General features: G+C 63.1%; 68 protein-coding genes and 1 tRNA gene (2 of these 69 cut by a window edge). 36 read left to right on the forward strand and 33 right to left on the reverse strand.

Annotated features, from left to right (window positions below; translation table 11 throughout):
* The 4 genes from GRI48_RS12055 to GRI48_RS12070 all read left to right on the forward strand — a co-directional run.
* On the forward strand, positions 1 to 141 hold the end of the coding sequence (locus GRI48_RS12055; protein WP_160676579.1) for a hypothetical protein. Its footprint begins 726 nt before the window's first position; only the last 141 of its 867 coding nucleotides appear in the window; the start codon falls outside the window, past its left edge; the stop codon is at positions 139 to 141.
* 206 nt (positions 142 to 347) lie between these two features.
* Positions 348 to 1,025: a hypothetical protein gene (locus GRI48_RS12060; RefSeq protein WP_160676582.1), complete on the forward strand. Its 678-nt coding sequence runs from the start codon at positions 348 to 350 to the stop codon at positions 1,023 to 1,025.
* 2 nt (positions 1,026 to 1,027) lie between these two features.
* Positions 1,028 to 1,825, forward strand: coding sequence for a hypothetical protein (locus GRI48_RS12065; RefSeq protein WP_160676585.1), 798 nt, complete (start codon positions 1,028 to 1,030; stop codon positions 1,823 to 1,825).
* 121 nt (positions 1,826 to 1,946) lie between these two features.
* Positions 1,947 to 2,492, forward strand: a complete 546-nt coding sequence (locus GRI48_RS12070) for a hypothetical protein (protein WP_160676588.1) — start codon at positions 1,947 to 1,949, stop codon at positions 2,490 to 2,492.
* A 1,327-nt stretch (positions 2,493 to 3,819) separates the two neighbouring features.
* On the opposite strand, the gene GRI48_RS12075 is transcribed toward GRI48_RS12070, so the two are convergent.
* The gene (locus tag GRI48_RS12075) at positions 3,820 to 4,590 is read right to left on the reverse strand and encodes a hypothetical protein (RefSeq protein WP_160676591.1); all 771 of its coding nucleotides are present in this window, start codon (positions 4,588 to 4,590) and stop codon (positions 3,820 to 3,822) included.
* A 68-nt stretch (positions 4,591 to 4,658) separates the two neighbouring features.
* Here GRI48_RS12075 and GRI48_RS12080 point away from each other — a divergent pair, with 68 nt between their 5' ends.
* The 3 genes from GRI48_RS12080 to GRI48_RS12090 are packed head-to-tail and all read left to right on the forward strand — an operon-like array spanning position 4,659 to position 6,756.
* Positions 4,659 to 4,880: a hypothetical protein gene (locus GRI48_RS12080; RefSeq protein WP_237451941.1), complete on the forward strand. Its 222-nt coding sequence runs from the start codon at positions 4,659 to 4,661 to the stop codon at positions 4,878 to 4,880.
* A complete protein-coding gene (locus tag GRI48_RS12085; protein WP_160676594.1) occupies positions 4,880 to 6,058 on the forward strand; it encodes a nucleoside triphosphate pyrophosphohydrolase family protein in 1,179 nt (392 codons plus the stop codon). Before GRI48_RS12080 ends, GRI48_RS12085 begins: the two co-directional genes overlap by 1 nt.
* Entirely contained in the window at positions 6,055 to 6,756 is a 702-nt protein-coding gene (locus GRI48_RS12090; RefSeq protein ID WP_160676597.1) for a uracil-DNA glycosylase, read from the forward strand. The genes GRI48_RS12085 and GRI48_RS12090 overlap by 4 nt, the downstream gene beginning before the upstream one ends.
* Here the strand turns inward: GRI48_RS12090 and GRI48_RS12095 are convergent.
* The 5 genes from GRI48_RS12095 to GRI48_RS12115 all read right to left on the reverse strand — a co-directional run bounded on the left by GRI48_RS12095 (position 6,726) and on the right by GRI48_RS12115 (position 9,899).
* On the reverse strand, positions 6,726 to 7,514 hold the full coding sequence (locus GRI48_RS12095; RefSeq protein ID WP_160676600.1) for a thymidylate synthase family protein: 789 nt from the start codon (positions 7,512 to 7,514) through the stop codon (positions 6,726 to 6,728). The genes GRI48_RS12090 and GRI48_RS12095 overlap by 31 nt on opposite strands.
* Complete coding sequence (locus tag GRI48_RS12100) at positions 7,486 to 7,962, reverse strand: C1 family peptidase (protein WP_237451942.1); 477 nt, start codon at positions 7,960 to 7,962, stop codon at positions 7,486 to 7,488. Before GRI48_RS12100 ends, GRI48_RS12095 begins: the two co-directional genes overlap by 29 nt.
* A 210-nt stretch (positions 7,963 to 8,172) precedes the next feature.
* Positions 8,173 to 9,183, reverse strand: coding sequence for an ImmA/IrrE family metallo-endopeptidase (locus tag GRI48_RS12105; RefSeq protein ID WP_160676606.1), 1,011 nt, complete (start codon positions 9,181 to 9,183; stop codon positions 8,173 to 8,175).
* A gap of 3 nt (positions 9,184 to 9,186) precedes the next feature.
* A complete protein-coding gene (locus GRI48_RS12110) occupies positions 9,187 to 9,564 on the reverse strand; it encodes a helix-turn-helix domain-containing protein (protein WP_160676609.1) in 378 nt (125 codons plus the stop codon).
* Complete coding sequence (locus GRI48_RS12115) at positions 9,561 to 9,899, reverse strand: hypothetical protein (RefSeq protein WP_202389344.1); 339 nt, start codon at positions 9,897 to 9,899, stop codon at positions 9,561 to 9,563. The genes GRI48_RS12110 and GRI48_RS12115 overlap by 4 nt, the downstream gene beginning before the upstream one ends.
* Before the next feature lie 286 nt (positions 9,900 to 10,185).
* Between GRI48_RS12115 and GRI48_RS12120 the strand changes: the two genes are divergently transcribed.
* Positions 10,186 to 10,974, forward strand: a complete 789-nt coding sequence (locus GRI48_RS12120) for a helix-turn-helix transcriptional regulator (RefSeq protein WP_160676612.1) — start codon at positions 10,186 to 10,188, stop codon at positions 10,972 to 10,974.
* On the opposite strand, the gene GRI48_RS12125 is transcribed toward GRI48_RS12120, so the two are convergent.
* Together GRI48_RS12125 and GRI48_RS12130 are read right to left on the reverse strand one after the other, a co-directional pair.
* Complete coding sequence (locus GRI48_RS12125; RefSeq protein WP_160676615.1) at positions 10,971 to 12,284, reverse strand: tyrosine-type recombinase/integrase; 1,314 nt, start codon at positions 12,282 to 12,284, stop codon at positions 10,971 to 10,973. The genes GRI48_RS12120 and GRI48_RS12125 overlap by 4 nt on opposite strands.
* Before the next feature lie 159 nt (positions 12,285 to 12,443).
* Positions 12,444 to 12,533: transfer RNA gene (locus GRI48_RS12130), tRNA-Ser, on the reverse strand.
* A gap of 271 nt (positions 12,534 to 12,804) precedes the next feature.
* On the opposite strand from GRI48_RS12130, the gene GRI48_RS12135 reads away from it, so the two are divergent.
* The 3 genes from GRI48_RS12135 to thiC all read left to right on the forward strand — a co-directional run bounded on the left by GRI48_RS12135 (position 12,805) and on the right by thiC (position 16,981).
* Entirely contained in the window at positions 12,805 to 13,599 is a 795-nt protein-coding gene (locus GRI48_RS12135) for a DUF1134 domain-containing protein (protein ID WP_160676618.1), read from the forward strand.
* 89 nt (positions 13,600 to 13,688) lie between these two features.
* Positions 13,689 to 14,864: an amino acid aminotransferase gene (locus GRI48_RS12140; RefSeq protein ID WP_160676621.1), complete on the forward strand. Its 1,176-nt coding sequence runs from the start codon at positions 13,689 to 13,691 to the stop codon at positions 14,862 to 14,864.
* A gap of 245 nt (positions 14,865 to 15,109) precedes the next feature.
* A complete protein-coding gene (thiC, locus tag GRI48_RS12145; protein ID WP_160676624.1) occupies positions 15,110 to 16,981 on the forward strand; it encodes a phosphomethylpyrimidine synthase ThiC in 1,872 nt (623 codons plus the stop codon).
* Between the two features lie 226 nt (positions 16,982 to 17,207).
* Here thiC and GRI48_RS12150 read toward each other — a convergent pair whose 3' ends face one another.
* Entirely contained in the window at positions 17,208 to 17,780 is a 573-nt protein-coding gene (locus tag GRI48_RS12150) for a lipocalin family protein (RefSeq protein WP_160676625.1), read from the reverse strand.
* 80 nt (positions 17,781 to 17,860) lie between these two features.
* On the opposite strand from GRI48_RS12150, the gene GRI48_RS12155 reads away from it, so the two are divergent.
* From GRI48_RS12155 to GRI48_RS12190, 9 genes are all read left to right on the forward strand, one after another.
* Positions 17,861 to 18,421, forward strand: coding sequence for a hypothetical protein (locus GRI48_RS12155; protein WP_160676628.1), 561 nt, complete (start codon positions 17,861 to 17,863; stop codon positions 18,419 to 18,421).
* Positions 18,418 to 18,582, forward strand: a complete 165-nt coding sequence (locus GRI48_RS12160; protein ID WP_160676631.1) for a hypothetical protein — start codon at positions 18,418 to 18,420, stop codon at positions 18,580 to 18,582. Before GRI48_RS12155 ends, GRI48_RS12160 begins: the two co-directional genes overlap by 4 nt.
* Positions 18,583 to 18,636: 54 nt before the next feature.
* On the forward strand, positions 18,637 to 19,008 hold the full coding sequence (locus GRI48_RS12165; protein ID WP_160676634.1) for a TIR domain-containing protein: 372 nt from the start codon (positions 18,637 to 18,639) through the stop codon (positions 19,006 to 19,008).
* A gap of 7 nt (positions 19,009 to 19,015) precedes the next feature.
* Positions 19,016 to 20,002, forward strand: a complete 987-nt coding sequence (locus GRI48_RS12170) for a caspase family protein (RefSeq protein WP_160676637.1) — start codon at positions 19,016 to 19,018, stop codon at positions 20,000 to 20,002.
* Between the two features lie 610 nt (positions 20,003 to 20,612).
* Entirely contained in the window at positions 20,613 to 20,918 is a 306-nt protein-coding gene (locus tag GRI48_RS12175) for a RidA family protein (protein WP_160676640.1), read from the forward strand.
* Between the two features lie 19 nt (positions 20,919 to 20,937).
* Positions 20,938 to 21,105: a RidA family protein gene (locus GRI48_RS12180; RefSeq protein ID WP_160676642.1), complete on the forward strand. Its 168-nt coding sequence runs from the start codon at positions 20,938 to 20,940 to the stop codon at positions 21,103 to 21,105.
* Between the two features lie 200 nt (positions 21,106 to 21,305).
* On the forward strand, positions 21,306 to 21,887 hold the full coding sequence (locus GRI48_RS12185) for a fasciclin domain-containing protein (protein ID WP_160676644.1): 582 nt from the start codon (positions 21,306 to 21,308) through the stop codon (positions 21,885 to 21,887).
* Positions 21,888 to 22,033: 146 nt separating this feature from the next.
* On the forward strand, positions 22,034 to 22,207 hold the full coding sequence (locus GRI48_RS14200; protein WP_202389345.1) for a hypothetical protein: 174 nt from the start codon (positions 22,034 to 22,036) through the stop codon (positions 22,205 to 22,207).
* 94 nt (positions 22,208 to 22,301) lie between these two features.
* Complete coding sequence (locus GRI48_RS12190) at positions 22,302 to 22,691, forward strand: DUF6632 domain-containing protein (protein WP_160676646.1); 390 nt, start codon at positions 22,302 to 22,304, stop codon at positions 22,689 to 22,691.
* Between the two features lie 67 nt (positions 22,692 to 22,758).
* On the opposite strand, the gene GRI48_RS14450 is transcribed toward GRI48_RS12190, so the two are convergent.
* The gene (locus GRI48_RS14450) at positions 22,759 to 22,890 is read right to left on the reverse strand and encodes a hypothetical protein (protein WP_272916759.1); all 132 of its coding nucleotides are present in this window, start codon (positions 22,888 to 22,890) and stop codon (positions 22,759 to 22,761) included.
* Positions 22,891 to 22,977: 87 nt separating this feature from the next.
* A complete protein-coding gene (locus GRI48_RS12195) occupies positions 22,978 to 23,433 on the reverse strand; it encodes a YaiI/YqxD family protein (protein ID WP_160676648.1) in 456 nt (151 codons plus the stop codon).
* Positions 23,434 to 23,557: 124 nt separating this feature from the next.
* Between GRI48_RS12195 and GRI48_RS12200 the strand changes: the two genes are divergently transcribed.
* The 4 genes from GRI48_RS12200 to GRI48_RS12215 all read left to right on the forward strand — a co-directional run bounded on the left by GRI48_RS12200 (position 23,558) and on the right by GRI48_RS12215 (position 25,027).
* Entirely contained in the window at positions 23,558 to 23,878 is a 321-nt protein-coding gene (locus GRI48_RS12200) for a hypothetical protein (RefSeq protein ID WP_160676650.1), read from the forward strand.
* A gap of 61 nt (positions 23,879 to 23,939) precedes the next feature.
* Positions 23,940 to 24,143 (forward strand): hypothetical protein, encoded by a 204-nt coding sequence (locus GRI48_RS12205; protein WP_160676652.1) that lies wholly within the window; start codon positions 23,940 to 23,942, stop codon positions 24,141 to 24,143.
* Positions 24,144 to 24,283: 140 nt separating this feature from the next.
* Positions 24,284 to 24,628 carry an HPF/RaiA family ribosome-associated protein gene (locus GRI48_RS12210; RefSeq protein ID WP_160676654.1) on the forward strand — a complete coding sequence of 115 codons (345 nt, stop codon included), beginning with the start codon at positions 24,284 to 24,286 and terminating at the stop codon, positions 24,626 to 24,628.
* An 18-nt stretch (positions 24,629 to 24,646) separates the two neighbouring features.
* Entirely contained in the window at positions 24,647 to 25,027 is a 381-nt protein-coding gene (locus GRI48_RS12215) for an EthD domain-containing protein (RefSeq protein WP_160676656.1), read from the forward strand.
* Positions 25,028 to 25,050: 23 nt separating this feature from the next.
* On the opposite strand, the gene GRI48_RS12220 is transcribed toward GRI48_RS12215, so the two are convergent.
* Entirely contained in the window at positions 25,051 to 25,470 is a 420-nt protein-coding gene (locus GRI48_RS12220; protein ID WP_160676658.1) for a pyridoxamine 5'-phosphate oxidase family protein, read from the reverse strand.
* A 126-nt stretch (positions 25,471 to 25,596) separates the two neighbouring features.
* Between GRI48_RS12220 and GRI48_RS12225 the strand changes: the two genes are divergently transcribed.
* Genes GRI48_RS12225 through GRI48_RS12240 form a run of 4 tightly spaced genes read left to right on the forward strand, consistent with a single transcriptional unit; the run spans position 25,597 to position 27,823 of the window.
* Positions 25,597 to 26,052: a PaaI family thioesterase gene (locus GRI48_RS12225; protein WP_160676660.1), complete on the forward strand. Its 456-nt coding sequence runs from the start codon at positions 25,597 to 25,599 to the stop codon at positions 26,050 to 26,052.
* Positions 26,053 to 26,958, forward strand: coding sequence for an alpha/beta hydrolase (locus GRI48_RS12230; RefSeq protein WP_160676661.1), 906 nt, complete (start codon positions 26,053 to 26,055; stop codon positions 26,956 to 26,958).
* 18 nt (positions 26,959 to 26,976) lie between these two features.
* Positions 26,977 to 27,381, forward strand: a complete 405-nt coding sequence (locus GRI48_RS12235; RefSeq protein ID WP_160676663.1) for a GFA family protein — start codon at positions 26,977 to 26,979, stop codon at positions 27,379 to 27,381.
* Positions 27,382 to 27,421: 40 nt separating this feature from the next.
* Positions 27,422 to 27,823: a COG3650 family protein gene (locus GRI48_RS12240; RefSeq protein ID WP_160676665.1), complete on the forward strand. Its 402-nt coding sequence runs from the start codon at positions 27,422 to 27,424 to the stop codon at positions 27,821 to 27,823.
* Positions 27,824 to 27,825: 2 nt separating this feature from the next.
* Here GRI48_RS12240 and GRI48_RS12245 read toward each other — a convergent pair whose 3' ends face one another.
* From GRI48_RS12245 to GRI48_RS12255, 3 genes are read right to left on the reverse strand one after another with little or no spacing between them, the layout of a single operon-like run.
* Positions 27,826 to 28,254 carry a two pore domain potassium channel family protein gene (locus GRI48_RS12245; protein ID WP_202389346.1) on the reverse strand — a complete coding sequence of 143 codons (429 nt, stop codon included), beginning with the start codon at positions 28,252 to 28,254 and terminating at the stop codon, positions 27,826 to 27,828.
* Positions 28,255 to 28,584: an Mpo1-like protein gene (locus tag GRI48_RS12250; protein WP_160676667.1), complete on the reverse strand. Its 330-nt coding sequence runs from the start codon at positions 28,582 to 28,584 to the stop codon at positions 28,255 to 28,257.
* A gap of 16 nt (positions 28,585 to 28,600) precedes the next feature.
* Positions 28,601 to 30,037 (reverse strand): S41 family peptidase, encoded by a 1,437-nt coding sequence (locus GRI48_RS12255; protein ID WP_160676669.1) that lies wholly within the window; start codon positions 30,035 to 30,037, stop codon positions 28,601 to 28,603.
* 243 nt (positions 30,038 to 30,280) lie between these two features.
* Between GRI48_RS12255 and GRI48_RS12260 the strand changes: the two genes are divergently transcribed.
* Both GRI48_RS12260 and GRI48_RS12265 read left to right on the forward strand, forming a co-directional pair.
* Positions 30,281 to 30,880 carry a YbhB/YbcL family Raf kinase inhibitor-like protein gene (locus tag GRI48_RS12260; protein WP_160676671.1) on the forward strand — a complete coding sequence of 200 codons (600 nt, stop codon included), beginning with the start codon at positions 30,281 to 30,283 and terminating at the stop codon, positions 30,878 to 30,880.
* 36 nt (positions 30,881 to 30,916) lie between these two features.
* Entirely contained in the window at positions 30,917 to 31,168 is a 252-nt protein-coding gene (locus GRI48_RS12265) for an SWIB/MDM2 domain-containing protein (RefSeq protein ID WP_160676673.1), read from the forward strand.
* Positions 31,169 to 31,174: 6 nt separating this feature from the next.
* Here the strand turns inward: GRI48_RS12265 and GRI48_RS12270 are convergent, their stop codons facing one another.
* Positions 31,175 to 31,597, reverse strand: coding sequence for a DoxX family protein (locus GRI48_RS12270; protein ID WP_160676675.1), 423 nt, complete (start codon positions 31,595 to 31,597; stop codon positions 31,175 to 31,177).
* Positions 31,598 to 31,716: 119 nt separating this feature from the next.
* Here GRI48_RS12270 and GRI48_RS12275 point away from each other — a divergent pair, with 119 nt between their 5' ends.
* A complete protein-coding gene (locus GRI48_RS12275; RefSeq protein WP_419956965.1) occupies positions 31,717 to 32,985 on the forward strand; it encodes a dipeptidase in 1,269 nt (422 codons plus the stop codon).
* On the opposite strand, the gene GRI48_RS12280 is transcribed toward GRI48_RS12275, so the two are convergent.
* The 5 genes from GRI48_RS12280 to dapD form a co-directional block, all read right to left on the reverse strand.
* Entirely contained in the window at positions 32,970 to 33,515 is a 546-nt protein-coding gene (locus GRI48_RS12280) for an ion channel (RefSeq protein WP_160676680.1), read from the reverse strand. The two genes, GRI48_RS12275 and GRI48_RS12280, sit on opposite strands and share 16 nt — an antisense overlap.
* A 6-nt stretch (positions 33,516 to 33,521) precedes the next feature.
* Entirely contained in the window at positions 33,522 to 33,707 is a 186-nt protein-coding gene (locus GRI48_RS12285; RefSeq protein ID WP_160676683.1) for a DUF3008 family protein, read from the reverse strand.
* Positions 33,707 to 33,931 carry a hypervirulence associated TUDOR domain-containing protein gene (locus tag GRI48_RS12290; RefSeq protein ID WP_160676686.1) on the reverse strand — a complete coding sequence of 75 codons (225 nt, stop codon included), beginning with the start codon at positions 33,929 to 33,931 and terminating at the stop codon, positions 33,707 to 33,709. The genes GRI48_RS12285 and GRI48_RS12290 overlap by 1 nt, the downstream gene beginning before the upstream one ends.
* Entirely contained in the window at positions 33,928 to 34,251 is a 324-nt protein-coding gene (locus GRI48_RS14205; RefSeq protein WP_202389347.1) for a hypothetical protein, read from the reverse strand. Before GRI48_RS14205 ends, GRI48_RS12290 begins: the two co-directional genes overlap by 4 nt.
* An 89-nt stretch (positions 34,252 to 34,340) precedes the next feature.
* Positions 34,341 to 35,174 carry a 2,3,4,5-tetrahydropyridine-2,6-dicarboxylate N-succinyltransferase gene (gene dapD / locus GRI48_RS12295; protein ID WP_160676689.1) on the reverse strand — a complete coding sequence of 278 codons (834 nt, stop codon included), beginning with the start codon at positions 35,172 to 35,174 and terminating at the stop codon, positions 34,341 to 34,343.
* Between the two features lie 230 nt (positions 35,175 to 35,404).
* Between dapD and GRI48_RS12300 the strand changes: the two genes are divergently transcribed.
* The gene (locus GRI48_RS12300; protein ID WP_337190828.1) at positions 35,405 to 37,741 is read left to right on the forward strand and encodes a S8 family peptidase; all 2,337 of its coding nucleotides are present in this window, start codon (positions 35,405 to 35,407) and stop codon (positions 37,739 to 37,741) included.
* A gap of 18 nt (positions 37,742 to 37,759) precedes the next feature.
* On the opposite strand, the gene GRI48_RS12305 is transcribed toward GRI48_RS12300, so the two are convergent.
* The 5 genes from GRI48_RS12305 to GRI48_RS12325 form a co-directional block, all read right to left on the reverse strand.
* Positions 37,760 to 38,845: a phosphotransferase family protein gene (locus tag GRI48_RS12305; RefSeq protein ID WP_419956966.1), complete on the reverse strand. Its 1,086-nt coding sequence runs from the start codon at positions 38,843 to 38,845 to the stop codon at positions 37,760 to 37,762.
* Complete coding sequence (locus tag GRI48_RS12310; RefSeq protein ID WP_160676695.1) at positions 38,845 to 39,933, reverse strand: Zn-dependent alcohol dehydrogenase; 1,089 nt, start codon at positions 39,931 to 39,933, stop codon at positions 38,845 to 38,847. Before GRI48_RS12310 ends, GRI48_RS12305 begins: the two co-directional genes overlap by 1 nt.
* Positions 39,933 to 41,282: an acyl-CoA dehydrogenase family protein gene (locus GRI48_RS12315; protein ID WP_160676698.1), complete on the reverse strand. Its 1,350-nt coding sequence runs from the start codon at positions 41,280 to 41,282 to the stop codon at positions 39,933 to 39,935. Before GRI48_RS12315 ends, GRI48_RS12310 begins: the two co-directional genes overlap by 1 nt.
* Before the next feature lie 78 nt (positions 41,283 to 41,360).
* Positions 41,361 to 42,797, reverse strand: coding sequence for an MFS transporter (locus GRI48_RS12320; protein ID WP_160676701.1), 1,437 nt, complete (start codon positions 42,795 to 42,797; stop codon positions 41,361 to 41,363).
* The gene (locus tag GRI48_RS12325; RefSeq protein WP_160676704.1) at positions 42,794 to 43,672 is read right to left on the reverse strand and encodes an SDR family NAD(P)-dependent oxidoreductase; all 879 of its coding nucleotides are present in this window, start codon (positions 43,670 to 43,672) and stop codon (positions 42,794 to 42,796) included. Before GRI48_RS12325 ends, GRI48_RS12320 begins: the two co-directional genes overlap by 4 nt.
* Positions 43,673 to 43,842: 170 nt before the next feature.
* On the opposite strand from GRI48_RS12325, the gene GRI48_RS12330 reads away from it, so the two are divergent.
* From GRI48_RS12330 to GRI48_RS12345, 4 genes are read left to right on the forward strand one after another with little or no spacing between them, the layout of a single operon-like run.
* Positions 43,843 to 45,027, forward strand: coding sequence for an acyl-CoA dehydrogenase family protein (locus tag GRI48_RS12330; protein WP_160676707.1), 1,185 nt, complete (start codon positions 43,843 to 43,845; stop codon positions 45,025 to 45,027).
* 4 nt (positions 45,028 to 45,031) lie between these two features.
* The gene (locus GRI48_RS12335) at positions 45,032 to 46,171 is read left to right on the forward strand and encodes an acyl-CoA dehydrogenase family protein (protein ID WP_160676710.1); all 1,140 of its coding nucleotides are present in this window, start codon (positions 45,032 to 45,034) and stop codon (positions 46,169 to 46,171) included.
* Between the two features lie 16 nt (positions 46,172 to 46,187).
* Positions 46,188 to 46,994, forward strand: coding sequence for an SDR family oxidoreductase (locus GRI48_RS12340; protein WP_160676872.1), 807 nt, complete (start codon positions 46,188 to 46,190; stop codon positions 46,992 to 46,994).
* A gap of 1 nt (position 46,995) precedes the next feature.
* Positions 46,996 to 47,904, forward strand: coding sequence for an SMP-30/gluconolactonase/LRE family protein (locus GRI48_RS12345; RefSeq protein ID WP_160676713.1), 909 nt, complete (start codon positions 46,996 to 46,998; stop codon positions 47,902 to 47,904).
* Positions 47,905 to 47,928: 24 nt separating this feature from the next.
* On the opposite strand, the gene GRI48_RS12350 is transcribed toward GRI48_RS12345, so the two are convergent.
* From GRI48_RS12350 to GRI48_RS12375, 7 genes are all read right to left on the reverse strand, one after another.
* Positions 47,929 to 48,546, reverse strand: a complete 618-nt coding sequence (locus tag GRI48_RS12350; protein ID WP_160676716.1) for a riboflavin synthase — start codon at positions 48,544 to 48,546, stop codon at positions 47,929 to 47,931.
* Between the two features lie 9 nt (positions 48,547 to 48,555).
* Positions 48,556 to 49,542, reverse strand: coding sequence for a bifunctional diaminohydroxyphosphoribosylaminopyrimidine deaminase/5-amino-6-(5-phosphoribosylamino)uracil reductase RibD (gene ribD, locus GRI48_RS12355; RefSeq protein WP_419956967.1), 987 nt, complete (start codon positions 49,540 to 49,542; stop codon positions 48,556 to 48,558).
* Positions 49,523 to 49,963: a hypothetical protein gene (locus GRI48_RS14365; protein ID WP_237451943.1), complete on the reverse strand. Its 441-nt coding sequence runs from the start codon at positions 49,961 to 49,963 to the stop codon at positions 49,523 to 49,525. The genes ribD and GRI48_RS14365 overlap by 20 nt, the downstream gene beginning before the upstream one ends.
* A gap of 69 nt (positions 49,964 to 50,032) precedes the next feature.
* The gene (locus tag GRI48_RS12360) at positions 50,033 to 50,722 is read right to left on the reverse strand and encodes a DUF4402 domain-containing protein (RefSeq protein ID WP_160676721.1); all 690 of its coding nucleotides are present in this window, start codon (positions 50,720 to 50,722) and stop codon (positions 50,033 to 50,035) included.
* Complete coding sequence (locus GRI48_RS12365) at positions 50,691 to 51,413, reverse strand: M48 family metallopeptidase (RefSeq protein WP_160676724.1); 723 nt, start codon at positions 51,411 to 51,413, stop codon at positions 50,691 to 50,693. Before GRI48_RS12365 ends, GRI48_RS12360 begins: the two co-directional genes overlap by 32 nt.
* Positions 51,414 to 51,426: 13 nt before the next feature.
* The gene (locus GRI48_RS12370) at positions 51,427 to 51,870 is read right to left on the reverse strand and encodes a YcgN family cysteine cluster protein (RefSeq protein ID WP_160676727.1); all 444 of its coding nucleotides are present in this window, start codon (positions 51,868 to 51,870) and stop codon (positions 51,427 to 51,429) included.
* On the reverse strand, positions 51,858 to 52,364 hold the 3' portion of the coding sequence (locus GRI48_RS12375) for an SCO family protein (RefSeq protein ID WP_160676730.1). It continues 99 nt past the right edge of the window; the window shows 507 of its 606 coding nt (coding positions 100–606); its start codon lies off the right edge, out of view; it ends in the stop codon at positions 51,858 to 51,860. The genes GRI48_RS12370 and GRI48_RS12375 overlap by 13 nt, the downstream gene beginning before the upstream one ends.

Consider the following 52,364-nt stretch of genomic DNA (forward strand, 5'->3'; position numbering starts at 1 on the left):
GATACGCTGGTGGCTATCGCGGACGCCGCAGGCGCGGCCCTGCCGAACAGCGAATTCATCCGTCGGTCCTTTGCACCCTGGGCAGGAGGTAAGAAGGCCGAAAGCGGCCTACGCGGTACTGTCTACCGAGCCGCCGCGTAACCGATTGAGTACTCGTCAGAACCATGACGGGAAAAAGCGATCTGAAAGAGAGGAGGAAAAGATGACTTAGGAAATGCCAACAGGAGGCAGGCACGGGCCTCGAGACATAGCACCGTGCCGCGAAGGGTCTGCCGCAAGCAGACCGTACCCGAGCCGCTCGTCCACCGAGGATGCGCGGCATTTTTTATGCCTGAAGGAAACACAAAATGCCCAAGAAGAAAACCACCGCCAGCCGCGCTGTCGCGACCGCCAAGAACACCAACCTCGCTCGCCTGCCCGAGCGCATCGCCATCGGCGATCATGAGGTGAGGCCCGAACAACTCTACATTATCAAGAAGCGCCAGCCGCGAGGGTCCGGGCCGTGGAACGATGAAAAGTTCGACAAGGTTGCCTGGAACGACGCTGAGACAGGTCTCGACTGCATTCTGCTGCGCCAGGCATCGGGTGTCTGGGGCGGGTTCGTCGCGGTTCCTCCTGATCATCCGCTTTACGGCTACCGCGAGGATGCCGTCCCGGCGGCAATCGGCCTCACGCCGCATGGGGGAATCGATTACGCCGAAGCCTGCTCGCGGTACGAGGACGAGGCCGTGCGCGTGTGCCACGTCCATAGCAGGGCCAATGCCCCACAGGCTGAGGATCAGACAGAAGACAATGCGTGGTGGTTCGGTTTTGCTGCGGACAAGCGCGGCGACTTGGTTCCGTCGGGGGGCAAGCCGATTCTCGCGCGCGAGGAGGGCGAGATCTACCGCAGCATCGACTACATGTACTCGGAAACCGTGCAGCTCGCCCGGCAGCTGAAAGCGATCGATGACAGCAGCATCGCCAAAGCCGACCCCGTGCTGGCACCGCCGCCGCCAAGGCTCGGCAAGCCGGGAGGGCGCTGATCATGGATCAGCACGAGATTCCTTATGAGAAGCGCCGCAATCCGAACCTGCCGTTCGGCTATTGGTGCATCGCGGATCCGGACGGCTATCCGCACCTTATCGACGAGCATGGGCGGCGGTGGTCGTGTCTGCGCGAATACATCTGGTGCGGTCGCCTTGGCATGGCGCGGGGCTCCAACTGGGAGTTCACCGCCACGACTGAGTTCCTGCTCGCCGTCCTCGCTGCGATCGATAGACGCGTCGTACACATCGAGGAGCGGATCAACGATCTGTTCGGCGGTGCCTGGGATGGCGAACGCCATTACGCGTCGTGGCTCGAAGGTCACAAGCTCGCCGAAGGCTTGGCCGGCGATCTCACCCCGGAGGGAAGAGCCATCCTCGTTGCGCTGGCCAGCACGCGCGGTGCCGAGGCAGCGCCCATTCCAATTGGCCTTCCCACGGTCGCACCGTGGCGTGGGTTCGATGGCGGCGATACCCAGGAAGAGCGCAAACGCGCGTTCAAGGTTAACGCGGCCTTCGCCGAAAATCTGCCGGGCCGGTTCATCCGGGAACAGATCGGAAGGGAATGGGGGATCAAGCTCATCGGTGCGCCCGAAGGGCCGAATATCCCGCTCGGCCGCGTGCTCTGGACCATGACTTTTCCCGACCAGTACGCGCGCGATCGCCTGTTCGCCTGGCTGGTTCACCGGATCGACCGGTGGGAAGCGTGGACGGCGCTTGCGAGCAAGCACGGAGCACAGGCGTTCACCGAGCATATCCTGCGGTTGCGGTTCGCCGACGAGACAATCGACCTGGGCTGAACGCGAGCATTCAATCTTAATCCAATCAGTAGCGGGCGGTTCTCGAAAAGGAACCGCCCGCTGCGCATTTCCAGGATGTTCTCAGATGCGATATCGAAATTATTCGCGCTTCCCCGAACGCATGGTCGCGCTTTCCATTTTGCCCCCGCCGCTGGCTCTCGACCGGCCAGCACCATTCGGGTTCGGGGCATTCATCGTCACCCGTCGCTGGCGTGATGAGGCGGAGGTTGCCTCATATGCGCACGGCTACGGCGCCGGCTACGATCCTGAGCGTATGCGCAGCCACATCGAAACGCTCTTCACGCCGGAGACAATGGCATTGATCCACATTGCCGCACCATCGTTTTCACGGCGTCATAAACTGGCACCATTGCCTTATTCTTCCTCCTACTCGAGGTACATTCCCCGATGCGGGCTCAGACGGAACATCCACGCGGTGATCCCGCACGATCAACTGGTTCACGCAGCACGGGTCGGCGGAATTTCGATCCATGGACCGAACCCGACAGCAATTCAGCGTATCGGTCGCCTCCATACCGAGGCGCAAGCCACGTGGTTGTTCTGGGTGATCGCAGCCTGCCCCCCACGCATCCGCAGAAGCGTTTTGGCAGGCTATGTGGCTTGGACAAAGCTGCAAAAAGCGAAAGGGTGTGGTTCGACTGTTTGACGGAAAGAGGCGCGGTGATCCGCGCCCCTTTTTTATATCCACACTCGTCCCAAACTTTACTCTGAAATCGCTCCCGTGTCGCCTCCCTCCCCGAAGGGGAATCCTGCACCGGGGGCGTAGTACCGACGGTTCTGTAATAACCCTATGCAATAAAAGGATTTAGTAAGGAATTAGAGGCATCAGAATCCCGATGCGGAAATCCGATATGACCCCCTTCATTAGTCGTATGCGGAAAGGGACATGCCTGCGCCCAGAAAGCGCCCGCGCAATCCTTCATGCAGAGCGGTATGCCTATGCCGCACGAAGGCCGCTCAATGTTTTCATTACCATGAAATTCCCTAAGGTCAGCAGGTCCGGCGAAAAACCTTATGACGTTTTCCGCAAAAAGTTCTGGGAGAATACAAGGCGACGTTGGAACACGATGGTGAAGGAAAACAGGAAGTTTTCGCCATTCGACGCAATTGCGGTATTCGAAAACCCGCCAACAGCGAACAATTCAGGGCGAAGGCATCATGGCCCGCTCCATTTGCACTGGATGCTTCGTTGGCCTTTCAGGAAGTGCGGCCGCCTAATGTATTTCTTACGGCGACAATTCCATAGGGAATTTGGTGTTGCACCTCCGAGTTCCGTTCGAATGCAACGGGTTCGATACGGTCCCAGAGCTGCTGCCTATCTTGCGAAAGGCATCGATGCACCATTCGCGAAGCACTTCCACATAGATCACGCCCCCCAAGGGCCCATTGCCCATCGCAGGATGATCATCTCACGTTCGTTAGGGCCAACCGCGCGAAAGCGTGCAAAAGCCGCTGGGCGAGATCCGCTCCCGAAAAAAAGAAAGGGCTATTACAGGAAGTTTCGGCCCGTTGATCTAACTCGTCTTATCGGAAGCGTGGGATGGAATGCGATGCCGCAAGCTCCAAAAAAATCCTCCAAGAATTCCAAGAACCATCGTCCTCCAAATGCGCGCAGCGCATTTGCAATGGGTAGACGGAAGCGGGTGATGAACCTTGAAAATCCCGCCGTTTCCATTCAACCGTGATTGTGCGCAGTTATCAGCGAGTGCTCAGATCGGTAATTCGATGCAATGAAGTTATCTGCCGATCACCTCGTGCATCTTAGGTTGCTGGCTGCGGAGTGCTGACGAAGGCCAGCGCATGATTCTGCAGGACGAACTCTAATGCCACGACCGCACTTGGGGCCGTAAGCTGTCCGTCCGGTCTAAGGAACCGGACTCGGGAAAGCAGACATTCGGGCGATCCCTCTCTGAAAACTGCCGTTTGTTCACGCGATTTACGAATGCGGCTTTCGGCAGATGAGAAGGCTTAGATCAGAGCTCGGATTGCGGCGATCGATAAACCGGCGCCTGCCATTCGGGCGGGTCATAGATCTTTGATCGCTTAATGGCGCCCCTGAAACCTGTTGCTTCGGCAATAGCCTTCTTGTCGGCTGTCCATTCGCGGCGATCTCGGTTGGGATCAGCCATGATTTGGGTAATCATGGCGTGGGGATCTACCTGAAAACGATATAGACCGCCCTTGTCCTGGTCCTTCACATCGCCGAAATAGAGCAGGCGAACTTCGCGTTCGTGGCGAAAGGCATGGCGCTTCATCAGCAGCGAACGCGCGAACTCCACGCCCAACAATGGCAGACGCCCATCGCGATGGAGCCATGCTTCGAGTTTCGCCTCCGACCGGTATTCGACCCTTCCTATGAAACAGCGATCTTGGGCCGCTTGGGGATGCGCATTGACCAGCGCGCAGAGCAGCTTCCTCGGCGTCGAGCGGATGCGTAGATAACGCTTGGCGGGATCGTTGGCATAGATGCCCCACATCGCTTCCGAATAGGCATCGCGCGTCCAGCATTGACCCACAAAATCTTCGGCGAAAGCATAGTTGAACGCTTCACCATCCAACACGCCGCCGAGCTTCAGCTGGAAATTTTCGAACTTGTCCTTCCAGTTGTGAATCCGGCTTAAGACGTTGCGCCGGCTTGCAAACAGGTCAAGCACATAGTCCTCCGGCATGATCCGATAGATATGTTGGTCCGGATTTGAATTCTCGAAGTTGAGGAAGTTCATCGCAGCGCCCTCGATCTGCAAGGCTCAGCAACCGTCCTTCGCACAGACATCGCCAAGCTTCCAACCAAAGATGATCGCTTCCATTTTTCATGAAAACATGGTTTTATGTTTTCATGAAAAAACTGGACAGTTCGGATGATTGCGGGGATGAACATCTCCAGGTTCAGGTGCCGACTGCTACCAAGCGCGACTTGGGGCAGCGTGCGCTCGATAGTCGCGAACCAATCCGAATGGTCGTGCTGAGAGCCTTGGCTGCTTATGGTGTGGTGGTGCCTGAGGGCGCGATTGCAGACCGGCGGAAGCGCACCTGATGGAGGACGACTTTCAGGCGCTGACGGTCGACCAATATGCCCGCGAAGCAGCTCGGACCGATCAACGTAAGGGTTCCGGTACAGTCGGGTTCACAATGCTCGGCCTCTTCGGCGAAACAGGCAGCCTCCTCGCCGAAGCCAAGAAGAAGCAGCGGGATGCCGCTTCCTATCTCGGCTATGCCGAAGCAGTCGCCGAGGAGATCGGTGACGTGTTGTGGTATTTGGCAGCTATCGCACAGCGTCACCGCCTGGCATTGAGTGACATTGCAGCCGCCGCGCTCAAGGCCGATGGTTCTTACGCAGAGGGCACGAACGAAGCACTCAGTCTCCACGCCCTACAGCCTGCACATATGCCGCTCGCAAAAGCGCCCATGCCCGAGTTCGAACACAGCCTGCTTGCCCTGGCCAGCGAAGTCGGGCTTCTGGCGCGCGAAATCGAAGGCGGCAACTCGACGCGGCACTGCGAGGATGTCGCCGAAAGACTTGTTGCGATTACGCGTTGCCTCATTCGCGCTTCGACCGACTCGGGCATCACCATCGAGGCCGCGGCGATCAAGAACCTGCAGAAGATTTTCGATCGATGGCCACGTGAACGCATCTACCCGCCGGCCTTCGATGCCGACAAAGACGCCGAAGAGCAGCTGCCTCGCTCGATACAGATCGACATTTACGAGCGCAAGGTGCGTGGTCAGGACTATGTCTTCCAGCGTTCGCGCGGCGTCTATGTCGGCGACCGACTGACCGACAACGCCATCGAACCTGACGACTATCGGTTCCACGACGTATTCCACTACGCCTATGTCGCGGTGCTGGGCTGGTCACCGGTGATCCGCGCCTTGCTGCGCCTCAAGCGCAAGAGCGACCCGAAGCTGGACGAAGCCGAGGATGGCGCGCGCGCGATCCTGATCGAAGAAGGTGTCACGTCGTGGCTATTCGGCCAAGCGCAGCAGCTCAATTTCTTCGAAGACGTCAAACGAGGCGGACTTCCGCTGGACATGCTCAAACATGTCCGCCAATTCGTCGCTGGTTACGAGGCTGACCGCTGTCCGCTGTGGCTCTGGGAGGAAGCAATTCTCCAGGGATACGCGGCCTTTCGCTTCCTCCAGAAGAACCGACGGGCGCGAATTACCATCGATTTCGCCCGCCGTCGCTTGCGTATCAAGGAGTTGCCGCAATGACCCCCAAGACCTTCGTATCGGCATTGGCGGCCGCGAAATTGCCCTCGGTGTTCAACCCATGGCGCGACCGCTGTTCCATCCATGACCGGCGTGATGCCGCGGCACGGCGCCGCTCCAACCTCCAGGGCATGCTGGAAGCAGCTCTCGATGCGCATGTCGAAACGATCTGGATTGCCCGCGATCTTGGCTATCGCGGCGGACGCCGCACTGGGGTGCCGTTGACCGATGAGGTGCATCTCACCCATGCATCGGCGCTGATGGGTGGCATCGCGTTGGAGCGTGCCACGCAGGGGCCGGAAATTGCCGAACGCACCGCCGCGATCGTCTGGCAGGTGCTTGGCAGGATCGGACAGCCTGTCATGCTTTGGAACGTCTTTCCCTTCCATCCGCACGATGCGGATGATCCCATGTCCAACCGCTGCCATAGCCGCGCCGAGCGCGAGGAAACCTGGCCGCTCCTCCAGGCGCTGGTATCGATGGTGCAGCCCAAGCGCATCGTCGCGATCGGGCGAGATGCACATCTTGCTCTCGCTGGGCTGGAGACGGAAGTTACCGCGATCCGCCATCCAAGTTATGGCGGACAGCGCGAATTCATCAACGGAATGTACGGCCTCTACGGGATTGCGGGCGACCCGGTCGGTTCACCAGAACTGCCACTCGGACCTCGCTACGCAGAGACTGCCAAGGCCTTGGCTTGATCGCAAGCCGTGAGCAGATCTGCAATATCTCCGCGATTCCATTTTCCGTTCTTCACATCGATCGTGGCATGCGTTGAAAGGATCGTGAGCGGCCCCATTGCAATGCCTGTTTCCTCTGCCACAAACTGCTGCAGGCGGCCAAGGCCGATCAGATTGCCGAGCAGCTTTTCAATATAATAGTGATTGCGATACATCGCGGTGAGTGCCAGCCGACGTTCATCGCCATCGCCAATCAGCTTGAAGCTCGCGAAACTAAGGCATTGTCCGCCATAAGGCGACCCATCGACATCGCGCAGCGGATCAAACACGCTGAGTTCAAACTTGTTGAGCGCCCGCACAGCCGGGTCTTTCAGCCGCCCGATGATCTCGGTCAACTGGTTTAGCGGATCGCCTTCCGGCTGTGGAAGTTGCATCATCCGCTCGAAATAATAACCGGACCAGCTCTTCTTTCCCGGCGAGCGGACCTTGGGCAGAACATTGTCCGTAAATCGCGTAAAGAACGCCGGAGACCCATAGCGCCGATAAAGCGCCGCCGGAAAGATCGTGTTTGCGACCGTCTCGATGCGCTTGGTATCGCGGTTTTTGAGGAAGGCGTCGACCAGCGCGACCACTGGATCGGACAGATCCGCCCGAGCCAGCGGGTCGGCAACATCGATCAGGACATTGTGCTCGTGATGGCCAGGTCTTGCATTCACCAGGCGGACGGCTTCACGCCAAGCCGAGACGCAATCAGGCTGCGGCGGCACGGGTAGATACATCGATATCCTCCGTTAGAATTGCTGTCGCGAACAGGCGCGGCTTCAGGAATTTCTCAGTCAGCCAGGCATGGCCGTCCACACCCCAGCCGGCGCCCCAGCTGTTGCGGATCAGGATTGCGTTCTGGCCGGCGGCCTGGCCGTGGCCCACCGCCACGGTTGCATGGCGCAGGCTTGGATCGGGTTTCTCGTCATTGGCCGGATCGACCACACCTTCATTGGCCGGTGCGAAGAACGACTGCGACAGGGTCGAAAGCAGCATCACCGGCTTCCTGCTATCAAGGGCCTCGACAATCGGGCCGAGATCGATTGCGGCGGGTCCTCCCTTCCTGCCGAAACGTGGGCCCACGTCAGATGGCGGCGTCCAGTGGACGGGATTGTCCGGCACGGTATCGAGATAGGGCCATCCGCTTTCCGCAGGTTGGCCGTCGAGCCGCAGGGTCTCCAGCATAGCTGAAAGCGTGGCACCCTGGTCATGTCGCCGCCCGCTGCGCTGCTGCGCTCGGAAGAAGGCATATTCGCAAGACAACGGAGTCCATCCCTCGCGTAAACCGGCATGGGTGTCGCTCGCCGCGAAGGCAAGACAGGTCGGTCGCGCACCTTGATCGCGCACAGGCCCTAGGAGTGGCCGCAGGTCGGTCGTTATGTCGATCATGGGAAGTCAGGCGGCCTCGAGCAAATGGCGCCGTTCGGCTCGGGAAAGGCCTTCCTGTTCCGGCCCGGTGAAATCAAAATCTATCGTCAGGCTCGCATTGGCCGTGGCTGGTTGCCACGGGCGCCTCTCGTTGAGCGACATCCGTCCTCGTTGAGCGGCTTCTGGCGCTGCGGTCACCCGCCGGACCACTGGCCCGCCTACCGCTTCGGTGTCGAATGCCTCGCGCTCATCGCGCACCACCGCAAACCCACTCGCCATCAACTGGTCGAGGTCCCACAGAAATCCGCCGCCAGAATGTTCCTTCAGGCGTAGGACGAAGAGGTCATTGCGGCTGCCATCGATCCGCGCGCCCTCATCGCGCTCGGTCAGCAGCCAGACATCGCCCCGATAGTCGGCAGGTCGGTAGTCATGCAGCAGATCGACCTTCAGGCTGCGCGGCTTAGTCTCGAGCAACTCGCGCATGTCAACATCCGAAATGAGTTTGTAGCGGGAGAGCGTTCTGCAGGTCGCTTCGTAGCTGGCCCCAATCCGCAGAGAGAGCTGATAGGCGATGTTGGGCCGACGCAGTTCATCGACCGTCCAGCCCTGCCGCGCGCAATGAAGCGCGATCAGCCATTTGGGCATCATGAATGCGATGGCGAATGCGTCGGCTTCCGTTTCTTGGAACTGATTGCCCGGTTCGGGGCTCATCGGCATGCGCCGCAAAATGCTTTCATCATCCAGGCTGGGTTCGTGCCGCATGAAGAAATGACCGAGCTCATGCGCGGCGGTGAAGCGCTGGATGCTCATCGGCCGTTCGGTGGTAACGAGCACGCCCGGGGCCGGCGAACTGAGATAAGCTCCCAACAGGCCCTTGAGCGGCCGTAACAGCAGCGGAAGATCGAGCGCATGGATCGCGCCGAAGACATCGACGTTGCCGCCATGCCCCCCGATCAGCGCCTGCGTGTCGAGACGGCGATGCAGTCTGCCGGCAGCCATCGCGCCCGCGCGAACCGCACTGTCATAGTCGCTCGCCATGGATCAGGCCTGCTCCCCGGCCGAACGCGAGCGTAGATACTCGGCGAAGCGGCCAAGCTCCGCGCGGTCCTCGCTCGAAAGATCCGCCACACGCCGCGCCAGATGCGCAACGTCGGGCGGCAGACTTGCCGAAGCTTCGTCCTCGCCAGTGAAATAGGCGACCGACTGCCGATAGAGCTTGGCAAGGCGCGTTAGCTCGATCGCCTCGACGCGGCGCTGGCCACTCTCGATATCGGTTAGTGCCGTGCGCGGAATCTTGAGATAGCTCGCCACTTCGTCCTGCTTGAGGCCGAGATATTTTCGCGCATCGCGCAGACGATTGCCCAGGCGTTGACGTTCCATCGCGTCAACGCTTTCCTGACTGATAGCCACATTGCTCATGGCTTGGCTCCCTTCTTTTTGACCCAGACCTTTTCGATCCGAGGCACGACATGAGCGAGCGCCTCTTCGATCGAATCATATCCCCCTGTCCGCACGATGTTGTCGCGCAACTCGAAGCCCACAACGGTCTCTACGGCGCACAGCGTATCAACGACCGATAGCGAATCGAGCGGCACCGCAGCCTTCATGGTTACCGCCTGATCCTTGGGCAGGGAGATACCGCGCAGCTGCGCTTCGATCTGCGCTACGGAGAGCAGCTCATCGGTCAGCGCCCTGATCACAGCGGCCTTTGGAAAGGCCGTCACTGCAGGAGCGGGAGGGGCAATGGTCGCCATAGAAGCCTCGCATGATTAAGCTACATTCTGTTTCTATAATGTCGGAATATCCGACATACAATCCAATTTTTCGATGCGCTACGCTGTCAGCGTGTGCGGAGGCTGAAAGGCAGATAATCGCGTTCGCCGCTTCCGTAGGAGATTGCCCGGTCAGTCGATCATTGGTGACGCCCGGCGTTCATCGATTCGATGTCCGCTCTTGGGAAATCGGCGAGAAAGGGCCAACGACTGAGTTTGGGGCGCGAAGCTGCCTTCCGTTGCGAAGATCTTCTGCTAGCCTATTTCAATGACCGATAGAATTCCTCCGTGGTCGCCATACGAAGGGCGGACATCATTGGTCTCTGATGGTCGCACTGCATTGACTGCTGCTTTCGCGGACGTGGTGCGTGTACGAGCGGGCTTCGCTTCCCATGAGCTGCCGGAAATATTTTCAGCTCCCGCTGATGATGGTGAGAATGACGCTGCTCGCGATCTTGTAAGGCACGATGCCGAACATATGACGCGAATGTTCGTAAATGGTCGCATAGCCACTTTCGCGCGACCGCTGGGTGGTGGCGATGTCGTTGCCATTTCACCAACCGCTTGGGAAATCGACGACCCGCTTAACCGTTTCGCCACCGACGCATTGAATCTCGATCACTGGTCGGAAATTGAGTCACCGCCCTCCCATCGTATCTTTATCGACCGACCACAATTCGACGAATGGCTAGCCGGGTTGAAACCGCTAGGCTTTCTAACCAGTCGCCAAGTCGAGGAGATCGTCGATCCACAGTTGCGCGCGCAACGAGCCGTCGCCGAGCGACGATGGAAAAGTGAGCTTCCGCAAAGCGCGAGCCTGGAATCTGATAAATCCTACAATAAGCAAGGCGCAGGTGATCCCCCAGGCGTGGGTCCGTTATTGCTTACCGTCAGCGAGGTAAGTGAACTGATCGGTAGAAGTACTTCGACAATCTACGCCGACGTGAAAAAGGGAGCTTTTCCGGAAGGCATCAAACTGGGCTCAAGCACCAGGTGGAAGAAAACGGAAGTTCTGGCATGGATCGAAGAGCAGGCCGGGAAGCGCGGAGATCGTTAGCGCCGCTTGCGACGCGGACTATCAATAATTTCTTCGGGTGTGATAGCGCCTTCAAGAATCATGTCGGCCCAGCGCTGAGCGAGTTCTCGCCGGCGAGGCATATATGCGGCACGGTTGTAGCGAAGCTCGCTGGCGCTCATGCCCTTCGGCGTATGTGCGAGCATCAGATCGATAATCATGCGATCGGCGAGTAACCGCACATCGCTGCCAAGATCGCGCTCGGCCTGTTCGTTCATTATGGTTGAAAAGCTGGAGCGCCAGCCGTGTGGCACGTGCAGCCCCTTGTAACCTTCCCGGTTGTACAAATACCCGATAGCGTTCTCGCTGATCGGCTTGAGCCCCGATCGCGCACCCGGGAAGACGAATGGCGATCGTCCCGTCAACCAGCGGACTGCCCTAAGTGCTTCGACCGCTTGGGCGGAGAGCGGGACCGGGTGCTCAAAGGCTTCGTCGCTACGAAGTTGAAGTTCCTGCTTAATTTTCTCAGCCGGCACCTTCCATAATGCCGTGCCGCTTTCCGAACTGCTGTCGCCCCAGTCGATACCGGTTATGTCTTCCCACTCCATGAAACGGACCATGCCGGGGCGCTGCGCCGTCAGCGCGAGTAGGCGACCTGCCAGACGATTGACCGGCGAAGCGCCAGCACGGTCGATGTCTCCTATCAGGGTCCGGATTTCGTCTATCTTCGTCAGGGCTGGGTATCGCTTCGATGGCGGTAACGGCTTCAGCGCATCATTGATATCGGTCGCGGGGTTTTCGAGCTTCGCGCCCTTTGCGTTGGCAAAGCGGTAGATGGCGGCCACACGCTGCTTGATGCGCCGGGCCGTCTCGATAGCCCCACGGTTTTCGATCTTGCGCAAGATCGACAACAATAAGGGCTTGTCGATTTCGTCCAGAGGCATTGCGCCTAGGTGAGGAAAGACATCGCGTTCTAAACTGGTGATTACATCGTTCGCGTGAACCGGTTTCCAGCGGTCAATCTGCAATGCATGCCATTCGCGGGCCACATTTTCGAACGACGCTGCCGGTTCGTTTTGGCCCACCAGCCGGTTACGCGTGGCCCTGTGCCGAGGGTCGCGGCCAGCGCGTAGAATTTTTTTCGCTTCGTCGCGCTTTTCACGAGCATCGGCCAAGGACAGTTCGGGGTAAGCACCTAGGGTAAGGAGGCGTTCTTTCTTGTCGAAACGGTATTTATAGCGCCAACTTTTATGTCCGCTCACTGCTATGTGCAGGTGCAAACCGCGGCTGTCGGCAAGCTTGTAAGCCTTTTCTCTCGCCGCAGCCGCTCGCACCGCCTTGTCCGTTAACATCCGATACCCCCAATACCTTCGGGCCGTTACCCCCAATTTACCCCCACCTTCGTTCGGCTAGGGATGGGCAACGCTGGACAATATAGGAGTCGGAAACGGCGGAAATGTAAAGCTTTCCGCACGAAATTGGAAAGGATTGAAAGGCCCTAAAAAGGCCGGTGGCGGAGACGGAGGGATTCGAACCCTCGATACCCTTACGAGTATGGTTCCTTAGCAGGGAACTGGTTTCAGCCACTCACCCACGTCTCCGCATCGCATGCGCGTACCGCGCGGTGGCTTTGCGAGGGCGCGCTATAACGGGCGCGCAGGGTGCTCGCAAGTGCCAGTCTCCCCACATGGACACACGGGCCGAAACCCCTTCCTTCTGCGACCACGCCGCCGCGCTTCGCCGCTGCATGGACTCGATTCGCCGCAAATCGGATTCGGTTCATCGCCGCGCAATTGCGAATGGCCGAGCCTGCGATTCTGTTGGTCGCGGATCGATCCGCACCGTCTGTTGCACCGGGCAGGGGAATTACGAATGACATTGCGCCGCCACTTGAACTCGCTCGCCGCCGCGCTCGGCGTGGCTGCCTTGGCATGTGCTGCTCCCGCAGCGGCCCAGATGCAGACGATCGACCCCAATTCCCAGATCGATGCCGATCTCGAGCCTGGTTATCAGCCGGGCGCTCAGGACGATGGAGTCACCTATTCGCCGACCCCGCCGGTCGGCGCTTCGCAGGATGCACCTCTGCCGGCGACCGATGCGCCCGACGCACCTGCCGCGCCTGCATGGTCGGACCCCGCGCCGAGTGCCGGGCAGGCGACGGTTACAGCTGCGGCCGAGGACGACACGGTCTATGCCGAGGACGACCTGATCGGAGCGGCCGAGGGCGTATTCGGCAAGGGTGCCGAGGGTGTCGCGCGGATGATCGAAAACCTGCTCGAGAAGCAGGGCAAGCCCAATGCCTATATCGTCGGGCGCGAAGCGGGCGGCGCGTTCATTGTCGGAGCGCGCTACGGCTCGGGCACCCTGTTCCACAAGGTCGAAGGCCAGAAGCCGGTCTACTGGACCGGCCCGTCGATCGGTTTCGATGCCGGCGCCAACGCCGCCCAGACCTTCGTGCTGGTCTACAACCTCTACGACACCGACGAGCTTTACGAGCGCTATCCGGCCGGTGGCGGCGAGGCCTATGTCGTGGGCGGAATGACCGCGAGCTATTTGCGCAAGGGCGATGTCGTGCTGATCCCGATCCGCGTCGGCGCGGGTCTCAGGCTGGGCATCAACGCGGGCTACATGAAGTTCTCCAAGGAACAGCGCTGGCTGCCGTTCTGACGGGGCAAGAATTACTGCCTGCCATCGCGCACGGCCCACTTTGAAACCGGTTGCGGTAACTGCCCTGCGCAGGCAATAGCCCGCGCGTCATGCTCAACACGCTCGCTCCCCAGCCGCCCGACGCGCTCCTTGCGCTGATCAAGCAATTCGAAGCCGACGACCGGTCCGACAAGATCGATCTAGGCGTCGGCGTCTATCGCACCGGCGAGGGCGATACCCCGGTGTTCGACGCGATCAAGAAAGCCGAGCATCGCCTGCACGAGGAACAGACGTCCAAGGCCTACCTCGGCCCCGAAGGCGACATGGGCTTCGTGAATGCGCTGATGCCTTACCTGTTCGGCAAGGATGCGACCCGCGGCGGGCGCATCTCCGGGATGCAGACGCCGGGTGGCACGGGAGCCGTTCGCCTGGCCCTGGCGCTGGCGCAGAAGGCGGGCGTCACCCGTGTCCACCTCGGCCTGCCCAGCTGGCCCAACCATGCGCAGATTCTCAAGGATCTCGGTCTGGAAACGGTCGGTTTCGACCATGCGAGCGCGGACGGCAGCGCGGATCTCGACGCGGTGCTCGCGGCGATCCGCGGCGCGCAGGCGGGCGATGCGGTGCTGCTGCACGCCTGTTGCCATAACCCGACGGGCATAGACTACACCGACGAGCAGTGGGATCAGATCGCCGCAGCGCTGGCGGACAGCGAGGCGCTGCCCTTGATCGACATCGCCTATCAGGGCCTTGGCCGCGGGATGGAGGAGGACGCCTATGGAATGCGCGCGGTCCTCGCGGCGGTTCCCGAAGCGCTGATCGCGCAAAGCTGCGACAAGAACTTCGGCGTCTATCGCGACCGCGTCGGCGCATTTTACGCGATGGCCGAGCAAGGCTCGCAGATCGACGCGATCATGTCGAATGCCGCCGCGCTCGCGCGTGCGAACTGGTCGATGCCGCCCGATCACGGCGGCGCGACGGTGCGCATCATCCTGCGCGACGACGAGCTGACCGGGCTCTGGCTCGACGAGCTCGAAACGATGCGCGCGCGTCTCAACGAAGTTCGTGCGAAGCTGGCCGAAGCAGGGACCGCCGGATCTGTCGACCTGTCGCCGATCGGCAAGCAGAGCGGGCTGTTCTCCGTCCTGCCGCTCGCCAAGAGCCAGATCGAGACGCTGCGCGACGAGCATGCGATCTACATGGCCGGGTCGGGCCGGATCAACGTGGCCGGCCTGCACATGGGCAATATCGACAAGTTCGTCCAGGCGCTCGCATCCGTCACCAGCTGAATTCGGGCGCCGGGGGCCGTGCCGGCTTTACCTCGCGGGTCGACCGGCCTACATTGCTGTCATCCCCGGGGAGCGAGCTTTGGCCGTCGCGATGTTTCGCAATGGCCTGACACAATCGCTGAGAGGGACAGGTTGCGCTGTCCGACCCGTCGAACCTGAACCGATTAGCATCGGCGGAGGGAGTGGCTGGTCGCTTGGCAATCGTGACCAGAAATCCGCTCTCCTGTCGTAAGGAGAGCGCAGACATGGCCGACATCAATAGCAAATTCGACATCGGGGTGACCACCGGCCCGATCCGCGGCAGCCGCAAGGTCCATGTCGGCGCGCGCACCGGCTCCGGCGTCCGGGTCGCCATGCGCGAGATCGACCTCGAGGGCGGCGAACCCAGCGTGCGCGTGTACGATACCTCCGGCCCCTATACCGATCCCGAGGCGATGATCGATATCCGCGCGGGTCTCGAACAGAAGCGCCGCGAATGGATCATGGCGCGCGGCGACGTAGAGGAATACACCGCCCGCGAGGTGAAGCCCGAGGATAACGGCCAGCTCGGCCCCGATCGTTCCGGCGGCGTCCCCGCGTTCCCAAATGTCGCGAAGACCGTGCTGCGCGCAAAGCCCGGCATGAACGTGTCGCAGATGCATTATGCGCGCCGCGGGATCATCACGCCCGAGATGGAATACGTGGCGGAGCGCGAGAACGTCGGCCGCGCCAGGCTCGCCGAAACGCCCGAAGGCAACAGCTGGGGCGCTTCGATCCCGCTCGAGATCACGCCCGAGTTCGTCCGCGACGAGGTCGCCCGCGGCCGTGCGATCATCCCCAACAATATCAACCACCCCGAGACAGAGCCGATGGCGATCGGGCGCAACTTCCTCGTCAAGATCAACGCCAATATCGGCAACTCTGCCGTCGCATCGGATGTGGCGAGCGAAGTCGACAAGATGGTCTGGTCGATCCGCTGGGGCGCGGACACGGTCATGGACCTCTCGACTGGCCGCAACATCCACGACACGCGCGAATGGATCATCCGCAACAGCCCCGTCCCCATCGGCACCGTGCCGATCTACCAGGCGCTGGAAAAGGTCGGCGGCATCGCCGAGGACCTCACCTGGGAAATCTTCCGCGACACGTTGATCGAGCAGGCCGAACAGGGCGTCGACTATTTCACCATCCACGCCGGCGTTCGCCTGCCCTATGTCCCGATGACCGCCAAGCGCGTCACCGGCATCGTCAGCCGCGGCGGCTCGATCATGGCGAAATGGTGCCTCGCGCATCACAAGGAGAGCTTCCTCTACGAGCGCTTCGACGAGATCACCGAGATCATGAAGGCCTACGACATCGCCTATTCGCTGGGCGACGGCCTGCGCCCCGGCTCGATCGCCGACGCCAATGACGAGGCGCAGTTCGCCGAGCTCTACACGCTGGGCGAGCTCACCAAGCGCGCCTGGGAGCAGGACGTGCAGGTGATGATCGAAGGCCCCGGCCACGTGCCGATGCACAAGATCAAGGAGAACATGGACAAGCAGCTGGAAGCCTGCGGCGAAGCCCCCTTCTACACCCTCGGGCCGCTCGTCACCGACATCGCGCCGGGTTACGACCACATCACCAGCGGCATCGGCGCCGCGCAGATCGGCTGGTACGGCACGGCGATGCTCTGCTACGTCACGCCCAAGGAGCACCTCGGCCTGCCCGATCGCGATGACGTGAAGGTCGGCGTGGTCACCTACAAGCTGGCCGCCCACGCGGCCGACCTCGCCAAGGGACACCCGGCGGCGCAGGTGCGCGACGATGCGCTGTCGAAAGCCCGTTTCGAGTTCCGCTGGCGCGACCAGTTCAACCTCAGCCTCGACCCCGACACGGCCGAGCAATATCACGACCAGACCCTCCCCGCAGAAGGCGCCAAGACCGCCCACTTCTGTTCTATGTGCGGCCCGAAATTCTGCTCGATGAAGATCACGCAGGAAGTGCGCGACTTCGCCGCGAAGCAGAACAGCGAAAGCTATCTCGCGGCGACGGCTCCGGTCGAAAACGCCGAGGAAGGCATGCAGGAAATGAGCCGTGTCTACGAAGAGACGGGCCGCGAACTCTACATGGGGCAGGGCGACCGCGAACACGACTGACGGGGCATCGCCCAGGAGAAACGGCCTTCGGGCGGCCACCGTTTAAGTGGCTGCCGGAGAGGTGCTGGGCATGATGGGTGGCCCGGTCGAACGCTGTTACGTGCGGGGGCCCTTCCTCTCTTGCGAAACGCGCCAACCCGGTGCCGTTCGGTGCCACCGCCCCGGCCTCGACCGGCTCCCGTGCTTGCTTGCCGCCGACACAGAAAGCGCTCGCTGGTCGGCACCGCTAGCCGGCGACCGGTTGCTGTGTCAGTCGCACCAGCGACCAGTCGTAGCCCAGCTCCTTCACGCGCTGTTCGAGCAGGGTGCGCGTCGCAGCGTCGGGCTGCGCCTCGCGGGTCAGCATCCACAGATAGCGCCCGCTCGGCTCGCCGACGATCGACCAATCATACAGGCCGTCCGCGCCTTCCGGCCCGCGATCGAGCACCCAGTAATCGCCGTAGAAAGGACCGAAGAAGCTGACCTTGAGTTTCGCGCCCGCGCTGTCCTCGACGATCTTGGCCTTGCCGGTCGACTGGTCGAATTCGCCGTCGAGGCTGCCCTTGTAGCAGGAATTGACGACCTTGATCGTGCCGTCGTCGCGCATCGAATACTCTGCGGTCACGCCTTCGCAGCCCTTCTGGAAAGGCGCTTCGTAGCGGCCGTATTCGTACCATTTGCCGAGATAGGCCGTGGTCGAAACGGGTTTCGCAGGGTTGGGCACGGCGGTGTTGCCGACCGGTCCCGGCGTGCCGACACAGGCGGCGGTGGACAGGGCCAGCGGTATGGCGGCGAGTGCGGCGAGAAGTTTGCCATTCATGGCCCGCTCAACCCGCGCAAGGCCGGCCGGTTCCGCATCTTCCCGGCGCACTGCGAGCGGCTTGGTGCTATGGTCCGGGCGTGAGCGAATATCTCCTCTTCTTCGCCCTCGTCCTCGGGCTGAACCTGCTGCCGGCCTTCGGGCCGCCGACCTGGGCGATCATCGCGCTCTACGCGTTCGAAGGCGACCTCGAGCTAGTCCCGCTGGTGGGCCTCGGCGCGCTGGCGGCGGCGAGCGGGCGCTTCCTCCTCGCCCACGCGACCCGCGCGCTGGGAACGCGTTTCCTCTCGGAACGGATCAAGCGCAATCTCGATGCGGCGCGCGATGTGCTGGAGCAACGCCGCCGCAACGGCCTGCTCATGCTCGGCCTCTTCGCGCTCTCGCCGGTGCCGTCGGCGCAACTGTTCGAGGCCGCGGGCCTTGCACGCCTGCGCCTGCTGCCCTTCACCGCCGCCTTCTTTGCCGGACGAGTGGTGAGCTACACGATCTACGGCCTCACCGCGAAGTCGATCGGCTCGACCAGCATGGGCGAGGTGCTGCGCGAGGGGATCAGCAGCCCGCTGGGTATCGCCGTGCAGGTCGCCATGCTCGGGGCACTGGTGCTGCTGGCGCGGGTCGACTGGAGCAAGCGGCTGGGGTGAGGCGAGGGCTTGCCGAGACGCGATTTCGCGGCGAGCAGTATGGCGAGAACATCAAGCGCGAGACCTTAGCCGAAAAGGCCGCGGAAGCGGAGAAAGGTATGGAGGAGATGAGCGAGGTTTATCGCGAGAAGGGCGAGAAGTTGTATTTGCCGGAGGAATAGTCTTGACAACTATCAGTGTAGCCCCATCTCCATCCAGTTTCAGGGAGATATATTATGGCAGATAGAAAAACGATCTTCGTGGCCTTCGCGATGAAAGACAAAGCGCAGCGCGACCTGTTGAGGGGACAGTCACTCAATACTGATTGCCCTTTCGAGTATATCGATATGTCGGTTAAGGAGCCCTACGACAAGGATTGGAAAGAGCGCGTGGCCACCCGCATTCGCCGCTCTGATGGCGTTATCGCTCTGATAAGTGAGAATTCGCTAGCATCAAGCGGCCAGAAGTGGGAAATTTCATGTGCCAAGGGCGAGGGTGTGCCGCTCCGGGGTTTTTGGGCCTACACAAATGACCGAACGAATGTAGAAGGCGTGAACACAAAGGTGTGGACCTGGGACAACATAACCGCCTTTATCGATTCGCTCTGAGGCAAATATGCGTCGGGCCCTCGTAGTAGGAATTGATCATTATCAATACTTATCACCGCTATTCGGTGCGGTGAACGACGCCTATTCTATTAAAGCGATGTTGGACCGCCATGCTGACGGTTCGATTAACTTTCAGACGAATCTTTTGGTTGGAACCGATCAAAAGGATGTATTATCTCGTCACCAAACAAAGGAAGCAATTCGAGAACTCTTCGCGGGTAAGGGCGAGGTCGCGTTCCTGTATTTTGCTGGGCACGGATATATAGAAGCGACTGGCGGCTATTTATGCGCTGGTGATTGTAAGACTGGCGACGATGGCGTTTCTTTGTCTGAAATTTTGATTTTAGCGAACAAGTCCAAGTTTCTCAACCGTGTTATCGTTCTCGATAGCTGTCATAGCGGAATTGCTGGCGATCACCCGGCACAGCCTGCAATGACTGAAATCGCAGACGGCGTGACAATATTAACTGCCTCGACCGCCGAGCAGTACGCGCAGGAAGAGAATGGCCAAGGTATCTTCACTAATCTGATGGTAGACGCTCTTGGTGGGGCAGCTGCAAATCTCGTGGGAGATGTAACGCCCGGCGGCGTGTATGCGCATGTCGACCAATCATTAGGGACTTGGGGCCAGAGACCCGTTTTCAAAACGAATGTTGAGCGGTTCATATCGCTCCGTAAAGTTAGACCTCAGATCCACGTTGAGCATCTACGAAGAATCTCTGAGTTTTTCCCTGAACCGGATTTTGAATTTGCACTCGATCCATCATTCGAACCTGAGCGCCCAGAATTCAAATCGGCGGACGCGCCGGATCTACCCGCACCGTGTTCCGAGAATAATGCTATCTTTGCGATATTGCAGGACTTTAATCGGGTTGGTCTACTTGTGCCGGATGGCGCACCACACATGTGGCACGCAGCAATGCAAAGCAAAAGCGTCCGGCTAACAGCCCTCGGTGAGCATTACCGCCGCCTCGCCTCTAAAGGCCTGATATAGAGCGATGACCGAAGTAGCTTTCCATAATAACGAAGATCGCTTGCTTTTGGAGGAATTGGCAAGCTTAGAGCACGAGCGATGGGCGCATTGGCAAAAATATCTTCACGAACAGTGCGAACGAATGTCAGACGGGTCACTCAGGATTCCTTCGCATCTAGTGAACAAATGGGAATTGCAAATTGCAACACCCTATGAGGACTTAAGTGAGAAGGAGAAAGAAAGCGATCGGGACCAAGTCAGGCGATACTTACCGCTCATTTTGGATCGTTAGCCTGTTAGCAATTCCCTGAAACAACATTCGAGTAATTTTGGGGACACAATACTACCGCCCCAGCCTACCAACACCCGGCCCAGCGCCTGCAGGAAGTTCGACCAGACCGCATTGTCGAACCGCGGCGGGCCTCGCCCCACTCGGTCCATCCCGGCGCGCAGGTCCGCCGTGACTGCGCGGGTGACGCTTAGCATACCTTTGGCGCTGCCGAAGCTGGTTCCGTCCAGGGGTTAACCGTCCAACCTCTCCCTCTCGCCCCGCCATCCACTGCAAGCCTTGTCCTTCGCCTCGTACGGGCGCAGTCTCTCGCCCGGTTGCCAAAGACCGAAGGGGGATTCGATGAAACTGTACCTGTCACGCCTGGCCATGACCGGCCTGGCGCTCGCCGCGATCGCCGCCGCTCCCGCAACGGCGCAAGAGCCCAAGCAAACGCTGATGCCCGAGAACGAGGAGGCGCGCGCCTTCCAGCAGGAGGTCGGCTATTCCGACGCGGTCATCCACGGCGACACGATCTACCTGTCGGGCGTGGTCGCCGGCCCGGCGCCGGGCGACGAGGGAATGCAGCCGGCCTTCACCCGCGCATTCGAGCACCTGACCCGCACGCTCGAACGGCTCGGCGCGACCTGGGACGACGTGCTGGTGTGACACTTTCCACAACGGGCCGATGGGGCCGCAGCTGGACGCACTGGTCCCGGTCAAGAACCGCTACATCACCGCGCCATTCCCGGCATGGACGGCGGTTGGCGTGACCGAGCTGTACGAGCCGACCGCGCTGGTCGAGATCCGGCTGACGGTCCGCAATCCGGTCGCCGGGCACGCCGCAGGACACTAGCCCCCGGGGTTTGCGAAACCTGCGGCCGGATGTCGGCGATCGCGGATGTGTCATGCCGTCCGGAGCGGAGTGGGCCGTCCGGAACAACCCATCATTTGATACGTTGTTTCGGCAATGGATCAGTCGGCGTCGTGAGCAAAATCACGGCGCCTTTTGACTGGCCACGCATCCAACCCACACCAGAAGAAAGTATCAGCGACATGAAGAAGTTCACGATTGCACTGACCGCCACCGCCGCCGCAATGGCGCTTGCCGCCTGTTCGCAGGAAGCCGACGACACGACCCCGGTCGCAACCGAAACCGCCATGGCCGACGCCGGCACGACGACGGACGCCGGCACGATCGTCGAAGTTGCACAGGGCAACAACGATTTCTCGACGCTGGTATCGGCCGTGACCGCTGCCGGCCTGGGCGAAACGCTGTCGGGCACCGGCCCCTACACGGTGTTCGCGCCGACCAACGCGGCCTTCGAGAAGATCCCGCAAGCCACGCGTGACGAACTGATGAGCGAAGCCGGCAAGGAAGACCTGACGGGCATCCTCACCTACCACGTCGTCGAAGGTAACACCGACGCGGCCACGCTGACGAAGGCGATCAAGGATGCCGGTGCCGACGGCTACACGCTGACCACGGTCAACGGCGCGACCCTGACCGCCATGATGGACGGCGACAACGTCGTGCTTCGCGATGCCGCCGGCAACACCGCGACCGTGACCGCCACGGACGTCGCAGCCTCGAACGGCGTCATCCATGTCATCGATACGGTGCTGATGCCCTCGTAAGCAGGCGCACACCGCGAACGAAGAGGGCGGCCCGCGAGGGTCGCCTTTTTTGTGTGCAAAGAGCACTCGTTGCGGCTGCTCGGAACGAGCGGGAGCCTGCGCCCATAGACGCTGGCCAGCGCGCTACATTGCGCCCATAGCGGCGCATGGCCGATCTCTACCGCAAGAACCTTGAATCCGAACGCCGCCAGTTGTGGGCGACCTGCCGCCTGAAGGGGCTGGCGAGGGACACGCCAGAACGGCTGCGCATCGCCGAGATCGACCGGCTGCTGGCGCAACACGAGGCGAAAAAGTCCGGCTCCGAACAGGGTCGCGGCTGACGGGATGGGGCGGCGCGCGAGTGCCGCGATTTGCATGTGCAAGCCTCGGGGCCTATCCTCGGCCCAGGGTCGCCCTCTGGGGGAGGACCTAACCATGCTTGGAAAATACACCTATCTGCAGGTCGCACTGGTCGTATTCGGCGTCATATTCTGCCTGATCTATCCACTCGCGCTGGTCTGGCCGGCGGGCTGGATCTGGCATGACGGCGCGCCGCTGAGCAACAATTACTACGCCATGATCCTGGGGGTCTACGCGACGCTCGGCATCTTCCTGATCCGGGCATCGGTACAGCCTTCGGCGCATCGATCGCTGATTTCCTTCACCATCTGGTCGAGCGTGGTTCACGCCCTCGTGATGGCGGTCCAGGCTTTCCAGCAACCCATGCACGGCGGACACCTCTTGGGCGACGTGCCGGCACTGTTGCTGGTGGCCGTTGTCCTTGGCGTGCTGCAAAGCCGCAGCGCCGAGGCCGCTACCGCCTGAGCGCGGGCGCGGTTCGAGGCAACGGTGCGACTGGCGCTCGCGCAGAAGAGCGCCAGTCGGTCGACCCTTACGAGTTCTTCATGTTCTCAAGGCCCCTGATGGCACCGGGCTTGATGCTGGGCTGGGAGGCGTTGGTCTTGACCTTTTCCTTCTTGGGTTTGCGCGCTTCGCGGCTCTTCTTCTGTTGGCCCTTGGCCATGGCGGTTCCAATCGGGGACGGGATGCCCCGCCGCACCCTAGGCCCGATGGCGGGCAAGCCTTGCATGAAATCGACCGCGGCTGCCGCTCAGCGCGTCATGGCAGTGAGCACCCGGTCCAGCGCCTGCAGGAATCGCGAGCGGTCGGCCTTTGAGAAGGGCGGGGGGCCGCCGCCGATCCCGTCCATCCCGGCGCGCAAGTCCGCCATGATCGCGCGCGTGGCGATCGCGCTGCCGATGCTCGCCGCGTCGAACGGCTTGCCATTGTGGGCTATCACCGTCGCGCCCGCTTTCAGGCAGCGCTCGGCCAGCAATATGTCGCCGGTGACGACCACGGTGTGCGGGCCTGCGTTATCGGCGATCCAGTCGTCCGCCGCATCAAAGCTGTCCGATACGACGACACGCTTCACACGATCGCTCACCGGCACGCGGAACGGGCTTTTGCTGACAACCCGCACGGGCGCCTTGAACCGCTCGGCAACGCGGTAGATTTCGTCCTTCACCGGGCAGGCGTCGGCGTCGACCAGGATCATGGGTGCGTCCATCGGGACACGTTAGCCCAACGGGTGGGGCTGGGGCCAGCGGGATGGCGATTTGCTCGGGCACCTTGTGTCGCATCGCTGGTTGTTGCAGTGCAGCATCACATCCCAGATCCGGAAGGGACCCTTCATGAAAACCACCTCGCTCACACCCAGACTCCCGCTGCCCGATGCCGCGAACTGGCCACGCCTCGCGCTCGACACCTGGCTGCTCTCGCTCGAGGCGAGCCAGGTCATCTGGCTGCGGAGCCTGCGCTTGATGGCAGGTGGCAAGGGTGCCGAGACCGAGGCCCAGCGCATGGTGACCGAGAAGCTAGTCGCCAACATGATGCTTTGGCCCACGATCATGGCTGGCGGTTTCTCGCAGTCCGCCGAGCAGGTGGGAGCGCGGGCGCTCGAACATTATGCCGCACCCGTGCGCGCCAATCGCCGCCGCCTTTCGCGTCGCTGAGGCACTTTCGGGGAACACGCCGGAATCCCCGCCCGTTGATCTCCTGACAAGGAGAATCAACGTGGCGAAGAATACCGGAGACGATCATCGCAAGGGCTCGGTCGACGACCGCACGCAGGTGAAGAACCCCGCGACCGGCCACTGGATCAAGCGCAACCGCGAGGAAGGCTCGGGCAAGGCCGGGCAATTCATGGACGTGAAGTCCGACGGAGAACCGTTCAAGGGCGTCGCGAAGGAGCCCGACGGCCGCAGGCGCCCGGATTAAGTTGCATTGCCGGACATCACGTTAGCAATGATTCTGGCAACGCTGTAGGTCGTCATCGGCGCAAAACCGCGAGCAATCGGGGAAACAGCGGCGCTTCGGGACGTTGGTCATACAAGATCAACAGGCGAGAGGAGCATCCTATGCAGGTCCAGTTCAATTCCGACAGCTCGGTGATGGGCACGGCGAACGTCGCCGAGCGGATCGAGGCGATGGTGCGCGAGAAGCTTGCCCGGTTCGAGAGCAAGCTGACCCGGGTCGAAATTCACGTGCGCGACGAGAACGGCTCCAAGCACGGCGCCGACGACAAGTCCTGCACGATCGAGGCACGGCCCGCCGGAGGCAGGGCGATCGGCGTCACGGAAAAGTCCGATACCGTCGATGCAGCGGCGCGGAAGGCAGCGAACACGCTTGCCCAGAGACTGCAGAAGGTTCTCGACAAGTCGCATCGACACGACCACGATCAGCGTCCTGAGAAGGCACTCTAGATCGACGCGGAGGGCGCGATGCTCAAGCTGACCTATTGCCTGCACCGGCTTCCCGGGATGAGCAGGGCCGAATTCCAACGTTATTGGCGCGAAGTTCATGCCCCGCTGGTCGCAGAGGCCGGGCCGCACCTCGGCGTTGCGCGCTATGTCCAGAGCCACACGGAAGATCACCCGGTTACCGAGGCTACGGCTTCAGGACGCGGGATCCCGACAGGTGATGGCGAGGATTACGACGGCGTGGCCGAGCTATGGTTCGAAGACGACGCGCTCGGCAATCCCGGGCCGGAGTTCGAGAAGCACGCGCACATCCTGGCCGAGGACGAAGCCAACTTCATCGACTTTGCCCGCAGCCGGATATTCATGACCCGCGAAAACGTGGTGATCGCGGGCCATGACTGACGGGTTGCAGCTAGGGCAATCCCTCAGGGCGTGATTTCGCCTTCCTCGCGGCCTTCCCACCAGTCGATGCGCGCGGGCGACACCTCGATGAGGATCAGCCCTTCGGTGTCGAGGCCTTTTTCGAACCACTTTTCGAGGTCGGGGACCCAGTGTTTTTCCAGCGTCGCGCGGTCGCGGTGCAGCTTGCCGGTGCCCTGGACGGCGCAATAGAATTCGCCGCTCGAATAGGTCGCGCCGCACTGGTCGGAGGCCTTGAGATCATCGTCGATTCGGCCATCGTCGGTCGCGAAGTGATAGGTGGTGCCGTCTTCGGCGCTGACATCCTTGTTGTTCGACATCGGGCGTGCGGCGATCGCGCCCTCGCTGCCGGTTTTGGTGATCAGCATCGCGACGTCGATGCTCTTGAGCTTCTTCGCAATGTCGGAAAGCGTACGGTCGGCCATTGGGTGTCCTCTGGTGGTTTCGGGGGGTGTGAGATCAAACGAGCAAGCGGCGCGAAGGTGCCATCGAAAGAGGCAGCTTGTGCGGCGGGCTGCGGTCGATAGACTGCGGTGCAAAGGAGAGGATCGATGAGCGAGACGGCACAGAAACCCGTATACCGCGTACCCTTTGTCGAGCGCACCGGGATGAAGAAACTCGAGGAGCGCCGCGGCTATTCCAGGCTGCTGATGCCGCTCGAGCCGAACGCCAACCACGTCGACGTGATGTACATGGGCGCGTTCACCGTCCTGGCCGAGGCGGTAGCGGCCGGCCCGGGCATCTCGATCCTCGACACGGCAAAGTACTTCCCGATCATCAAGGACATTTACGTCGACTTCCACCGCATGGCGGCGAGCGACGTGACGGCGGAATTTTCGCTGTCGGAAGACGAAATCGCTGCGCTACTTGCCGATCTCGAAACGAAGGGCCGGGCCACTTACGTGGCGGAGGTTCCGATGCTGGACGACGGCGGGACCGTGGTCGCGACGGGCAAGGTGACGGTCAAGCTGCTGTCCCACAACTGGCCGCCGAAGGATGTCGGTTGAATGGCGAGCCTTCGCGCCAGACTGATCAATTTCGCCCTGCCGCTGATGGGCATCAAGCGGTTCTTCTCGCAGCCCGGCAAGCTGGACGAGCGGATTGCGAAGATGCGCAGGCAGGCGTCTCCGCGGCCGGGGAAGAAGGCGCACGACAGCTTCGACATCAGCGAGGACGCGGCACGCGGTTTCGATGTCGTGACGATCGCGCCGAAGGCCGGGGTGAAGCCCGGAGCCCCGCAGCTCCTCTACCTGCACGGCGGCGGCTACGTCATGGACATAGCCGCGGTGCACTGGAGCGCGATTCTCGGCCTGTGCGAGCGACTGGGCGCGGTCGCGACAGTCCCGATCTATCCGCTCGCACCCGAACACAAGGCGAGCGAGACGCTGGCCGCGATGCGCGACATCTATGACGAGCTGGCAGAGCAGCACGGTGCACGAAACGTGACCGTGATGGGTGACAGTGCGGGCGGCGGCATGGCGCTGGCACTGGCGCAGATGCTCAAAGCCGATGGCAACGCGCTGCCCGGACGGCTGGTCCTGTTCTCGCCCTGGCTCGATGCGACGGGCAAGGATCCGGGTCAGCAGGCCGTGCAGGCTCGCGACAAGATGCTGTCGGTCAACGGCCTGGAGGCCTGCGCAGCAATGTACGGCGGCGACCTTGCAAATGCGGACCCGAGGATCAGCCCCTTGTTCGGAGAACTTGGCGGTCTTCCGCCGATGGCCATTTTTGCCGGCACGCGCGACCTGCTCGTGTCCGATTCGCGCCGCCTCGTGAAAAATCTCGATGCGATCGGCGAGAAGTCATACGAGTTTCACGAGTATCCCGACATGTTCCATGTCTGGATGCTGTTCCCCGTGCCGGAAGCGAAGCAGGCCCTCGACCAGGCTGCCGCGTTCATCCGGTCGCATTGACGAAAGCAGGAGACGACGATGGGACAGACCGGAAAATGCCTTTGCGGCGCGATCAGTTACGAGGCGCAGGCCGAGCCGCTGATGACGCTGACCTGCCATTGCAAGAACTGCCAGCGGCAGGCCGGTAGCGCGTTGTCGGTCATCGTCGGCTATCCCAAGGGAACGGTCGCGATCGAAGGGTCGCCGAAGACGTACGACGACGAGGGCGACAGCGGGCACGCCGTCCATCGCCAGTTTTGCGATAATTGCGGCTCACCCTTGTTCACGCTGGCAGAGAGCGCCCCGGAGATGATCTTCATCAAAGCCGGTACTTTCGACGACACCAGCTGGCTGCAGCCCTCGGCCCATTGCTGGACCAACAGCGCGCAGCCGTGGATCGAGATGGGGGACATCCCGCAGCTGGAAGGCAATCCGGGTGCGTGATCGATCTGGCGGGCGATCGCTCGCCTTGTTTTTATTCGCCATGCTTTGCGGCTGTCAGCCGGGTGGCGGCGAGGACGGTATCGTCACCGCGGACGATGCCGAGGTGTTCGCCATGATCGGGGCCGACGAAACGGTGCGATTTACCGGGACCGAGCCGTTCTGGGGCGGGGAGGTGCTGGGCGATCAGCTGCGGTATTCCAGCATGGAGAATCCCGACGGTACGCGGATCACCGTGGGTCGCTTCGCAGGCAACAACGGTCTCGCATATTCGGGAAAACTCGACGGACTGGCCTTCGACATGACGATCACGCCGGGCCGGTGTTCCGATGGCATGTCGGATCGAGACTATCCGTTCGTCGTCACGCTCAAGCTGGGGGAGGAAACCCGCAGCGGCTGCGCCTGGACGGATGCCGCGCCTTTCAGCGAGAATCCGTCGCCCTAGGCCTAGCGGCCCAGCCGCCCCATGATCGAAACGAAATAGGCGGTGCTCCATCCCATCAGCAGGATGCCGTTGATCCCTTCGATCGCGGCGATGAGCGACCATGCCTGCGCTATGCCCTCGTCGTCGTAGCCAATCGTCGAATAGGTGATGGTCGAGAAATAGACTGCCGTGCGCAAATCCGGGAGCGCGTCGAGGCCGAGGTAGAGCAGGGCGTAAGTCCAGATCTCGATGCCGTGGAGAACGAACAGGCCGAGCACGAGCATGAAGGTTGCCGTGATACCGCGTGCCGACAGGGCGCCGGTGTGCTCGGCGTGCTCGTCTCGCCGCTCGATCCGCAAAACGCGTTGCAGCCCGATGAGGCCGAAGCCGTGGAAGCCGACCGTCAACAGAACCATGACCGTCGCGATCAGCAGTTCCGTCGCCATGCCCATTCAGGCCACCCCTGCCCGTTCCAGGTGCGGCCGCAGCCGTCCGGTCAGCCACAGCCACCACATGCGAAAATCGGCAGCGAGCGACCACAGGGGATAGGTGAAGGTGGCCGGGCGGTTCTTCTCGATTCCGAAATGTGCGACCCAGGCGAAGAAATACCCCGCGAACGGTAGGGCGGCGGCCAGTTCCCAGCGCCCTGTTACGAGCAGGACGACGGCGAGGCCGACGACAAGCGATGTACCGACGTAATGCAGCCCGCGCGTCTGCGGCTTGCGATGTTCGCGGAGATAGAATGGCCAGAAGCTGGCGAAATCCTCGTAGCGTTCGGCCATCCTTGCTCCCTTGTCGTCAGAACAGGCCGGGCAGGTCGAGCTGTGCCGCCGTCGGCCGGTCGGGTTGCAGCAACTGGTTGCGAGCGGCACTCGCGGTGCCCTTCGCCCCCGAAATCGGCGTGCAGCTGCGCCCGGCGAGGAAATCCAGCGATGCCCTTATGGACGTCTCTCTGGGGTCGCCCAGCTGGACGGTCAGGTCGTCGCCTGCAAGGCAGGTGTTGGGCACGAAGCTCGCAAGGCCATCATAGTAATCGCCCTGCCGGTTTGCATTCTGGATCCTGAACGCGAGTGCCCACAGCCGGTCGTCGCAACTCGCGTTGTCGAGACCGATCTGGCCGACCGGCTTGCCGTAGGTGTTGGTCCCGACCAGCGCCATGTTCGTCCCGAGGTAGGGGATGAAGGCATTGATCAGCAATTCGCTGGCCGATGCCGTGCCACCGCGGCCGATAAAGGCCACCTTGGTCACGCCGACCGCATTGGCCGCCGACCTGAAGAGAGCGATGGAATCGTTATCCGACTTGGATTCGCGGAAGGCGGTATAGCTGAATTCCTTCCCGACCAGGTTCTTGCCCATCAGGTCCCCGAAGACCTCGGTCACGCGCGGGTCGCCCCCGCCGTTGTAACGCTGGTCGACGATCAGTTCGGTCACGCCCTGCGCTGCGAAATCGGCAAAGGCGGCGCGCAGATCGTCGATGGCCGGCGTGATGTGGGTGCGAAGGTGGATGTAGCCGACCTTTTTGCCGCCATCCTGGATGATCTTCACGCCGAACCGGTTCGAGATCGGATCGAGGGTGTATTCTGCCTTGGCGACGCTGACCTCGCGGGTGACGCCTGCCGCATCGCGGACCCTGAGAACCCGCGTGACCCCAGGGTTGGATGGTCCCAGCGCATTGACGACGCTCTGGGCGCCGCCGTTGGCCATCAGGGTGGAGACCAGTTGCAGGTTGTTCGCGCTGGTGCCGATGGCGAGCAATTCCGTGCCGCGATCGATATTCGCGCCGAGCGCTGGCGCGCCTTCGTAGGAATCGAGCACAAACACGCGGTTGTTGACCGAGTCATAGGTGAGCAGGACGCCGAAGCCGGCGTTCGCACCCTGATTGCGGAACGCCTCCGACTCGGCGATCGAGGTCACGTAGGTGAAGTAACGATCGCGCCTCTGCGCCCGGGCGGGCGCAACCAGCGCGTCGATATAGTTCTGCAGGTCGTTGTAAGCGGACTTGCTGACGGAACGGTCCAGCAAGGTGGGGAAAAGATACCACTCGTCGAGCTGGGCGGAAACGAAGTCCTGCCGCGCGGACAGCGAGCAGGTGCTGCTGGTCGGGCTGGGTGATGGGCTGGGAGACGGAGAGCCGCCGAGATTGCCGGTGTTCCCGCCACCGCTGCTTCCTACGCCACCGCAGGCGGCCAGTGACAAGGCCAGCATGTAGCCGAGCGAATTGCGTGCGATCCCCATGAATGCGACTCCGTAGGTGTCCTGGATATTGAAGCTGGACGATAGGCCCGGCCGAAGCGATCGGCCAAGAGCGATGAACTGCCGATGACCGTTTTTCCTCCGGTATCGCGCCTAAACCTGCATTTTCAGGCCGGATTTCGTCTTAGGGGGGTGGATAACCTGCCCGGGAGAGCTTGGTCGCCCTCGCATCGCTCCGACATTTACGCCTAGAACAGCATGAAAGTTAGGCAATCGAAGAATCTTATGTCCGATACCGTCCCTTCCTGGCTCAAGCCCCGTCTCGGCGATCCGCGCCCCGGCCATGCCGGCCTCGCGATCGCGCGGTTGGGCGGCGAGCAAACCTTCGGTCGTGGCGGCTTCGCCCTGTCGAGCCCGGCATTCGGCCCGGGCCAGCCGCTTGACCCGAGTTTCACCGCGGACGAGGAAGATGCCGTCGCTCCGCCATTGGAATGGACCGCGCCGCCGCCCGGCAGCCAGGAGCTCGTGCTGGTGGTGGAAGATGCCGACAACGCGGCGCCCAGGCCGTTCGCGCACTGGACCGTGTGGGGATTGTCGCCGCAAAAAGGCAAGCTGCTCGAAGGCGAGATCCCTCCACGGGTCGGAAAGAATGCGCATGGCAATTCCGAGTGGTTGCTGCCCGAGGTCGCTGCCGGCGATCCGGTTCACGAATATGTGTTCCAGCTTTTCGCGCTCGACCTGCCGCTCACGCTGATGCCGGGTGCATCGCGCGAGGACCTGTTCGCCGCGATGGACGGGCACGTGACGGCGTGTACGCTGACTACCGCAACCTACGCCGGTCCCGAAGAGGACGAGGGTGCGGACTGGGACGACGAAGAAATCTAACCAATTGCAACGCCAGATAATGGAAAGGACCTAATAATGGCTGGTAAGAACAACGCACTTCAGAAGCCGGTGAACGTTTCGCCGGAACTCGAGAACGTCGTGGGCAAGGGTCCGATGACCCGCGCCCAGGTGACGTCGAAAGTCTGGGAATACATCAAGAAGCACGACCTTCAGGATTCGAAGGACAAGCGCATGATCAATCCCGACGACAAGCTCGGCGCCGTCATCGGCAAGGAGCAGATCTCGATGTTCAAGATGACTGCCGCGGTGTCCAAGCACCTCAGCTAAGTTCGATTACCTGTTCGGGCGGCGCCCGGCTGGCCTCTTGAAGGGCCAATCGGTGACGCCGCCCGTCCACAGCGCCAGCCAGACGAGCAGCGGCTGCGCGACCATGCGGGGCAGGTGATAAGCCAGGCCCAGCCCGCCGCCATCCGTCCGGGCCATGTCCATGGCGAAGTGATTGATGTTCGCCGGGAAGACGCACACGGCGTAGAGCGCGAGCCCGATCGCTCCCCATTTTCGCAAGCTGGCCGAAAGCGGCTGCGCAAGCGCCACTGCCCCGAGCAGCTCGGCAACCCCGGTAAACCAGACCACGGCTTCGGGTGCCGGAACCCAGTCCGGCATGATCTGCAGAAACGGATCCGGCTGCACGAGATGCATGTAGCCCGCGAAGCCATAGAATATCGCCAGCAGCCACCGCAGTCCTGCGCGGATCATCGCGTAGCTCCTGGCGAAATTGTCGGCAAAGGCCGATCGGCAGGCTGTGGTTCGATTGTCATGGCTTGTCCCGCGTGGTGGCGATGCTTTAGTGCAGGTCTCGATAACACAGGGATCACATGTCTATGAAATACCTTCCGTTGCTCGCAGCCGTTTCGCTCCTGGGCGCGCCCGCTTTCGCCCAGACACCGGAAGAAACGGTCCGCGCCGCGCTCAAGGCCGCGCCCGTGTGGGACGGACACAACGACGTTCCCTACCAACTGCGCGAGCGGCTCGATAACCGCATCGCCGATTTCGATTTCAACGACACCGAACATGCGAGCGTCGGGGAAGAGGGCGCATCCGCCATGCACACCGATATCCCGCGCCTGCGCGAAGGAATGGTCGGCGCCCAGTTCTGGTCGGTCTACGTGCCAGCATCGTTGTCGGAGCCGGAGGCGGTGCAGGCGACGATCGAGCAGATCGACGTGACCCGACGCCTGATCGCTCGTTATCCCGAAAGCCTGGCGCTGGCCCTGACCAGCGAGGATGTGGAACGCGCGGTGGCCCGTGGCCGGATCGCCTCGCTGATGGGCATGGAAGGCGGCCATTCGATCGGCTCGAGCCTCGGCGTGCTCAGGCAGATGTATGCGCTGGGCGCGCGCTACATGACGCTGACCCACTCCAAGACACTTCCCTGGGCCGACAGCGCCACCGACGTCCCGACGCATGATGGCCTGACCGATTTCGGCATGGACGTGGTGCGCGAAATGAACCGCCTCGGGATGATCGTCGACCTCAGTCACGTCAACGAGGCGGCGATGATGGACGCGCTCGACGTCGCGAAGGCCCCGGTGATCTTCAGCCACAGCGGCGCACGCGCGATCAACGGCCACGCCCGCAACGTTCCCGACAGTGTGCTGCGCAGACTGCGCGACAACGGCGGCATCGTGATGGCGGTCGCCTATCCGGCGTTCGTGAGCGAGGCACAGCGCCAGCGCAGCGCCAATCGCGCCGCCGAGCAGGCGCGGCTCGAAGCGCTCTGGCAAGGCCAGCCCGAAGCGGTGAAAAGCGCGCTCGAAGCATGGGACGCGGCCAATCCGGTCCCGCCTGCAACCGTGTCCGACTACGCCGATCACATCGACCATATCCGCAAGGTCGCGGGCATGGACCACATCGGCATCGGCGGCGATTACGACGGTATCCCGATCGGCGTCGAGGGCATGGAGGACGTGTCTGGCTATCCGGTCCTGTTCACCGAACTCGCCCGCCGCGGCTATTCGCAGAAGGACCTGGAAAAGATCTCCTTCCGCAACATGCTGCGGGTGATGAAGGGCGTCGAGCAGACCAAGCGCGACCAGGCCGGCGTTGCTCCGATCGAAACGCTGGCTCCTCAGCCGGAGGATTGATCCCGGCGCCGGGCGCCGTCGTCGCCTTCGAGCCGTCCGAGTACCCTGACGAAGAAGGCGGTCGACCACCCGAGCAGGATCACGCCCAGCACCCCTTCGAGCGCGGCGACCATGCGCCATTGCTCGTGGATCGATGCGTCGCTGTAACCGATGGTCGCGTAGCTGATGGTTGAGAAATACAGGGCATCATCGAAACTGTGGAGTGCGCCCAGGTAATCGTAGAGGAACGCGAACAGCCAGATCTCGAAGAAATGGATCAGGAACAGCGCGAAGACTGCGATCAGGGTGAAGCCCGCACCGGTGATCGAGAGGGCGCGCAGGCTCTCGAAGCGCTCCTGCATGCGGTCGCCGGAAATGCCGCGCTGGATCGTGAAAAGGCCGAGCCCATGGATGATGACGCAGATCGCGATCATCCCCATGCCGATCAGCAGCTGCTCGTTGAAAGTCGCCTCGATAACTTGGTCGTTATCGGGCATCGCTTTCGCCGAGAGGAGAAACAGCGTGGGATCGATGTGGATGGCGACCGTCACTCCCGGCTAGTCTGCGCTTTCCGGTAGATCCTCGCGAGCAGTGGATGCCATCTCGTCGAGTTCGGCTTCCGACATGCTGTCGTACATCTCTTTCGAAGCGCCCTGCAGGTCAGATACCTTCGTGTCGCCACGCTTGGCGGAAAGGGCCGCGCCCGCGGCGCGCTGCTGCGCTTTCGATTTTGCCTCGGGCATCAGGCAGCCGTCAGTTCCGAGCCGCGCTTGAGGACTTCGTCGCCGTCATCCTGCTTGATCAGGTAGGCGGGATTGTCCTCGTCGCCGTCCTTGGTCACCTCGGTGCCCTGGAGCGTGCGGGTAACTTCGCGTTCGAAACGTTCCTTGATCTGGCCGCAACCTTCGCCGTTGCCCCAGTTCCACTTGACGTACTGGCTTGTCCGAAAGCTGTTGGACTTGCTCATTCAGCGCTCTCCTGGTCGTTTTCGATGACTTGCAGCCCGTCCTGCATCTCGCTCTGCGACTGGGCGGAATCGATTTCATCGAGCTCACCGCCGACGATGCTGTCGGTCGCTTCGCCATTCTCTTCGGACGCGATGCGGCCGCTGGCGGTTGCTTCTTCCTCGACATCGCCCTGGGTGAGCGCCCCGGTCATCCAGATGATGCTCAGCGCACCGATCGCCAGCACGAGGCCGATGATCAGGACGTAGCGCACCACGCCTTCCTTGGAGCCGCCGCTGGCTTCCTCGCCGTCGATATGAACTTCATTCCCATCCGTATGCATTCGATATTCTCCGCAATCGCGCGACCGTTTTCATTCGCGCAAGATACGGTTCGAAGCAGGGAATGTTCCGCCGCGGGGCGGTCAGAGCCTCAGTCGCGGAGCAACTCGTTGATGCCGGTCTTGGCGCGGGTGCGCTCGTCGACGGTCTTGACGATCACCGCGCAGGCCAGCGAGGGGCCCGGCGATCCGTCGGGCAGGGCCTTCCCGGGCAACGAGCCGGGAACGACCACGCTGTAAGGCGGGATGTGGCCGGTGACGATCTCTCCGGTCTCGCGGTTCACGATCTTGGTCGACTGGGTGATGAACACGCCCATCGCCACGACGCATCCCTCGCCCACGATCACGCCCTCGACGATTTCCGAGCGCGCGCCGATGAAGCAATTGTCGCCGATGATCGTCGGATTGGCCTGCATCGGTTCGAGCACGCCGCCGATTCCCGTTCCGGCGGAGATGTGACAGTTCCGGCCGATCTGCGCGCAGCTGCCGACCGATGCCCAAGTGTCGATCATCGTGCCGTCGCCGACATAGGCACCGATGTTGACGAAGCTCGGCATCAGCACGACGCCCTTGCCGATATGCGAGCCATGCCGGGCTATCGCTCCGGGCACGACGCGGAAGCCGGCTTCGCGAAAGCGTGCCTCGTCCCAGCCGGCAAACTTGCTGTCGACCTTGTCGAAGGCCGGATGTCCAGCCGAGCCACCGTCCATGACCCGGTTGTCGTTCAGCCGGAACGACAGCAGCACGGCCTTCTTCAGCCACTGGTTAACGGTCCAGCCGCCATTGCCGTCCGGTTCCGCAACGCGCGCTTCGCCGCGATCGAGCATCTCCAGTGCCGCATTGACCGGATCGCGCACCGCTTCGTGATCGAGCGCATCGCGGTTTTCCCAGGCATCGTCGATGATCGCTGCCAGCTGCTCGGTCATGAAAGGCTTCTCCTGTGGGTCACGGCTGGCAGGGCTGCTAGCCGCGAGCGAACACGGGGGCAAGTTGCGCTGCCAGTTCGGCGAGCGTTCACACGGCAATTTCTACGTTCTAAGCAAATCTTTCACGATCTGCCGCGAGGATGGCGATCGAAGAAGAAGGGATCGCGAACGTGTTTTTGGCAAGGGCTGGGAAGTCGATCAGATTGTGTGGCGCGAGCGCAAGTGCCCTCGTGCTACTTGCGGCGTGTGGCGGCGGAGGAGGCGGCACGAACAGCACGCCGCGTCCCGCCCCTGCGCCAACGCCTGCGCCTGCACCCGCTCCCTCGCCGTCGCCATCGCCGACACCTGCACCCTCGCCATCGTCGAATTTCGACACGGCGGAATATCGCCGCTCGGACGGTCCGGCCTTCCACGGGGCCGTCAACGCGTGGCGCGACGGGAGCACGGGGCTGGGCCAGACCATCGCGGTCATCGATACCGGCATCGACAGCGACAGTCCGGAATTCGCTGGCCGGATCCATCCCGATTCGCGCGATGTCGCGGCAAACAGGGGTTTCGAGGCGCTCGACGACCACGGAACCCATGTCGCCATGATCGCCGCAGCAGCGCGCAACGATACCGGCATCGTCGGGATCGCCTTCAACTCCACGATCCTTGCATTGCGCGCCGATGCGCCCGGCAGTTGCACCGGTGCCTCTACCCCTGACGCGACCAATGATTGCGGGTTCGCCGACATCGATATCGCGGCCGGGATCGACCAGGCGATCGCTTCCGGCGCAGCAGTCATCAACATCAGCCTGGGCGGCGGCACACCGTTCAGCGAGCTGACCGCCGCCGTAGCCCGCGCGGCGCAAGCCGATGTCGTCGTGGTCGTTTCTGCCGGTAACGACGGCGACGGCGGCAATGCGGACATTCCGCCCGACCAGCCCGATCCTTTCGCCTCGGGGCTGGTGGATGCGGGCAACGGGAACGTGATCATCGTCGGGTCGGTCGATGCGCAGGGCGTCATATCCGGCTTCAGCAACAAGGCCGGTGCTTACGCGAACAGCTACATCGCGGCCTTGGGCGAGGACGTCTGCTGCATTTACGAAAACGGCGAATTGCTGGTCGAACAAAGGCCGGGCGGCAGTTTCGTGACCGTCTTCTCGGGCACGAGCTTCTCCGCGCCGCAGGTCTCGGGCGCAGTGGCACTCCTGTCGCAGGCGTTTCCGAACCTCACCGCGCGCCAGATCGTCCAGTTGCTGATCGAAAGCGCGCGCGATGCCGGCGCGACCGGCGCCGATCCGATCTACGGCAGCGGCATCCTCGACATCGCCAACGCCTTTGCGCCCAAGGGCGTCACCAGCCTTGCCGGCAGCGCTTCGGCCATCCCGCTCGGCGACGACACGGGTATCGGATCCGCGGCGATGGGCGATGCCATGAACCGCGGCGCATTGTCCGCGGTCGTGCTCGACAAGTATCGCCGCGCCTATACCTACGGTCTCGGGGCAAGACTGCGCGGCGCGCAAGTTGATCCCAAGCTCCATGCCGCGGTAGGCACGAGCGCTCGCCGCGTTTCGGCAGGGACCGCCGGCCTTGCCATGGCATTCACGCTAAATGCACAGGGGCAGGCCGGTGGCTACGGCTGGAGCCGTGCGTTGCGCCTGACTTCGGAAGATGCGCAGCAAGCGGAGGTCCTGGCAGGCCGCATCGCGATGCGCCTGTCGCCGGACACGGACCTAGCCATCGGTATCGCCGAGAGTGCCCAGGGATTGGGTGCACAATTGCGCGGCGCGGACCGACCGGCCTTCATGCTCGCCGGCACCAGCGATGCCGAGCGCGGTTTCCGCAGCAATTCCGACGTCTCGATGGCGCTGAGACAGCGCATCGGCGCGTTCGGGTTGACGATGAGCGCCGAGCAGGGCGACGCCTGGCTCGGCAGCTGGCGGCGCGCCGACGACAGCCGACGGCTGGGCACCGACAGTTATCGCTTCCGCGCGATCGGCGCGGGTCTGGACCGCACGATCGGACCGGTAGCTGCGACGATCGGCCTCACCTGGCTGGACGAGGACCGCACGATCCTCGGCAGTTATTTTCACGAGGCTTTCGGGGCCGATGGGGCGCAGACGCTGTTCCTCGATGGCTCCACAACGGCGCGGCTGGGGGATGGCTGGTCGATCGGCGCGGACCTGCGCCGCGGATACACGCGCGCCCGGCATGGCGACATCATCGCCAAGGGATCGGATCTGCAGAGCATGGCGTGGTCGCTCGACCTCGCTCGCGGCAGCGTCCTGCAGCGCGGCGACAGCCTGGGCCTGCGTTTCTCGCAGCCGCTGCGGGTCGAACGGGGCGGGCTGATGCTGAACCTGCCGGTGGCCTACGATTACGCGACCGAAACGTCCCGCTACGGCCTGCAGGGCCTGTCGCTGACACCCGAAGGCCGCGAACTGACTGGCGAGCTTGCCTGGCGCGGCTCCCTGTGGGGCGGCGGTGCGGCGGCGAGCCTGTTCTACCGGCGCCAGCCCGGGCACTATGCCGCCGCGCCCGACGATGCGGGCGTGGCGATCAAGTGGAGCAGCGAATTCTGACCGGCAAGGCCTACAGGATCACTCCGGCATTCCGGCCTTGAGGGCGAATTCGTAAGCGCGGTCGACCAGCGGTGAGACACGGTCGCTGGCTTCCTTTGCGTGCGCGGAGGAAGCCGTGCCGTCGATCACCCGCTTCTTGATGCCCTGGATGATCCCGGCCAGTCGGAACAGGTTGTACGCGAAGTACCAGTCCATCGGCGGCACGGGATAGCCGGTGCGCGCGACGTATCGTTCGACCGCTTCGTCCTGCGTCGGGATGCCGAGCGCCTCGAGATCCTTGCCCTGTATGCCGGCTCGGTTTTCGGACTCGGTGTGCCAGTTGAGAATGAAGTAGCTGAAATCGGCGATCGGATCGCCCAGCGTCGACAGTTCCCAGTCGAGGACCGCGATCACGCGCGGCTCGCTCTTGTGGAAGATCATGTTGTCGAGCCGGTAATCCCCGTGAACGACGCTGCTTTCGTGTTGCGGCGGGATGGTCTGCGGCAACCATTCGATCAGCCGCTCCATCTTGGGCATGTGCTCGGTTTCGGACAGCTTGTACTGCTTGGTCCAGCGGCTTATCTGGCGCGCGCAATAGTCGGTCGGCTTGCCGAAATCGCCGAGGCCGATGTCTTCCGGCTTCTGCAAGTGCATGTCGGCCATGGTGTCGATCATGGCGTTGTACAGCTCGCGCCGGTTCTCGCGCGTGAATCCCGGCAGCGTGCCGTCCCACAGGTTGCGACCATCGGCGAGGCTCATGACGAAGAACTTCGAGCCGATGACTTCCGGATCCTCGCACAGGCCATAGGTCTTCGGCACCGGAAAGCCGGTCGGCCCGAGGGCGGCCATCGCCTTGTACTCGCGATCGACCGCATGGGCGCTCGGCAGCAATTTGCCGAACGGCTGGCGGCGCAGCACGTAGGAGGTCGAGGGCGTGTCGATCCGGTAGGTCGGGTTCGACTGGCCGCCCTTGAACTTCGAATAGCTGAGCGGTCCTTCGTAGCCCTCGACGTTTTCCTCGAACCACTTCGTGAGCCGATCGAGATCGAGCGCGTGTTCCTCGGTGACCTCGGTCGTGCCGATCATGTCGGCGTTCGGGTCTTCCACCATCGCTTCCTCGGCCATCAGTCGAACACCACCACGCTGCGCGCCGAATGGCCGCCTTCCATCTTCGCGAACCCTTCGTTGATCTTCTCGAGCGGGATGCGCTCGGCAATGATCGTGTCGAGATCGAGCAAGCCGCGCATGTAAAAATCCACCAGCCGCGGCAGGTCGACGGGGAAGTGGTTCATCCCCATGATCGCGCCCTGCAGCTTCTTGCCGGAAAGAAGGTCCATCGCGCCGAGCCCGACCTTGCAGTCCAGCGGCATCATGCCGAGGATCGTCGCCGTGCCGCCGCGCCGCAGCGACTTGACCGCCAGGTCCGCGCTGGCCTGCCGGCCGACCGCCTCGATCCCGTGATGCACGCCGCCGTTCGAGATCTTGTGGATCTGCTCGACCGCATCGCTCGCCATGGCATCGACGGCATGGGTCGCGCCCAGGACCATCGCCAGTTCGCGCTTCTCCGCGATCGGGTCGACCGCGATGACCTGGCCGGCGCCGGCAATCTTGGCGGCATTGATCGCCGCGAGCCCGACCCCGCCGCAGCCGATCACCGCAACGCTTTCGCCTGGAACGACCGAGCAGGCGTTAAAGATCGTCCCCGCGCCGGTCGTGACCGCACAACCGATGATGGCCGCGCGGTCCAGCGGCATGTCCTTGTCGATCGAGACGCAGGCATGTTCGTGGATCAGCATCTGCTCGCAGAAAGCGGACAGGTTGAGCATCTGGGCGACCGGCTCGCTGCCGTCCGCTCGCATGATCCGGGGCTTGGCCGTCTGGTCGCGGCGGGTGTCCGCGCCCATGCACAGCGCCATGCGGCCGGTGACGCAGAACTCGCAGTGGCCGCAGAAGGCACTGAGGCACGAAACGACATGGTCGCCAGGCTTGACCGTCTTCACCTCGGTGCCGACCGCGCGCACCACGCCCGCCGCCTCGTGGCCGGGAATGGCCGGCATCGGATGCGGGTACGACCCGTTGATGAAATGGAGGTCCGAATGACACAGGCCGCAGGCCTTGGTGTCGATCAGGACCTCGTGCGGGCCGGGGTCGGCCAGTTCGACCTCACCGATGGTGAGCGAGCCGACCTGTTCCAGAATTGCCGCTTTTGCCATCAGCGCGTCGCTCCCATGTCACCGGAGCTGTAGCTGGCAGCTGCCGCACTGCCCGCGCTCGCCGAATGGGCATTGCCGCCCCGCAGCGCGTTCGAGCTAGGCCCTTCGTTCGGTGCGTGCTTGGCGAATTCCATCCGCGCGATCGAGCGGGCGTGGACTTCGTCCGGGCCGTCGGCGAGCCGCAGGGTGCGCTGGTGGGCATAGGCGCTGGCGAGGCCGTAGTCCTCCGACACGCCGCCGCCGCCATGCGCCTGGATCGCATCGTCGATGATCTTGAGGGCCATGTTCGGCGCCTGGACCTTGATCATCGCGATTTCCTGCTTGGCGTTCTTGTTGCCGACCTTGTCCATCATGTCCGCCGCCTTGAGGCAGAGCAGGCGGGTCATGTCGATATCGATGCGGGCACGCGCCACGCGCTCTTCCCAGACCGAGTGCTTGTAGATCGGCTTGCCGAAAGCTTCGCGTTCCTGCAGCCGGCGGCACATCTTCTCCAGCGCTTCCTCGGCGACGCCGATGGTACGCATGCAGTGGTGGATACGGCCCGGCCCGAGGCGGCCCTGGGCGATCTCGAAACCGCGTCCTTCGCCCAGGATCACGTTGGAAACCGGAACGCGCACGTCCTTCAGTTCGACTTCCATGTGACCGTGCGGCGCGTCGTCGTAGCCGAACACGGGCAGGTGGCGCAGCACGTTGACGCCAGGCGTGTCGATCGGGACAAGCACCTGCGACTGCTGCGCGTGGCGCTGTGCGCTCGTGTCGGTCTTGCCCATCACGATCGCGACCTTGCAGCGCGGATCGCCGAGGCCTGACGACCACCACTTGCGGCCGTTGATGACGTATTCGTCGCCGTCGCGCTCGATGCGGGTTTCGATGTTGGTCGCATCGGAACTGGCGGTGAAGGGCTCGGTCATCAGGAATGCCGAGCGGATCTCGCCGTTCATCAGCGGGGTCAGCCACTCGTCCTTCTGCTCGCGCGTGCCGTAGCGATGGAAGACTTCCATGTTGCCGGTATCGGGAGCGGAGCAGTTGAAGACTTCGGAAGCGAAGCCGACGCGGCCCATTTCCTCTGCGCACAATGCGTACTCGAGGTTGGTGAGGCCCGGCCCTTCGAACTCGTAGCTGTCATCGACGTGGTGATGGCCGTCGTTGCGCGGCGGCATGAACAGGTTCCAGATGCCCGCCGACTTGGCCTTCGCCTTCAGTTCCTCGACCACTGGGATGACTTTCCAGCGGTCGCCTTCGGCTTCCTGCTGGCGGTAGGTCGGGACGGCCGGGCGGACGTGCTGGTCGATGAAATCCTTGACGCGGTCGCGCCAGTAGACCTGCCGGTCGGTGGGCTCGAAATCCATGGTAGTTCCTCTCTCTCGTCGAATCCGTGTGCGAAATGAAACTGGCAGAGCCTGCAGGCTGCGCCAAGCGAAGAATAATTAGGGTGGGGTCAAACTCGCATCGACATCCGCCCTGGCAGCCCGGTCGAGAGCGGCAAGGCGCGCCTCGTGCTGGGCACGATCGATTGGGAAGCGACCCAGCCAGTAAGCCGCGATCAGCGCGAGCAGTATGGAAATCCCGCCATAGAGCAGGATTATGCGCAGGATCACGTCGCCATCGACCTCGCCCGGGCGGGAGTTGGCCGGCAGGCCGGCGATGCTGATGATCTGCCCGGTTATCAGGATGCCCGCGCCGGTCGCGCATTTCTGGACGAACCAGTTGCCCGAGTAGAAGCTGCCTTCGGCACGCCGGCCCGAGCGTTCCTCGAAAGCCTCGACGATCTCGGCGATCATCGAACTGGCCGATATCATCATGACGATGCCGAACATGTTGCCGAACAGCAGGAAGCCGTAGAACATGGCGTGCGAGCGCAGCGTTCCGGGCGTTGGCCAGGTGCCGAGCGCGAACAGGGCATAGGGCATGAGGCCGATCACCAGCGCGGCAATCGCGCCGATTGCGGCGGTCCGCGGCTTGCCCCAGCGGCGATGCATCGGTCCGACCACCACGAACATCAGTACCACCGACAGAAACAGGACGATCGGATAGGCCGTCAGCGCCGCCTGGTCGAATTGCCAGACGAACAGGTTGACGTAATTGGAGATCGAGAAGGTCATTCCCTGGCTGACATAGGCAGCGAGGCCTCCGGCGGCGAAGATCAGGAAGGCCTTCTCCGAGAAAGCCTCGCGAATTTCGGAAAAGGCGTTGCGGATGCCGAACGGGGCGGGGCGATGCGCAGGCAGATGGGCGACCAGCCGGTGCTGGCCGATTGCGGATCCGACGACAGACAGAAATATCAGCGCGGCACCGAAGATGCCGAACAGGCTGTACCCACCCGGCTGCAGCATCCCGTCCTGGCCGGGCATGAAGACGGTGTAGGCCAGCAGCATCATGATGACGCCGCCGATCCAGCCGAACAGGTAGCGGTAGCGGAACAGCGTCGTGCGCTCGTCGTAATCCGCGGTGATCTCGGGCACCAGACTGACCGAAGGCACCTCGCAGGCCGAGAGCAGCACGCGCACGACGATCGCGATCACCAGCAATTCGAGAAAAGTCGGCGTGCCGTCGATCGCGGGGTTCCACAAAACCGCCCATGCGAGCGCCAGCGGCAAAGCAGCGGCATAGAGCCACGGCAACCGGCGGCCCCACCGGGTGTAGGTCCGGTCGGACAGATAACCGAGCATTGGGTCGACGAAGGCATCGACCAGCAGCGCGGCGCCCAGCGCCAGGCTCACCATCCCGGCATCCATGCCGAGGACCTGGTTGTAGAAGATCAGCAGGAAGAAACTGAAACCCGAATCTTTCACGCCGAAGGCCACGGCGCCAAAGCCGTGGACGATCTTCAGGCGCTGGGACAGTGGCCCGGTAGTGAAACTCACGCCTCGCCGGCTTCCTGCGCCTGCTTGTACTGCTGTTCGATCGCCTCGAGTGCCGAATACACGCCCGGCTCCTCGTCGTCCCAGCTATGCCGCGGGCCGATGGTCAGCCCGCCGTCGACCAGCAACGAGGTGCCGTTGACGAAGCTGCCCGCATCGCTCGCGAGATAGGCCGCCGCTTCGGCGATATCGATCGGCATCCCCTTGCGACGCACCGGCTGGGCGTTGGACGACATCTGCGCGATCGCCGCCTTGGCCTGTTCCTTCAACTCGTCGGGGATTCCGAGCGAACTGGTGAAGATGTTGGTGTTGATGAAGCCGGGCTGGATCGCATTCACGCGGATCGAGTGCTTCGCCAGGTCTGCGGCGGCGGACTTGGTCAGGTGCAGTACCGCACCCTTGGCCACCGCGTAGGCGCTCGGCGAATAGCCCGGGCCGCAGGCGGCAACGCTGGCGGTGTTGACGATCGAGGCATTGGGGCGCCCCTTCATGTGCGGCACGGCATAGCGGATGCCGAAAGCGACCGAGCGCAGGAGCAGGTCCATCGTCCGGTCCCAGTCCTCGGGCTCGATCTCGTCCATCCCGGCGCGCGCACCCCCGGCTCCGGCGTTGTTGAAGACGGTGTCGATCCCGCCGGTTTCGGATGCCGCGCGGTCCATCAGCGCCTTGATGTCGGCCGTGCTGCAGACGTCGCATTTCTGGAAGCGGATCTTGCCCTCACTCTCGTCGGCGAGCGCCGTACCGCCGTTTTCGTCGATGTCGGCGGCGTAGACGATCGCGCCTTCGCGCGCGAACAGCCGCGCTGCCTCCGCGCCGATGCCCGAAGCCGCCCCGGTAACCACAACCGTCTTGCCTGCGAATCGCTGTTGCTGCGCCATCTCTTCTCTCCCTCTCGCGGGCCAGCTTAAGCGCGACCGGCGACCCGTCAACGCGTATCGGACTGACGTTACGGAATGGCGGAACGTCGTTCTGCGTCTTGCGGAACGGCTTCGAATCGCCCTAACGTGTGCGTAAACATACCGCTGTTTTGAAAAGAGAGGATCCAGCTATGTCCGAACAGGATTTGGACGCCTTCCGCGCCGAGACGCGCGAATGGCTCGAAGCGAACTGCCCCCCCGAAATGCGCGAACCCGTCCGCGACGAGGACGACATCTACTGGGGCGGCCGCAAGGCGACCTTTAAGAGCGATGCGCAGAAGGCCTGGTTCGAAGCCTGCCGCGACAAGGGCTACACCGTGCCCGCATGGCCGAAGGAATACGGCGGCGCCGGCCTGAGCCCCGCAGAGGCCAAGGTGCTGCGCGAGGAAATGGCGCGCATCGATGCACGTCCGCCGCTTTCGAGCTTCGGCATCTGGATGCTCGGCCCGGCGCTGCTGCACTTCGGCACCGAGGAGCAGAAGAAGCACTTCCTCAACGAGATCGCGCGCGGTGAAATCCGCTGGTGCCAGGGATACTCGGAGCCGGGCAGCGGCTCCGATCTTGTGTCGCTGCAGACCTATGGCGAGGACAAGGGCGACCACTGGATCGTCAACGGCCAGAAGATCTGGACCAGCTACGCAGACAAGGCCGACTGGATCTTCTGCCTCGTGCGCACCGACAAGGGCGACAAGTATCGTGGCATCACCTTCATGCTCTTCGACATGGAAAATGCCGGCGTCACCACCAAGCCGATTCTGCTAATCAGCGGCAACTCGCCCTTCTGCGAGACCTTCTTCGACGACGTGAAGGTACCCAAGAGCTACGGCGAGAACATTCCCGGCTACGTCGGCGAGATCAACCGCGGCTGGGATGTCGCCAAGTACCTGCTCGGCCACGAACGCGAGATGATCTCGGCGACCGGTGGCGGTGATCGGGCGACCTCGCTCGGCGCGGCGATGAAGCGTTCGGGCGATCTCGACCCGGTCCTGCGCGGCCAGATGGCGATGTTCGATGTCGATGCACTCGCCTTCACCGCGATGAGCGAAAAGTTCCTCGACGAGGTCAAGGTCGGCAAGGCGCATCCCGCCCAGCCGAACATGATGAAATACGCCGGCACCGAGCTGAACAAGCAGCGCCACGAGTTGATGATGTCGGCGGGCGGCTCACGTTCGCTCGAATGGGACAGCGAGGAGACCGGTGGCGGCAAGCCGTCGCGCAACTGGCTGAGGACCAAGGCCAACTCGATCGAAGGCGGGACGAGCGAAGTCATGCTCAACGTCATTTCCAAACGCATTCTCGACCTGCCGGGAGCCTGATCCGATGCCTCTGTATTACGACGACGACCAGACGATGCTGGCCGACACCGTCACCGGCTTCATGGCCGAAGAAGGTGCCATCGCGAAGCAGCTGCGCCACTGGCGCGACACCGATTGCAAGGACGGGTTCGGGCACGAATTGTGGAAGCAGTTCGCCGAGATGGGCCTGACCGGAATGCTCGTCTCCGAAGCGGACGGCGGGCTCGGGATGGGCCATGTCGAAAGCGCGATCGTGCTCGAGGAAATCGGCCGTAACCTGACGCCTTCGCCGTTCCTGTCGAGCTCGGTGCTCGCCGCAGCGGCGCTTGCCGATGCCAGCGACGACTTGCGCGGTCGGTATCTGCCAGGCCTCGTTTCGGGCGACCATGTCTACGCGGTCGCGATCGACGAAGGTCCCAAGCACCGCCCCGAGAGCATCGCGACGAAGGCGGAGAAGTCGGGTAATGGCTTCAAGCTGAGCGGGCAGAAGGATTTCGTCCTCCACGGTGCCAGCGCCGATATGCTGGTCGTCGCCGCACGTACCAGCGGCTCTGATGGCGATGCGGACGGGATCACCCTGTTCGCAGTGCCCAGGGATGCGGCCAACATGAGCCACGAAACGGTCCGGCTGGTCGACAGCTCGATGGCGACGCACACCAAGTTCGACGGGGTCGGACTCGATGGCGATGCCGTGATCGGCGAGGTCGATGGCGGTCGCGAAACGCTGAACAAGATGCTGCGGGCCGGGCGCGTCGGCGCTGCGGCCGAAGGCGTGGGCGTGGCGCGCGGGGCGATGGACATGACCGTCACCTACCTCAAGGAGCGCAAGCAGTTCGGCCGGCTGATCGGCGAATTTCAGGCGCTGCAGCACCGCGCCGCGCATCTCTATTCCGAAGTCGAGATCGCCCGCGCGGTCACGATCAAGGCGGCGCAATTGCTCGACGCGGGCAGCGACCAGGCGGACCTGATGGCCTCTGTCGCGAAGGCCAAGGTCGCCAAGGCCGCCGGTCTCGCGGTGCGCGAAGGCGTGCAGATGCACGGCGGCATCGGGATGACCGACGAATACGACATCGGGCTGTTCATGAAGCGCGAGCGTGCGCTGCAGGAATTCCTCGGCGACCAGTACTACCACGCCAACCGCGTGGCCGAGATGAGCGGATACTGAGGGGAGACATCCGATGATGAACATGCAGGAGCTGTTCGGGCTCGACGGCAAGATCGCGCTCGTCACCGGCGGCAGCCGCGGGATCGGCAAGATGATCGTGGAAGGCCTGCTCGAAGCAGGCTGCGCCAAGGTCTACATCGTCGCTCGCAAGAAGGAGCAGGTCGACGAGACCAGTGCCGAGCTCGGCGACAAGGTCATCGGCCTGGTCGGCGACCTCAGCCAGATGGACGGGATCCAGGCGCTGGCCGACGAGATCGCCGCCAGGGAAGACAAGCTGGACCTGCTGGTCAACAATGCAGGCGCCGCCTGGGGCGAGGACTTCGAGGAATTCAGCGAAGCCGGCTGGCATCGCACGGTCGACCTCAATCTCAAGACGCCGTTCTTCCTCACGCAGAAGCTGCATGGGCTGCTCAAGGCGGCGGCAACGCCCGAGCGCCCGGCCAAGGTGCTGATGATCGCCTCGATCGACGGGATGAAGACTAACCCGTGGGAAACCTATCCCTACCAGGCGTCCAAGGCGGGGCTCATCCACCTGACGCGCAGGATAGCTGCCCGCCTGATCCGCGACAACATCGTCGTCAACGGCATCGGACCGGGCGCTTTCCCGAGCATGATGAACCGCGCGGCGCGCGACAATCCCGATGCCTCGGCGCGTGGCATTCCTTCGCGTCGCATCGGCGTGACCGAGGACATGGCCGCAGGCGCGATCTACCTGCTCAGCCGGGCAGGCGATTATGTCGTGGGTACGACGATCCCGATCGATGGCGGCGTAGTGAACGCCAATATCGGCGCGGGCAATTTCGTCGATCCGTCGGGCGAGTGACATGAGCCGCGCCCTGCGCACCGTCGCCGAGGGTATCCATTTCGGCGAAGGCCCGCGGTGGCGGGCCGAAGATGGGCAGGGCAGGCTCTGGTTCTCCGACTTCTACGCGCACCGGATCTGTTCGGTGAGCGAGCAGGGCGGCGACGTGCGGACCGAGCTCCAGCTAGACGGGAACGAGCAATCCTCGGGCCTCGGCTGGATGCCGGACGGCTCGCTGCTGTTCGTGAAGATGCAGGCCCAGGAGGTCTGGCGGCGCTGGCCCGATGGACGCCTTGCGCGCCATGCCGACCTCTCCGCTTACGCGGCCTATTGGTGCAACGACATGGTCGTCGATGCACGCGGGCGGGCCTACGTCGGCAATTTCGGTTTCGATCTCGATGCCGCGATGCACGAGCGCGGCGTCGAAGGAGTGCTCGCCGACCATCCGACCACCCCGCTTGCGCTCGTCCAGCCCGATGGGTCCGTTTCCTCCGCTGCCGGCGACGAGCGATTCTCGTTTCCCAACGGCACCGTCATCACGCCGGACGGCGAGACGCTGATCGTCGGAGAAACGCTCGGCGGCAGGCTTGCCGCCTTCGATGTCGGCGAGGACGGCAGCCTCTCCAATCGCCGTGTCTGGGCCGAAACCGCGCCGCGAGTACCGGATGGTATCTGCCTAGATGCCGATGGCGCGATCTGGATCGCCAACCCGATCGCACCCGAATGCGTGCGCTATGCGGAAGGCGGCGAGGTTCTCGACGTGGTCGAAACGGCAGGCCTCAACTGCTTCGCCTGCATGCTGGGCGGGGCGGACGGTCGCACCCTGTTCATGGTGCTGGCTCCGGATTCCGACGCCGGACGAAGGCGCGCTCGCGCGGAGGGCCGCATAGTCTCGGTCAGGGTAGATGCGCCCGCGGCGGGCCTTCCCTGACCGGTCTGCGCGGCCGAACTACGATCAGCGACGCAGTTGCTGCATCCGGTGGAGATACCGGGCGAGCACATCGATCTCGAGATTGACGCCGTCGCCTTCCTCGCGCTCGCCCAGGGTCGTGACCTCGGCCGTATGCGGGATGATGTTGAGCGAGAAACGCACGTCGCCGTTCGGCTCGTCGGTCACGTCGTTGACCGTCAGCGAAACCCCGTCGACGGTGATGGAGCCTTTTTCGGCGACATAGGGCGCGATCGATGATCCGGCCAGAATCTCCCAGCGGGCCGATCCGCCATCGTCCTGCAGCCGCGCGACCCGCCCGACCGCATCGACATGCCCGGTGACGATGTGGCCGCCCAGTTCCTCGCCCAGGCGCATCGCCTGTTCGAGATTGACCTTGCGACCCTCTTGCCACTGGCCTTGCGCGGTGCGCGAAACGGTTTCGCCCGATATGTCGACGTCGAACCACGCATCGCCCGCCGTCCCGCCGCGCGCGACCACGGTCAGGCAGCAGCCGGAGCAGGAAATCGATGCGCCGATGGCGATCCGGTCTGGGTCGTAAGGGCAGGCGATCCGCGCGCGCAGATCGCCGCGATCCTCGACGCTGGTGACCGTGCCGACGGCGGTGACGATACCGGTGAACATGCCTGTTTCCTAAGCGGCTGGGGGACGGTGGCGCTCATAGGCGGCGAAGCCGTCGCTGCCAAGCTGGCGGCGTTCGGCAAGTGTCCAGCGCCCATGCGCTTCGGCCAGCCGCTCGAGCCCGATGGCGCCCAGGGCATCGCGCCCCTCGCCGATGACTATCGGCGCCGTGTAGATTTCGAGCCTGTCCACGAGATCGGCGGCGAGGAAGCTTGCAGCCGCCTGGCCGCCGCCCTCGACATAGAGATACTGGACCCCGGCAAGCCGATCGATCTGGCCTGGCGCGTTGATGATCTTCACCCCGTCGAGCGGAACGCCGCGCGTGAGCACCACCCTTTGCGGGCTGCGATCTTCGAGACCGGGCAGGCGCACGTCGAGCCTGGGTTTGTCCGACCGCCATGTGCCGCCGCCAACCAGGATCGCGTCGCTCTGGGCACGCCGCGCATGGACATGCGCACGGGCAGCCTCGCTGGTGATCCAGCGACTCTCGCCGTCCGGACGGGCGATCTTGCCGTCTAGCGACAGCGCGAGCTTCAAGGTAACGTGCGGACGCCCGAAATTCGCCCGGACAAGATAGCCGGCGAGACTGCCGCGCGAGGCGGCATCGCCGACCAGTTCGACGGCTATGCCCGCAGCACGCAGCCGCTCGATTCCCTTGCCAGCCGTGCGGGGATCGGGATCGGCAGTGCCGATGACCACCCGGGCAGGCTTGGCGCTAGCAAGAATGTCCGCGCAGGCCGGGCCCCGTTCGCTGTCGTGCGCGCACGGCTCGAGCGTGACATAGACCTCGCTACCCAGCGCAGCCTCGCCCGCCTGGGCCAAGGCCATGGCCTCGGCATGGGGACGACCACCGGCTTGCGTCCAGCCGCGACCGACGACGTGCCCGTCCTTGACGACAATGCAGCCGACCGACGGGTTCGGACGGCTCAGCGGCCGGCCGCGTTGCGACAGCCGTGCAGCTGCCGCCAGCCAGTCGCGATCACTCGGCGGTGTCTGCACGCGGATTTTCGGACAATGACGGTGCGCCTGACGGCTCGCCGGACTCGCGATCGGCTTCGATCTCGGCTTCCATCCGGTCGACGTCGAGGCCGCTTGCCCGGCCAAGCTCGCGATACAGCTCCTTGCGCAGTTCCTCGCGCTGCTGCTGGCGGGCGGCAAGCGCATCCTTGCGCTGCTGGTTTGCGATGTTGCTCGCCATGATTTCCTCGTCCGTGCGGTCGGGATCGAAGCTGGTGATGTAGGTCACCTCGGGCGCGGCGGGCGGGATGTAGGTCTTCTCGCTGGTGAAGGAATAGAACAGCGTGCCCGTGATCAGCAGCGACACGACCAGCACCGGCCAGCGGTATTCGTTCGGGCGACTGAACTCGCTCCAGAAATCCCGCACACCCGGAATCGGGTTCAAACGTTTGAGAATGCGCATGAAGGATAGATAGGCGCTGGAATCATCGAGCGCCAGTGCATGCGCCAGTGCCCCGTGTCGGGCGATACCTCAGTCGTAGGTGACGCGGATCGGGACCCGTCCGCGCAGCACTCCGCCGAGCCCGATTGCCGAATCGGTATAGAGCCGTCCGGTGAAATGGAATGTCATCGTTCCCGTGGCGTCGAGCACGGCGAATGCGGGCAAGTCGGTCTCGAAATCGCGCAATTGCGCTCGCCCGCCGCCCGGATCGCTCATGGTGACCGACAGGGGCATGTCGACGCGGATTGCCTTGAATGGCTTGCCGGTGATGGTCGCCCGGCCCTGGATCGCGATTCCGCCGAGATCGTCGATCCCGCCGAAAGTCACCTTCTGGCCGGTCTGCAGGTCGATCAGCACGCTTCCCACGCCGCTGCCGACCAGCACCAGCCGGCCGAAATCGATATCGCTTTCGATTTGCAGGACGAGCTGGCCCTGGCCATTGCCGCCGGTAGTTCCACCGCCGCCTCCGCCGCCTCCGCCGCCCCCGTTGCCCGGGCGTCCACCGCCTTCGCCGACAGGAGGCGGGTTGGTGCCGCAAAAGCTGCACTTGCCCTGCGCCGCGGCCGGGGTGGCCGTGACGAGCAGGGCGATGGCTGCAACTAACGCGAGGAAGGCAGCTTTGAACATGACCCGGTTATCGACGAACAGGGTAAACGAAAGGTTAGGGACTTCTACCTGGCCGCCATTTTCATCCGAACGCAGCGTAGAGCGTGCGGCCATGGACTTTCAGCCACCGGTCAGCTGCGGCCAGATCGCCTTCGAACAATTCGCCTAGCATCGTATGGAAAGCAGGCGAGTGATCGAAGTGGACGAGGTGTGCTACTTCGTGCGCTACGACCGAGCGGCGGACGAAATCGGGCGCCTGCACCAGCCGCCAGTTGATCCGCAGCGTGCCCGAGGTCGAACAACTGCCCCAGCGGCGTTGGGCACGGCTGAGGGCAAGCCGGGGGACGGCCAGGCCCAGTCGTGCGCAATAGTGTTCTAGGTCGGCTTGCAAGAGGGCTCGCGCCTCTCCTTCCAGCCACCGCTGCAGCCGCTGCGACAGGGTTTCCGACGGGCCGCCAAGGGTGATCCGGCGATCGGACACCGCCGGTTTGCGCGGCTTGCGGGCGTCCCACTCGATCGCGTGCTCGATACCCCTGAACGCGATGGCACCGCCTGCTGCGGGCGGCTGGCGTAGCGGAATCTTGGCCAGTTCCCCTTCGAGCCAGTCGCGGCGGGCGTGAACGAAGGCGAGCGCTTCCTTGCTGGCACACCAGCGCGGCAGAGTGATGCGGACTTCGCTGCCGTCGGGCGCGAGGCGCATGGTCAGCCGTTTCGCCCGCGCGAGGCGCCTGAGGGCGATCGGCACGCTGCGACCGGCCAGTTCGATCTGCGGATCGATCTCGGCGCTGCGCAACCATTCGATCATCGCCGCCGCCCTCTCACGCGCTTTCCCAGTCGACGATGTGGTGTTCGAGAGGGCCGGCATCATCCTCGCTGATGACTCGTCCCGCGACCGAGACGCCAGCGCGGATCACCGCCTCGCGATCGCCGGAGATCAGGTAGTGCCAGTCCTTCAGCGGCTTGCCTTCGTGGCGCAGCCGATAGGCGCAGGTGCGGGGCAACCACGGCACGTCGTCCATGATCGACAGCCGCAGCTGGAGACACTCGGGCACGAAGGCCTTGCGATGCTTGTAATTGCGACAGGTCGCCGTGCCGGTGTCGAGCAGGGTGCAGGCGACATTGGTATCCTCGATCTGCCCGGTATCGGCATCCTCGATCTTATGCAGGCAGCAGCGTCCGCAGCCATCGCAGAGCGCTTCCCATTCCGGCTTGCTGAGACTTGCCAGCGGCAACTCCCAGAAACGCTCCCTCAGCGCACCCACTTCGCCAGCTCCGCAGCGACCGCCTTTGCACCCTGGTCGGTCGGCAGGGTCGAGACCGGCTGGCCGTCGGGCCCGAAGAGATAGGTCACGGTCGAGTGATCCATCAGGTATCCCGCATCGGTCCCCGCGCCGCGGTTGTAGAAGATCCGGAACGTGTCGGCGGCCTGCTTCACCTGCTCCTCGCTGCCGGTCAGTCCGACGAGCTGGGGAGAGAAGGCCGCGGTAAACTCGCCGACCACCTCGGGCGTGTCGCGCGCGGGATCGACCGTGATGAAGATCGGGACGAGGTTCGCGGCCGCTTCGGGCTCGTCGTCGGCAAAGGCCTTCAGCCCGCGAACGATGCGCTGGACGTCGACGGGGCAGATGTCGGGGCAGAACGTGTATCCGAAATAGACGATCCGCCACTTGCCGTCGAAATCGCTCCAACGGACGGTCTCGCCCGTGCTGTTCACCAGCTCGAACTCGCCGCCGATGTCCGCTCCGGCAAGCGGCGC

The organism is Qipengyuania oceanensis (assembly GCF_009827535.1).
GTDB lineage: Bacteria > Pseudomonadota > Alphaproteobacteria > Sphingomonadales > Sphingomonadaceae > Qipengyuania_C > Qipengyuania_C oceanensis.

What these genes read in the sequence shown, in the direction of transcription:
- GRI48_RS12060 (WP_160676582.1), top strand. Translation starts at nt 348, where the DNA reads ATGCCCAAGAAGAAAACCACCGCCAGCCGCGCTGTCGCGACCGCCAAG.
- GRI48_RS12065 (WP_160676585.1), top strand. Translation starts at nt 1,028, where the DNA reads ATGGATCAGCACGAGATTCCTTATGAGAAGCGCCGCAATCCGAACCTG.
- GRI48_RS12070 (WP_160676588.1), top strand. Translation starts at nt 1,947, where the DNA reads ATGGTCGCGCTTTCCATTTTGCCCCCGCCGCTGGCTCTCGACCGGCCA.
- GRI48_RS12080 (WP_237451941.1), top strand. Translation starts at nt 4,659, where the DNA reads ATGAAAACATGGTTTTATGTTTTCATGAAAAAACTGGACAGTTCGGAT.
- GRI48_RS12085 (WP_160676594.1), top strand. Translation starts at nt 4,880, where the DNA reads ATGGAGGACGACTTTCAGGCGCTGACGGTCGACCAATATGCCCGCGAA.
- GRI48_RS12090 (WP_160676597.1), top strand. Translation starts at nt 6,055, where the DNA reads ATGACCCCCAAGACCTTCGTATCGGCATTGGCGGCCGCGAAATTGCCC.
- GRI48_RS12095 (WP_160676600.1), bottom strand. Translation starts at nt 7,514, where the DNA reads ATGTATCTACCCGTGCCGCCGCAGCCTGATTGCGTCTCGGCTTGGCGT.
- GRI48_RS12100 (WP_237451942.1), bottom strand. Translation starts at nt 7,962, where the DNA reads ATGCTGGAGACCCTGCGGCTCGACGGCCAACCTGCGGAAAGCGGATGG.
- GRI48_RS12105 (WP_160676606.1), bottom strand. Translation starts at nt 9,183, where the DNA reads ATGGCGAGCGACTATGACAGTGCGGTTCGCGCGGGCGCGATGGCTGCC.
- GRI48_RS12110 (WP_160676609.1), bottom strand. Translation starts at nt 9,564, where the DNA reads ATGAGCAATGTGGCTATCAGTCAGGAAAGCGTTGACGCGATGGAACGT.
- GRI48_RS12115 (WP_202389344.1), bottom strand. Translation starts at nt 9,899, where the DNA reads ATGGCGACCATTGCCCCTCCCGCTCCTGCAGTGACGGCCTTTCCAAAG.
- GRI48_RS12120 (WP_160676612.1), top strand. Translation starts at nt 10,186, where the DNA reads ATGACCGATAGAATTCCTCCGTGGTCGCCATACGAAGGGCGGACATCA.
- GRI48_RS12125 (WP_160676615.1), bottom strand. Translation starts at nt 12,284, where the DNA reads ATGTTAACGGACAAGGCGGTGCGAGCGGCTGCGGCGAGAGAAAAGGCT.
- GRI48_RS12135 (WP_160676618.1), top strand. Translation starts at nt 12,805, where the DNA reads ATGACATTGCGCCGCCACTTGAACTCGCTCGCCGCCGCGCTCGGCGTG.
- GRI48_RS12140 (WP_160676621.1), top strand. Translation starts at nt 13,689, where the DNA reads ATGCTCAACACGCTCGCTCCCCAGCCGCCCGACGCGCTCCTTGCGCTG.
- thiC (WP_160676624.1), top strand. Translation starts at nt 15,110, where the DNA reads ATGGCCGACATCAATAGCAAATTCGACATCGGGGTGACCACCGGCCCG.
- GRI48_RS12150 (WP_160676625.1), bottom strand. Translation starts at nt 17,780, where the DNA reads ATGAATGGCAAACTTCTCGCCGCACTCGCCGCCATACCGCTGGCCCTG.
- GRI48_RS12165 (WP_160676634.1), top strand. Translation starts at nt 18,637, where the DNA reads ATGGCAGATAGAAAAACGATCTTCGTGGCCTTCGCGATGAAAGACAAA.
- GRI48_RS12170 (WP_160676637.1), top strand. Translation starts at nt 19,016, where the DNA reads ATGCGTCGGGCCCTCGTAGTAGGAATTGATCATTATCAATACTTATCA.
- GRI48_RS12175 (WP_160676640.1), top strand. Translation starts at nt 20,613, where the DNA reads ATGAAACTGTACCTGTCACGCCTGGCCATGACCGGCCTGGCGCTCGCC.
- GRI48_RS12180 (WP_160676642.1), top strand. Translation starts at nt 20,938, where the DNA reads ATGGGGCCGCAGCTGGACGCACTGGTCCCGGTCAAGAACCGCTACATC.
- GRI48_RS12185 (WP_160676644.1), top strand. Translation starts at nt 21,306, where the DNA reads ATGAAGAAGTTCACGATTGCACTGACCGCCACCGCCGCCGCAATGGCG.
- GRI48_RS14200 (WP_202389345.1), top strand. Translation starts at nt 22,034, where the DNA reads ATGGCCGATCTCTACCGCAAGAACCTTGAATCCGAACGCCGCCAGTTG.
- GRI48_RS12190 (WP_160676646.1), top strand. Translation starts at nt 22,302, where the DNA reads ATGCTTGGAAAATACACCTATCTGCAGGTCGCACTGGTCGTATTCGGC.
- GRI48_RS14450 (WP_272916759.1), bottom strand. Translation starts at nt 22,890, where the DNA reads ATGGCCAAGGGCCAACAGAAGAAGAGCCGCGAAGCGCGCAAACCCAAG.
- GRI48_RS12195 (WP_160676648.1), bottom strand. Translation starts at nt 23,433, where the DNA reads ATGGACGCACCCATGATCCTGGTCGACGCCGACGCCTGCCCGGTGAAG.
- GRI48_RS12200 (WP_160676650.1), top strand. Translation starts at nt 23,558, where the DNA reads ATGAAAACCACCTCGCTCACACCCAGACTCCCGCTGCCCGATGCCGCG.
- GRI48_RS12210 (WP_160676654.1), top strand. Translation starts at nt 24,284, where the DNA reads ATGCAGGTCCAGTTCAATTCCGACAGCTCGGTGATGGGCACGGCGAAC.
- GRI48_RS12215 (WP_160676656.1), top strand. Translation starts at nt 24,647, where the DNA reads ATGCTCAAGCTGACCTATTGCCTGCACCGGCTTCCCGGGATGAGCAGG.
- GRI48_RS12220 (WP_160676658.1), bottom strand. Translation starts at nt 25,470, where the DNA reads ATGGCCGACCGTACGCTTTCCGACATTGCGAAGAAGCTCAAGAGCATC.
- GRI48_RS12225 (WP_160676660.1), top strand. Translation starts at nt 25,597, where the DNA reads ATGAGCGAGACGGCACAGAAACCCGTATACCGCGTACCCTTTGTCGAG.
- GRI48_RS12230 (WP_160676661.1), top strand. Translation starts at nt 26,053, where the DNA reads ATGGCGAGCCTTCGCGCCAGACTGATCAATTTCGCCCTGCCGCTGATG.
- GRI48_RS12235 (WP_160676663.1), top strand. Translation starts at nt 26,977, where the DNA reads ATGGGACAGACCGGAAAATGCCTTTGCGGCGCGATCAGTTACGAGGCG.
- GRI48_RS12240 (WP_160676665.1), top strand. Translation starts at nt 27,422, where the DNA reads ATGCTTTGCGGCTGTCAGCCGGGTGGCGGCGAGGACGGTATCGTCACC.
- GRI48_RS12245 (WP_202389346.1), bottom strand. Translation starts at nt 28,254, where the DNA reads ATGGGCATGGCGACGGAACTGCTGATCGCGACGGTCATGGTTCTGTTG.
- GRI48_RS12250 (WP_160676667.1), bottom strand. Translation starts at nt 28,584, where the DNA reads ATGGCCGAACGCTACGAGGATTTCGCCAGCTTCTGGCCATTCTATCTC.
- GRI48_RS12255 (WP_160676669.1), bottom strand. Translation starts at nt 30,037, where the DNA reads ATGGGGATCGCACGCAATTCGCTCGGCTACATGCTGGCCTTGTCACTG.
- GRI48_RS12260 (WP_160676671.1), top strand. Translation starts at nt 30,281, where the DNA reads ATGTCCGATACCGTCCCTTCCTGGCTCAAGCCCCGTCTCGGCGATCCG.
- GRI48_RS12265 (WP_160676673.1), top strand. Translation starts at nt 30,917, where the DNA reads ATGGCTGGTAAGAACAACGCACTTCAGAAGCCGGTGAACGTTTCGCCG.
- GRI48_RS12270 (WP_160676675.1), bottom strand. Translation starts at nt 31,597, where the DNA reads ATGATCCGCGCAGGACTGCGGTGGCTGCTGGCGATATTCTATGGCTTC.
- GRI48_RS12275 (WP_419956965.1), top strand. Translation starts at nt 31,717, where the DNA reads ATGTCTATGAAATACCTTCCGTTGCTCGCAGCCGTTTCGCTCCTGGGC.
- GRI48_RS12285 (WP_160676683.1), bottom strand. Translation starts at nt 33,707, where the DNA reads ATGCCCGAGGCAAAATCGAAAGCGCAGCAGCGCGCCGCGGGCGCGGCC.
- GRI48_RS12290 (WP_160676686.1), bottom strand. Translation starts at nt 33,931, where the DNA reads ATGAGCAAGTCCAACAGCTTTCGGACAAGCCAGTACGTCAAGTGGAAC.
- GRI48_RS14205 (WP_202389347.1), bottom strand. Translation starts at nt 34,251, where the DNA reads ATGCATACGGATGGGAATGAAGTTCATATCGACGGCGAGGAAGCCAGC.
- dapD (WP_160676689.1), bottom strand. Translation starts at nt 35,174, where the DNA reads ATGACCGAGCAGCTGGCAGCGATCATCGACGATGCCTGGGAAAACCGC.
- GRI48_RS12305 (WP_419956966.1), bottom strand. Translation starts at nt 38,845, where the DNA reads ATGGCCGAGGAAGCGATGGTGGAAGACCCGAACGCCGACATGATCGGC.
- GRI48_RS12310 (WP_160676695.1), bottom strand. Translation starts at nt 39,933, where the DNA reads ATGGCAAAAGCGGCAATTCTGGAACAGGTCGGCTCGCTCACCATCGGT.
- GRI48_RS12315 (WP_160676698.1), bottom strand. Translation starts at nt 41,282, where the DNA reads ATGGATTTCGAGCCCACCGACCGGCAGGTCTACTGGCGCGACCGCGTC.
- GRI48_RS12325 (WP_160676704.1), bottom strand. Translation starts at nt 43,672, where the DNA reads ATGGCGCAGCAACAGCGATTCGCAGGCAAGACGGTTGTGGTTACCGGG.
- GRI48_RS12330 (WP_160676707.1), top strand. Translation starts at nt 43,843, where the DNA reads ATGTCCGAACAGGATTTGGACGCCTTCCGCGCCGAGACGCGCGAATGG.
- GRI48_RS12335 (WP_160676710.1), top strand. Translation starts at nt 45,032, where the DNA reads ATGCCTCTGTATTACGACGACGACCAGACGATGCTGGCCGACACCGTC.
- GRI48_RS12340 (WP_160676872.1), top strand. Translation starts at nt 46,188, where the DNA reads ATGAACATGCAGGAGCTGTTCGGGCTCGACGGCAAGATCGCGCTCGTC.
- GRI48_RS12345 (WP_160676713.1), top strand. Translation starts at nt 46,996, where the DNA reads ATGAGCCGCGCCCTGCGCACCGTCGCCGAGGGTATCCATTTCGGCGAA.
- GRI48_RS12350 (WP_160676716.1), bottom strand. Translation starts at nt 48,546, where the DNA reads ATGTTCACCGGTATCGTCACCGCCGTCGGCACGGTCACCAGCGTCGAG.
- GRI48_RS14365 (WP_237451943.1), bottom strand. Translation starts at nt 49,963, where the DNA reads ATGCGCATTCTCAAACGTTTGAACCCGATTCCGGGTGTGCGGGATTTC.
- GRI48_RS12360 (WP_160676721.1), bottom strand. Translation starts at nt 50,722, where the DNA reads ATGGCCGCACGCTCTACGCTGCGTTCGGATGAAAATGGCGGCCAGGTA.
- GRI48_RS12365 (WP_160676724.1), bottom strand. Translation starts at nt 51,413, where the DNA reads ATGATCGAATGGTTGCGCAGCGCCGAGATCGATCCGCAGATCGAACTG.